This window comes from Candidatus Binatia bacterium, assembly GCA_036504975.1.
In the GTDB taxonomy this organism is placed as follows: Bacteria; Desulfobacterota; Binatia; order UBA9968; family UBA9968; genus JAJPJQ01.
This window is the reverse complement of record DASXUF010000108.1, coordinates 1-44,703: the sequence shown is the minus strand read 5'-3', so window position 1 is coordinate 44,703 and position 44,703 is coordinate 1. Positions and strand designations below refer to the sequence as shown.

Annotated in this window: 42 protein-coding genes; 21 read left to right on the top strand and 21 right to left on the bottom strand. The window is 59.5% G+C overall.

Translation table 11 applies throughout. The features are described 5' to 3' along the window. Positions 1 to 225: 225 nt before the first annotated feature. Both VGL70_14685 and VGL70_14680 read left to right on the top strand, forming a co-directional pair. Positions 226 to 2,301 (top strand): transglycosylase SLT domain-containing protein, encoded by a 2,076-nt coding sequence (locus VGL70_14685; GenBank protein ID HEY3304775.1) that lies wholly within the window; start codon positions 226 to 228, stop codon positions 2,299 to 2,301. Then, positions 2,298 to 3,065, top strand: coding sequence for a gamma-glutamyl-gamma-aminobutyrate hydrolase family protein (locus tag VGL70_14680; GenBank protein HEY3304774.1), 768 nt, complete (start codon positions 2,298 to 2,300; stop codon positions 3,063 to 3,065). The genes VGL70_14685 and VGL70_14680 overlap by 4 nt, the downstream gene beginning before the upstream one ends. Here the strand turns inward: VGL70_14680 and VGL70_14675 are convergent. The 3 genes from VGL70_14675 to VGL70_14665 form a co-directional block, all read right to left on the bottom strand. Then, a complete protein-coding gene (locus VGL70_14675) occupies positions 3,051 to 3,956 on the bottom strand; it encodes an ABC transporter substrate-binding protein (protein HEY3304773.1) in 906 nt (301 codons plus the stop codon). The two genes, VGL70_14680 and VGL70_14675, sit on opposite strands and share 15 nt — an antisense overlap. Positions 3,957 to 4,077: 121 nt before the next feature. Next, complete coding sequence (locus tag VGL70_14670; protein ID HEY3304772.1) at positions 4,078 to 5,241, bottom strand: acyl-CoA dehydrogenase; 1,164 nt, start codon at positions 5,239 to 5,241, stop codon at positions 4,078 to 4,080. Positions 5,242 to 5,504: 263 nt separating this feature from the next. Further along, complete coding sequence (locus tag VGL70_14665; protein HEY3304771.1) at positions 5,505 to 6,335, bottom strand: p-hydroxycinnamoyl CoA hydratase/lyase; 831 nt, start codon at positions 6,333 to 6,335, stop codon at positions 5,505 to 5,507. A 139-nt stretch (positions 6,336 to 6,474) separates the two neighbouring features. On the opposite strand from VGL70_14665, the gene VGL70_14660 reads away from it, so the two are divergent. Together VGL70_14660 and VGL70_14655 are read left to right on the top strand one after the other, a co-directional pair. Continuing rightward, positions 6,475 to 7,773: a PQQ-dependent sugar dehydrogenase gene (locus tag VGL70_14660; GenBank protein HEY3304770.1), complete on the top strand. Its 1,299-nt coding sequence runs from the start codon at positions 6,475 to 6,477 to the stop codon at positions 7,771 to 7,773. A 90-nt stretch (positions 7,774 to 7,863) separates the two neighbouring features. Beyond that, the gene (locus VGL70_14655; protein HEY3304769.1) at positions 7,864 to 8,190 is read left to right on the top strand and encodes a hypothetical protein; all 327 of its coding nucleotides are present in this window, start codon (positions 7,864 to 7,866) and stop codon (positions 8,188 to 8,190) included. 1 nt (position 8,191) lies between these two features. Here VGL70_14655 and VGL70_14650 read toward each other — a convergent pair whose 3' ends face one another. Then, complete coding sequence (locus VGL70_14650; protein HEY3304768.1) at positions 8,192 to 9,349, bottom strand: glycosyltransferase family 4 protein; 1,158 nt, start codon at positions 9,347 to 9,349, stop codon at positions 8,192 to 8,194. A 122-nt stretch (positions 9,350 to 9,471) separates the two neighbouring features. On the opposite strand from VGL70_14650, the gene VGL70_14645 reads away from it, so the two are divergent. After that, positions 9,472 to 10,464, top strand: a complete 993-nt coding sequence (locus tag VGL70_14645) for a glycosyltransferase (protein ID HEY3304767.1) — start codon at positions 9,472 to 9,474, stop codon at positions 10,462 to 10,464. 118 nt (positions 10,465 to 10,582) lie between these two features. Beyond that, on the top strand, positions 10,583 to 10,969 hold the full coding sequence (locus tag VGL70_14640) for a cytoplasmic protein (GenBank protein ID HEY3304766.1): 387 nt from the start codon (positions 10,583 to 10,585) through the stop codon (positions 10,967 to 10,969). A gap of 103 nt (positions 10,970 to 11,072) precedes the next feature. On the opposite strand, the gene VGL70_14635 is transcribed toward VGL70_14640, so the two are convergent. The 3 genes from VGL70_14635 to VGL70_14625 form a co-directional block, all read right to left on the bottom strand. Further along, positions 11,073 to 12,074 (bottom strand): extracellular solute-binding protein, encoded by a 1,002-nt coding sequence (locus VGL70_14635; protein HEY3304765.1) that lies wholly within the window; start codon positions 12,072 to 12,074, stop codon positions 11,073 to 11,075. Between the two features lie 37 nt (positions 12,075 to 12,111). Continuing rightward, positions 12,112 to 13,095, bottom strand: a complete 984-nt coding sequence (locus VGL70_14630) for an ABC transporter substrate-binding protein (GenBank protein ID HEY3304764.1) — start codon at positions 13,093 to 13,095, stop codon at positions 12,112 to 12,114. Positions 13,096 to 13,250: 155 nt separating this feature from the next. Further along, positions 13,251 to 13,523 carry a DUF559 domain-containing protein gene (locus VGL70_14625; GenBank protein HEY3304763.1) on the bottom strand — a complete coding sequence of 91 codons (273 nt, stop codon included), beginning with the start codon at positions 13,521 to 13,523 and terminating at the stop codon, positions 13,251 to 13,253. A gap of 316 nt (positions 13,524 to 13,839) precedes the next feature. Between VGL70_14625 and VGL70_14620 the strand changes: the two genes are divergently transcribed. The 6 genes from VGL70_14620 (at position 13,840) to VGL70_14595 (ending at position 20,358) form a co-directional block, all read left to right on the top strand. Further along, positions 13,840 to 14,328: a tripartite tricarboxylate transporter TctB family protein gene (locus tag VGL70_14620; GenBank protein ID HEY3304762.1), complete on the top strand. Its 489-nt coding sequence runs from the start codon at positions 13,840 to 13,842 to the stop codon at positions 14,326 to 14,328. A gap of 17 nt (positions 14,329 to 14,345) precedes the next feature. Continuing rightward, positions 14,346 to 15,425: a tripartite tricarboxylate transporter substrate-binding protein gene (locus tag VGL70_14615; protein HEY3304761.1), complete on the top strand. Its 1,080-nt coding sequence runs from the start codon at positions 14,346 to 14,348 to the stop codon at positions 15,423 to 15,425. Between the two features lie 30 nt (positions 15,426 to 15,455). Further along, a complete protein-coding gene (locus tag VGL70_14610) occupies positions 15,456 to 16,550 on the top strand; it encodes a tripartite tricarboxylate transporter substrate-binding protein (protein HEY3304760.1) in 1,095 nt (364 codons plus the stop codon). A gap of 11 nt (positions 16,551 to 16,561) precedes the next feature. Next, a complete protein-coding gene (locus VGL70_14605; GenBank protein ID HEY3304759.1) occupies positions 16,562 to 18,061 on the top strand; it encodes a tripartite tricarboxylate transporter permease in 1,500 nt (499 codons plus the stop codon). Between the two features lie 55 nt (positions 18,062 to 18,116). Beyond that, complete coding sequence (locus tag VGL70_14600) at positions 18,117 to 19,118, top strand: amidohydrolase family protein (GenBank protein HEY3304758.1); 1,002 nt, start codon at positions 18,117 to 18,119, stop codon at positions 19,116 to 19,118. Between the two features lie 85 nt (positions 19,119 to 19,203). After that, on the top strand, positions 19,204 to 20,358 hold the full coding sequence (locus VGL70_14595) for a Xaa-Pro peptidase family protein (GenBank protein ID HEY3304757.1): 1,155 nt from the start codon (positions 19,204 to 19,206) through the stop codon (positions 20,356 to 20,358). A gap of 73 nt (positions 20,359 to 20,431) precedes the next feature. Here the strand turns inward: VGL70_14595 and mscL are convergent, their stop codons facing one another. The 3 genes from mscL to VGL70_14580 are packed head-to-tail and all read right to left on the bottom strand — an operon-like array spanning position 20,432 to position 22,317. Further along, positions 20,432 to 20,878: a large conductance mechanosensitive channel protein MscL gene (gene mscL / locus VGL70_14590; GenBank protein HEY3304756.1), complete on the bottom strand. Its 447-nt coding sequence runs from the start codon at positions 20,876 to 20,878 to the stop codon at positions 20,432 to 20,434. A 32-nt stretch (positions 20,879 to 20,910) separates the two neighbouring features. Then, on the bottom strand, positions 20,911 to 21,291 hold the full coding sequence (locus VGL70_14585; GenBank protein ID HEY3304755.1) for a tautomerase family protein: 381 nt from the start codon (positions 21,289 to 21,291) through the stop codon (positions 20,911 to 20,913). Positions 21,292 to 21,312: 21 nt separating this feature from the next. Then, positions 21,313 to 22,317, bottom strand: a complete 1,005-nt coding sequence (locus VGL70_14580; GenBank protein ID HEY3304754.1) for an isocitrate dehydrogenase (NAD(+)) — start codon at positions 22,315 to 22,317, stop codon at positions 21,313 to 21,315. Between the two features lie 338 nt (positions 22,318 to 22,655). Here VGL70_14580 and VGL70_14575 point away from each other — a divergent pair, with 338 nt between their 5' ends. The 3 genes from VGL70_14575 to VGL70_14565 all read left to right on the top strand — a co-directional run bounded on the left by VGL70_14575 (position 22,656) and on the right by VGL70_14565 (position 25,713). Then, on the top strand, positions 22,656 to 23,924 hold the full coding sequence (locus VGL70_14575) for an MFS transporter (protein HEY3304753.1): 1,269 nt from the start codon (positions 22,656 to 22,658) through the stop codon (positions 23,922 to 23,924). Between the two features lie 12 nt (positions 23,925 to 23,936). After that, on the top strand, positions 23,937 to 24,857 hold the full coding sequence (locus VGL70_14570) for an ABC transporter ATP-binding protein (protein HEY3304752.1): 921 nt from the start codon (positions 23,937 to 23,939) through the stop codon (positions 24,855 to 24,857). Positions 24,858 to 24,945: 88 nt separating this feature from the next. Next, a complete protein-coding gene (locus tag VGL70_14565; GenBank protein ID HEY3304751.1) occupies positions 24,946 to 25,713 on the top strand; it encodes an ABC transporter permease in 768 nt (255 codons plus the stop codon). A gap of 503 nt (positions 25,714 to 26,216) precedes the next feature. On the opposite strand, the gene VGL70_14560 is transcribed toward VGL70_14565, so the two are convergent. The 3 genes from VGL70_14560 to VGL70_14550 form a co-directional block, all read right to left on the bottom strand. Beyond that, positions 26,217 to 28,808 carry an FtsX-like permease family protein gene (locus tag VGL70_14560; GenBank protein HEY3304750.1) on the bottom strand — a complete coding sequence of 864 codons (2,592 nt, stop codon included), beginning with the start codon at positions 28,806 to 28,808 and terminating at the stop codon, positions 26,217 to 26,219. After that, a complete protein-coding gene (locus VGL70_14555; protein HEY3304749.1) occupies positions 28,808 to 29,482 on the bottom strand; it encodes an ABC transporter ATP-binding protein in 675 nt (224 codons plus the stop codon). The genes VGL70_14560 and VGL70_14555 overlap by 1 nt, the downstream gene beginning before the upstream one ends. A gap of 476 nt (positions 29,483 to 29,958) precedes the next feature. After that, positions 29,959 to 30,333 carry a DUF309 domain-containing protein gene (locus VGL70_14550; GenBank protein ID HEY3304748.1) on the bottom strand — a complete coding sequence of 125 codons (375 nt, stop codon included), beginning with the start codon at positions 30,331 to 30,333 and terminating at the stop codon, positions 29,959 to 29,961. A gap of 66 nt (positions 30,334 to 30,399) precedes the next feature. Here VGL70_14550 and rlmD point away from each other — a divergent pair, with 66 nt between their 5' ends. Together rlmD and VGL70_14540 are read left to right on the top strand one after the other, a co-directional pair. Further along, the gene (gene rlmD, locus VGL70_14545) at positions 30,400 to 31,683 is read left to right on the top strand and encodes a 23S rRNA (uracil(1939)-C(5))-methyltransferase RlmD (GenBank protein HEY3304747.1); all 1,284 of its coding nucleotides are present in this window, start codon (positions 30,400 to 30,402) and stop codon (positions 31,681 to 31,683) included. A 107-nt stretch (positions 31,684 to 31,790) separates the two neighbouring features. Beyond that, positions 31,791 to 32,036 carry a hypothetical protein gene (locus VGL70_14540; GenBank protein HEY3304746.1) on the top strand — a complete coding sequence of 82 codons (246 nt, stop codon included), beginning with the start codon at positions 31,791 to 31,793 and terminating at the stop codon, positions 32,034 to 32,036. A gap of 15 nt (positions 32,037 to 32,051) precedes the next feature. Here the strand turns inward: VGL70_14540 and VGL70_14535 are convergent, their stop codons facing one another. The 6 genes from VGL70_14535 to VGL70_14510 form a co-directional block, all read right to left on the bottom strand. Further along, on the bottom strand, positions 32,052 to 34,460 hold the full coding sequence (locus tag VGL70_14535; GenBank protein HEY3304745.1) for a glycoside hydrolase family 15 protein: 2,409 nt from the start codon (positions 34,458 to 34,460) through the stop codon (positions 32,052 to 32,054). 100 nt (positions 34,461 to 34,560) lie between these two features. Beyond that, positions 34,561 to 34,944 carry a DsrE family protein gene (locus VGL70_14530; GenBank protein HEY3304744.1) on the bottom strand — a complete coding sequence of 128 codons (384 nt, stop codon included), beginning with the start codon at positions 34,942 to 34,944 and terminating at the stop codon, positions 34,561 to 34,563. A 15-nt stretch (positions 34,945 to 34,959) separates the two neighbouring features. Beyond that, positions 34,960 to 35,373 (bottom strand): DsrE family protein, encoded by a 414-nt coding sequence (locus VGL70_14525; GenBank protein HEY3304743.1) that lies wholly within the window; start codon positions 35,371 to 35,373, stop codon positions 34,960 to 34,962. A 17-nt stretch (positions 35,374 to 35,390) separates the two neighbouring features. Continuing rightward, positions 35,391 to 35,717 (bottom strand): DsrE family protein, encoded by a 327-nt coding sequence (locus tag VGL70_14520; protein HEY3304742.1) that lies wholly within the window; start codon positions 35,715 to 35,717, stop codon positions 35,391 to 35,393. Between the two features lie 122 nt (positions 35,718 to 35,839). After that, positions 35,840 to 36,856 carry a quinolinate synthase NadA gene (gene nadA / locus VGL70_14515; protein HEY3304741.1) on the bottom strand — a complete coding sequence of 339 codons (1,017 nt, stop codon included), beginning with the start codon at positions 36,854 to 36,856 and terminating at the stop codon, positions 35,840 to 35,842. Positions 36,857 to 36,939: 83 nt separating this feature from the next. Next, on the bottom strand, positions 36,940 to 38,019 hold the full coding sequence (locus VGL70_14510) for an ornithine cyclodeaminase family protein (protein ID HEY3304740.1): 1,080 nt from the start codon (positions 38,017 to 38,019) through the stop codon (positions 36,940 to 36,942). Positions 38,020 to 38,136: 117 nt separating this feature from the next. On the opposite strand from VGL70_14510, the gene VGL70_14505 reads away from it, so the two are divergent. The 3 genes from VGL70_14505 to VGL70_14495 are packed head-to-tail and all read left to right on the top strand — an operon-like array spanning position 38,137 to position 40,665. Then, the gene (locus tag VGL70_14505) at positions 38,137 to 39,336 is read left to right on the top strand and encodes an MFS transporter (GenBank protein HEY3304739.1); all 1,200 of its coding nucleotides are present in this window, start codon (positions 38,137 to 38,139) and stop codon (positions 39,334 to 39,336) included. A gap of 55 nt (positions 39,337 to 39,391) precedes the next feature. Continuing rightward, positions 39,392 to 40,357, top strand: coding sequence for a DnaJ C-terminal domain-containing protein (locus tag VGL70_14500; protein ID HEY3304738.1), 966 nt, complete (start codon positions 39,392 to 39,394; stop codon positions 40,355 to 40,357). 14 nt (positions 40,358 to 40,371) lie between these two features. Next, positions 40,372 to 40,665, top strand: coding sequence for a chaperone modulator CbpM (locus VGL70_14495; GenBank protein HEY3304737.1), 294 nt, complete (start codon positions 40,372 to 40,374; stop codon positions 40,663 to 40,665). A 30-nt stretch (positions 40,666 to 40,695) separates the two neighbouring features. On the opposite strand, the gene glgP is transcribed toward VGL70_14495, so the two are convergent. After that, positions 40,696 to 42,846 (bottom strand): alpha-glucan family phosphorylase, encoded by a 2,151-nt coding sequence (glgP, locus tag VGL70_14490; GenBank protein ID HEY3304736.1) that lies wholly within the window; start codon positions 42,844 to 42,846, stop codon positions 40,696 to 40,698. 236 nt (positions 42,847 to 43,082) lie between these two features. On the opposite strand from glgP, the gene VGL70_14485 reads away from it, so the two are divergent. Continuing rightward, positions 43,083 to 43,661 carry a hypothetical protein gene (locus tag VGL70_14485; protein ID HEY3304735.1) on the top strand — a complete coding sequence of 193 codons (579 nt, stop codon included), beginning with the start codon at positions 43,083 to 43,085 and terminating at the stop codon, positions 43,659 to 43,661. Positions 43,662 to 43,753: 92 nt separating this feature from the next. On the opposite strand, the gene VGL70_14480 is transcribed toward VGL70_14485, so the two are convergent. Further along, a partial coding sequence (locus VGL70_14480) for a hypothetical protein (protein HEY3304734.1) occupies positions 43,754 to 44,703 on the bottom strand: 950 nt, incomplete at its 5' end.

Here is a 44,703-nt window from a genome sequence, read left to right as displayed (position 1 = left end):
TAATTTGCGATCGAGGCGATTCTATATCCCAGCCGCTTTTAAAAGCAAGAATGCCGTGCTTCGACCCTTCGGCTTTGCTCAGGACAGGCTCCCTCGACATCGCCTTTAGTCCCGAGCTTGTCGAGGGATCAGCACGAACGGAAATTTAATAGGCCATTTGGAAGTTTTACCGTTCGCCCTGAGCGTGTCGAAGGGTGAACGGAAACTCGCCAGGTTGAATCTCTGATGCGCCTCCGTTACACTTTGTTTCAACTCATGCGAAAGCTCCTCATCTCCCTACTCGCTCTCGCTTTGCTTTTCGTTCTTTCCCCAAGCCATGCTCAAGAGGAAAAACCCCGCGACGTTTTTCTGAAGGCTTACAATCTTTTCGCCAAAGGCGAGTCGCGGCCGGCCGAAGAGCTGCTCCTTCGCACGCTGGACAAGGCTTTTACCCTGGAGGATTACAGCCTCTACCATCTCGGCCTGATCGCGGCCAAGAGCGAAAACATTTCGTCGGCGCGGCAATATTTTTCCAAGCTTCAGCGGAAATTTCCCGACAGCATATGGGCCCAGCCTGCCGGGCTCGAACTGGCGAGACTGGCCATAGCGGAGAAAAGCTACGCCGAGGCGATCGAGCTTTGCCGGGAGCTCCGTTCCCAGCGCTCCAAGAATGAAATCTCCGATGAAGCCGCCTATCTCCTGGGCCGGGCGCACGAGGCGCTCGGGGATGCGAAGCGCGCTTACTCCACGTATCAGGAATTGCGGCGCGCCTCTCCCCTCTCGTCTCCGGCCGCAGCGGCGCGGAAGGCGGTCGCCGCCTTGCGGGAAAAATCCCCCGATCTTTTCGGCTTGACGACGCCGGAGGCGTTGCTCGCCGAGGGCGAGTTGCTGGCGCGCGAGCAGGTCTATTCGGAGGCCGAGAAATTATATCGCAAGGTTTTGGAGCAAACGTCCAAGAATACTTCCCGTCCGCGGGTCCTCGCCGCGCTGGCAAACGTTTATCGCGCGCAGCGGAAGCGGGACGAAGCCAATCCCCTCCTCGTCGAGATCGCGCAGCGCTATCCCGAGAGCGCCGAAGCGCCGGCGGCGCTGAACCAGCTCGCGATGAATCATTGGAATCGCGACGACGACGCCAAGGCGCTGGAATATTTCAAACGCCTGCGCGAGCGTTACCCGAAAAGCTCTTTAGTCGATTACGCCGAGTACGCCTCCGCGCGCATCTATGAGTCTGAAGGCAAGCAGGACGAGGCACTGGCCGCTTATCAAAGCCTGGCGAAGAAACCCGGAGACGGCCAGCCGCGCGAAGACGCCGCATGGCGCGCGGCATGGATCTACTACTTGAGAAAAGACGATAAAAACGCCAACGCCGCCTTCAAGCGGATCGCCTCCGGCAAGAACAACACGCGCTGGCGCGCCGCGGCGCTCTACTGGCAGGCCCGGACCGCGGCGAGGATGGAGCAGAAAGAGGAAGCCAAGCAGCTCTTTCTCGCCGTCCTCCGCGATCCGGAAGAGACCTACTATAGAGGCGCGGCCGCCGGCTGGCTTCAGCGTCTCGGCGGCGCCGTCGAAGAGAAGAAACCGGCCGAGCCCACGATCGCGACCATCACACCGCCGCCGCTCACGCCTTCGCAATCGTTTCATTTTTCCCGGGCCCAGGAGCTTTCGGAGTTGGCGATGAATGCGCAGGCCGTGGCCGAGTTGGACGAAGTAAAAACTCTCGGCGCGGAAGAATTATCGCTCCGCTTGCTGCTCATGCGCGAGTACGCCCGCAACGGCGGCTACGCGCGCAGCGTGGCTCTCGCCCATCAAGTGCAGTTTCCGCGCTCGTCCGAAGAGCTGGCGCGCTACCGCTATCCGCTGGCTTACTGGGACATGGTGCAAAAACTCGCCAAAGAAAACGGCATCGATCCGCACCTTGTCGTGTCGCTGATTCGCCAGGAGAGCCTCTTCGATCCCAAAGCGGTTTCTCCGGCGGCGGCGATTGGATTGATGCAGCTTCTTCACTCGACCGCGACCCGGACCGCAGCGCGGGCGAGCTTGCCTCCGCCGCCGCGCGAGAAGCTCTTCGAGCCCGAGGTCAACCTCGCGCTGGGAATCCACCACTTGAAAGAGCTGCTCCAGAAGTACTCGAACAGCCTCATCAAGGCGATCGCCGCCTACAACGCGGGCGAGAACGCCGTCTCGCGCTGGGAAACGCAGCTCGCCGCGGCCGACGACGACGAGTTCATCGAGCGGATTCCTTATCCTGAGACGCAGCTCTACGTGAAGCTCGTGCTCAGGAACCTCAGGGTGTATCGAACTCTCTACGGCGAGAACAAGTGAAGCCACGCAGAGACCTTCCGCTGATCGGGATCACGCCGGATGTCGGTGGCGAGCGAAGTCGAGCCACGCCGCGGCCGGGAAACAAAGCGGAGCCATTGATTGTGCTTCAGGAACGTTACTCGCGCGCGGTCCAGGAGGCGGGAGCAGTCCCGCTGGTTCTCCCCATCTTGCCCGCGCTGGCGAGCATGCGAAGAGCGATCGAAAGTCTGGATGGTCTCATCGTCAGTGGTGGAAATTTCGACATCAATCCAAAGCTTTATGGCGAGGAACCGATCAAAGGAATGAGAAATATCGTGGAGGAACGGACGCGGTTCGAGCTTGGGTTGATCGATCTCGCTCTGGAGCGAGACATGCCCATTCTGGGAGTATGCGGCGGCGCACAGGCGATCAACGTCGCGCTCGGCGGCTCGCTCTACCAGGACATAAAAAGCCAGGTCGCCGGCGCCGCACAGCATGAGCGGGGATCTCTAAAAGAGAGCGGCGGGCACTTGGTAACCATCGTCAAAGGAACCAAGCTCAGGAAGATCGTCGGGCGCGAATCCCTAGAGGTCAACACCACGCATCATCAGGCCGTGAAGAAGCTCGGCAAGGGGTTGATCGTCAACGCCGCCGCGGAAGACCAGGTCGTCGAAGGCATCGAAAGCCGCAAGCACACCTTCGTGCTCGGCGTCCAGTGGCATCCGGAGTTCTTGGTCCAAAGAGATCAAGCGCAGAGAAAAATCTTCTCCGCCCTGGTATCGGCCTGCAGGTCAGGTGGGCGCTGAATTTGCCAGCTCTCTGATAAAGCGATCGTCGATGAAGCGCTCAGGGTCGGCCTTGGCCGCGGCCGGCAAGTCTTTGGTCATCACCTTGAGCGCGATGGCCAACGCCGGCGCGACCGGGTAAGGAATCTCCGGCATCCCCGGCTGCGTGAGATCGTAGGTTTCTTCCGCGACGCTCCGGTCCTTGATCCTGCTATATTCCTGCTGGATTTTCACCGTGAACTGCCGGTCGGTGCGGTAGCGGTGCAGCCCCTCGACGTATGCCTTGATGAATTTGCGCACGGTCTCCGTCTCTTTGCGAACCGTGCGCCGGCGCGCGGCGATGCCGCCCAGGGCGTAGTTCAGGCCGAACTCGGCGAAATCCACGAGGAAGACGCAGCCCCGCCGCTTCGCCTCGACCGCGTGCGGCGGGGTTAAAACCATCGCATCGCACCGTCCGGCGATGAGCGCGGCGATTCCTTCTATCCCCTCGCTCTGCACCCAGGTAAACCGGACCGGATGAACGCCGCTCTTGTGCAGTCGGTCGATGACAAAGTGAACCAGCACGTCGTTCAATCCTCGGTCTCCCATGAGGCCTATGCTCGCGCCGCTGAGCTGTTTGCGATCCTTGATCCCCGGCCGGCCCACCAGGAACTGCTGGTTGATGCCTCCTGTGAGAAAGACAAGATCCGCGCCCTCCTGAAGATCGGCTCGTAAAAGAGCCGGCGCCGCCAGATTTCCAAACTGAATCGCGCCGTCCATGAGTCCTTTGACCACGCCCCTGGCGCCGTCCATCAAACGCGTCTTCACGTCGAGGCCGTGTTTGGCGAACAGTCCGGCGCGCTCGGTGACGATCATGGGGCCCGCGCCTTGCCCGATCGTCGCGTATCCGGCGATCAAACTGATCTCAGCCATATCCTCCGTGTTCCTTCACCCCTCACCCTAGCCCTCTCCCAAAGGGAGAGGGGAATAAACCGAGCGGTCACCCCTATGTGTACCCTCTCTCCCACGATGTGGGAGAGGGAAAGGGTGAGGGTCAACTCCGGCCTTTTATAATGTTCTGCGCGAGCCGCCAGCGGAGAACTTCGGTTGCGCCTTCGGTGATGCGCGTGCTGCGGATCTGGCGGTACCACCATTCCAGCGGCAGCTCCTTGGTCAGCCCGACGCCGCCGTGCACCTGGATAGAGCGATCCACCACACGGCTCGCCATCTCGGTGCAGGTGATCTTGACCATGTACGATAGATTTCTCACGTCCTCGCCGCGATCGTGGCGCCAAGCGCACTCGTAAACCATGAGGCGCGCCGCGTGCAGCTCGGTCGCGGAGTCCGCGATCATGAACTGCACCGCCTGCCGCTCCGCCAATGGCCGTCCGAAAGTAACACGGTGACGCGAGTAGTCGATCATCATCTCCAAAGCGCGAGTGGCGATTCCCAGCAGACGAGCGCCGTGCCCCTTGATCCTACCTTCCTGAATCCACTGCTGCGCGAGCGAAAAGCCGCCGCCCACTTCGCCGATGACGTTCGCCGCGGGAACGCGAACGTCGTCGAACACGATCTGCCACGGCGCGTCGCCCATCATCGTCGGCCATTGGCGATCGAGCAACACGCCGGGACTTTTCAAGTTCACCATGAAACAAGTCACGCCGCCGCGCGCCCTCTTTTCGGCGTCAGTAACCGCCATGACCTGCGCGTAATCCGCGCGGCCGGCGCCGGTGATGAAGCGCTTGGTTCCGCTGAGGATAAAGTCGCCGCCGTCGCGCACCGCGCGCGTTTGCATGCTTGCGGGATCGCTGCCGGCGTCCGGCTCGGTCTGAGCGAAACACACGCGCATCTCGCCCTTCAGCACCGGCATGAGAAACCGCTCTCTCTGTTCCCCGTTGCAATGAAATAGGACCGGCCTCACCTCGGGTCCGAAGAGCTCCTGGCCGCGAAAAGGGAGCGCTGCGCTCCGTGAGAGTTCCTCGTGAATCACGCATCGGGCGAGCAACCCGAGGCCCGCGCCGCCGTGCTCGGCGGGGACGTCGAGCAGCCACAACCCCATGCTTTTAGCTTTTTCTTGCAGCGGCTTGAGCAGGTGCTCCGGCATCGGCCCCTCGCCGTCGTGCCGGTACTCGCGCTCGAGCGGGATCAGCTCGCTATCGACGAAGCGCCGAACGGTCTGCTTGAGGACCTGAAGCTCTTCGGGCAGGTTAAAATTCATATTCACTCAGTAGCGTCCGACTGTTTTGTGGGTTCGTCTAAAAAACACCTGTATTTACTTAACCCTCTGAGGTTCTCAACGTGTTACCGATTTGAACTCGTCACCGAAATGACAGTCTTAGAAAATCAGAAAGTTACAAGGGCAATTCGGCCAAATTTCCAATCTGTCGGACAGTAGTGATATTCACTTAGAATTTAGTAGCCAGTATCCAGGAGCCAGAATCCCCGCCCCACTCCTGGCTTCTGAATTCTGACTTCTGGATTCTATTTTTTATTCCGTTGATACGCTCCCAATCCCGGGCGAAAGGTTTTTTCGTCGAGAAACTGCCTCGCCCCTTCCTCCCGCCCTTTCTCAGGGTCGGTCGCTCTTAGCGCGGCGCCTTTGGCCGACATGTAGTCCTCGGCCTGGGCGTAGTCCATCGTGCGGCAGAACTTGTAGACCTCTTTCGCCGCGCGCAGCGTGTGCGGATTTTTTTCCATCAGCTTCTTCGCCAGCTTCACGGTCTCTTCTCTCAATTTCTCGCGCGGCACGGCGAAATTCACCAACTTGATCTCCGCGGCCTTTTTGCCGTCGAACGTGTCGCCGGTCATGATGTAATACACGGCGTCGCGGTAACTCAGAGCATCGGCCAAGACGCGACTCACCAAACCGCCGGGAAAAATTCCCCAGTTGATTTCGCTGAGGCCAAACGTGGCGTCCTCCGCCGCGATGGCGAAATCGCACGCGATCAGCGGCGTGAACGCGCCGCCGAAGCAATAGCCGTTGACCATCGCGATCGTCGGCTTGGGAAACGTGAACAGCCGCCGCCAGCGCCATTCCTGCGACGCCCATCCCGCCTTGCGCCGCTCCGCCGGATTATTTTCCAGCCCGCGAAAGTATTCCCTCAGGTCCTGTCCCGCGCACCAACTGCTGCCCGCGCCCGTCAGCACGACGACTTGCGTCTCCCTATCCGTCTCCAGCTCCGTCAGCGCTTCGAGCATATCGTAGTGGAGCTGCGGGTTCATCGCGTTGCGCTTCTCAGGGCGGTTCAAGATAACCCAGGCGATGCCGTCTTCTTTTTCGACTTTAACCGTCTGATAACTCTTGATGGTCATTGGTTCCCCTCCTTAACGAACTTTGAACGCGAGCATAATACGGTCACATTGCCTGTCAAGGAATAACTTCCGTCTTGAAAAGCGCGTTGGACATGCCTATTCTCGACCATCACTAACGTTCACGTCGAGGAGGACTGTCATGGCCGCACACTCTTCAATTCTACACAGCCTTCTGGTCGCCGGAACGCTTGGCGCTTTGGTTCTGGCACCGCCGGCATTTGCACAACAGGACCAACCGTCAGCCCAACCTCCAGCGGCGCCTCGCGGGGAAAAGCCTGCGCCCAACGTTCAACCGGCTCCCACGACGGTGCCCGGTCGTCCCGACATTCCCAACGCCGAAGTGGCGGCGAAGTTGCGCGGCGTCCAGGCGCCGCCTTTTCCGACGCCGGCGGACAAGCTGCCGGTCGCGCAGTTGAAGGTCCCCAAGGGCTTCAAGGTCGAGGTCTACACCAGCGGCATCGCCAACGCGCGCTCGCTCAGGCTCGGCGATAAGGGAACCGTTTTCGTCAGCAACCGTGTGCTCGACAAGGTCTACGCCGTCGTCGACCGGAATGGAAAACGCGAGGTGAAGGTCCTGGCCTCGGGGTTGGATCGTCCGAACGGCCTCGCCTTTCGTAACGGCGCGCTTTACATCGGCGAAGGCACCAAGATTTCCAAGCTGGAAAATATCGAGGACAACCTCGACAACCCGCCGAAGCCCGTCGTCATTTACTCCGACTTGCCCAATCATCAGTCGCACGGATGGAAGTTCATCGCCATCGGACCGGACAACAAGCTCTACATCAACGTCGGCGCGCCGTGCAATATTTGCATTCCGCCGGAGGAAAACGCGCAGATCCGGCGCATCAATCTTGACGGCAGCGGCGCGGAGGCGTTCGTGCGCGGCGTGCGCAACTCGGTCGGTTTCGATTGGCACCCGGTTACGAAAGAATTCTATTTCACCGATAACGGCCGCGACTGGTTGTCCGAGGACCTGCCCGAGGACGAGCTGAACCGCGTCACCAAGGCCGGGCAGCATTTCGGCTTCCCGTATTGCCACCAGGGCAATTTCACCGACCGTGAGGTCGGTTGGGGCCGCTCGTGCGACGAGTTCGTCAAGCCGGTCGCCTTGCTCGGCCCGCACAGCGCCGCGCTCGGCATGCGCTTCTACACCGGCCGGATGTTTCCAGCCGCATATCAGGGCGCCATCTTCATCGCGCGCCATGGCTCGTGGAACAAGACGAAGAAGATCGGCGGCGACGTGGTGGTCGCGAAGCTGAACAAGGACGGCACCGTGAAGTCGATCGAGCCTTTCCTCACCGGCTTCCTCCAGAACAATGAGTACAGCGGGCGGCCGGTCGACGTGCAATTCATGAAGGACGGCTCGCTCTTGATCTCGGACGACTACGCGGGCGCGGTTTACCGCGTCAGCTACGGGGCCGAGACGGCCAAGCGCTGATCGGTGTAGGGAATCTAGCACGGATGGGACAACACACCTGACCTGAAGAGAGATGCTTCGCTGCGCTCGGCATGACACAAACTCGGAATCGTGCAGGATGTCATCCTGAACGAAGTGAAGGATCTCTCCGATAGTATTCGCGCGTTTCGAGTCGCCGGTGCCGCTCTAGCTGCGCTTCTCTCGTTGGCGGCACTGCCCGCCGCAGCCGCTTCGCTCAGTGAACGTCTCGTTCCCTGTCTCGCCTGTCACGGCAATAAGGGACAATCGACGATTCCGGAAGTCCCTTCCCTCGGCGTCCAGCCCGCGTATTATCTTTCTCCAGGTTCACCGGATCAGCGTTCCACCCGTCGTGAGGAGCATCGGATCCCCGACGGGCCATCCTCCGGATGGCCCGTCGCCGTTCTCTTCCACAACTGATTCACGACGCCGCCGGACGGCGCAACAATGCCTCGTAGAACCCAACGATCCTCGCGATCATGGCATCGAACCGGAACTCCCCGACCACCCGCGCCCTTCCCGCCATCCCCATCCGCCTTGCCAAATCCTTGTCTCCGATGAGAGTGAGAATTCTATCGGCCAGCACCGCGGGGTTCCTGGGTTCGACGAGAAAACCGGTCACACCGTCGTCAAGGTACTCGGGGATTCCCCCTACGCGACTGCCGATGACAGGTTTCCCGCACGCCATTGCCTCGAGAATCACGTTGCCCGCCGCCTCCATCACCGACGGAATGACCGACACGTCGCACGAGTGAAAATACGAGACAATTCGATCGCGCGGAATCCATCCAGGGAACACGACGTGCTGTTCGAGCTCGAGATTCTGTACCAGCGCTTTAAGCCGGTGCTCGTAACTGTTGCCACCCTTTCCGCAAATCATGAAGACGACATTCGGGACCCGATCCGCCACAAGACGCGCAGCATAGATAAGATATTCTAACCCGTTCTTCGGTGCCAGGTGACGAGCGGCCAAAATCGTCGGCCTGCTCGTTGCCTCTGCCCCGCCACTGTTACCGCATTCGGCAGGGAAGAACTTTTCCGTGTCTACCGCACGCGGTAACAGGACGCATTTCCGCCGGTCTACTCCGAGTTCCAGTATCCGCTCCAATACGTATCCACTGTTCGCCGTAACCAAATCCGCGCTCTGCAGCGCCCGGCAAAAGAGCGTGTCGTACAAATCGTCCAGCCGCGCGCCGTACCCAGCCGTCCGTTCAGTCAGAATGTCCGCGCCCCGTACCGAGAGTAGGAGAGGCAGTCCGGTGGCATTCTTTACGAGAACGCCGGCGCTCCCGTCGGGATAGCCGAAGGATGCGTGAATCAGATCGGCGCCATTTGCCCGCGCAACCTCGATAGCGAAGCCTTCGATGCTCGCAATCTCGTAGCAACGTCGCGCTCGCGCGCCCATGCGGGGAGGCACGCTGGCAAGCAGTCCCAGCGCGCGTCGGACGTTCGGGACGGCCTGAATGAGGTGGTAGCGGTGCCGCGGCATGGGATGGACGGTCACACCGTCCACGGCGTAGGGCCGGCGCGTCGTCCCGGAGAGGGAGATCGTGTGAATCTCGATACCGCGGCTTGACAAACTCCGAAATTCCTCGCTCAGAAAGCTGTACTCCGCAACGTCTTGTGAGGTACTATCAGGGGGACAGAGTGCAAGCACTTTCATGTCGTCTGGACCTTGATTATCCACCGAGGGGTGACCGAATGCTGGAGAATCATATCACCATCGTCGTCGTGCCGCGAGAGCGCTTCAGTCTCACGCGCGACTCCCTCCGCTCTATCTATGAGTTCACGGACACTCCCTTCGGGCTAGTATATGTCGACGGCGGTTCTCCTCGCAAGATAAAGCGGTTTCTCGAGTCAACGGCCAGAGAAAGAGGATTCCGGCTCATCCGGACAGATTCCTACCTGTCGCCGAACCGCGCCAGAAACCTCGGCCTCGGGCATGTCTCAAGCAAGTACGTGGTATTTCTCGACAACGATGTCCTCGTGGCTCCAGGTTGGCTCAGTCCGTTGGTCGAGTGTGCCGAGGACACCCGCGCGGCGGTGGTCACACCATTGACCCTCGAATGTTTCGATGGCGGCAGTGCAGTCGTACATTGCGCGGGAGGAGAATGCCACCTCGAGGTCGAGGACAGAAGCGGGACATCTCAGCGACGCATCAAGGACACGATGCATCATGCCGGGCGTAAGCCTGAGGACGTTCGCCCAGACCTCCGGCGGCAGCGGACAGAATATATCGAGTTCCATTGCTTCCTTGCGCGGACCGACATCTTCCGCCAAGTGGGCCCGTTCGATGAGCAATTGTTGAACACGAGGGACCACATCGATTTTTCTCTGCTCGTCGCCCAGGCGGGGGGGGCCATTTACCTTGAGCCGTCGTCCGTCGTCACTTTTGTCCACGGGCACCCGCTCGCGTGGAGCGACATTCCCTACTTTCTGCTTCGTTGGAGCGACGCATGGGAATTGGCCAGTCTTCATCGTCTGCGTGCCAAATGGGACCTCCCCGAAGATGAATACTTCCAGAGACGCTACAGGACCCTGGGGTGGAGGCGTAGGGCTTTGATCGAGCGTGCGGTTCGTTTGATGACCTTGGGGTTGAAGGCACGCGGACCGGGGCGGCTCCTCCTCGCCATGGAACGGGTGCTGAACCAATACTACGTAGCCCGCTACAGACCCGATGACCGGGTCGGGTGAAAGCCCGCAAGACCGAGCGGCAGGTCCGATGACTCGTGCTGTTGAACGGTCTGAGACCAACTTAGTTTCGGTCTAGAAAGATTGGACTCTAAGTGGACCCACAGGAAGGAGGAAAATTATGAACCAGATTCAACGACTCTACATGGTGCCGGTTCTGATCATCATCATTCTGTTACCGGTTTTTTTGGTGCGCGCTCAGGACCCGGCGAAGGTAGCAAAGGATGTTTACAAGACCACCACTGATAACGAGCATGTTCGGGTCTTAGACATCCGTCTAAAACCGGGCGGCAAGTCGCCGATGCACTCTCATCCGGCCTACATTGCCATCGCGTTAACTCCCTGCAAGGTCAAATTCACGGCGCCTAATGGCAAGAGCCAGGAGGTGGAGCTAAAGCCAGGTGAAGCGGTCTGGAGGGATGCCGAGACTCATAGCGTCGACAATGTTGGCGGAGAGTGTCACGCCCTAAACATCGAGTTAAAGCGCGCCACGAAAAAGGGTAACTAGCGCCGAGGACGGCTCTTCTGTGGTGGACGATCAGTGTTCGTCGCGGTCCCCAAATTTCACGATCAGGTAAACGTTCTGACCTTGGGTACTTCCGGCCGAAGACTTACAGCCCAAAAATCTTCCTGAACTCCTCGGCGTATTTATCGATATTCGCCGTGACCTCGCCAGGAACGAGCTTCAGGCGCAGCTTGGACTGGTCCATCTTTACCGCCAGCGGCTTCACGTCGCTCCGCGACGGGATGCGGCGCATGTCGCGGATCATCTCCTGGCTCTTCTTGGAGAGAATAAAATCGATGAAGAGCTTGCCGGCGTTGGGCGCATTGGCCTTGACGCCGAGACCGATGCCGTTGATCGTCGTCACGATCGGGTTGAAGCTCGGAATCCATTCGACCGGCGCGCCCTCGCTTTTCATCCGCTCGATGCGGAAGCTGTACGCCAGTCCCAGCGGCACCTCCCCTGCTCCGATCAACTGCGAAATCAAGCCGTGGCCGCGGCGCCACGCGGGGCCCTGCTGCGCCAGCCGCTGCATGTACTGGGTCGCTTTCTCGCGGCCCCATACCGTAACGAGCGTGCCGTACCAATCATAGTCCGCGGGGTCCATGAGGATCTTGCCTTTCCATTTTGCGTCTAAAAGATCGGCGTAGTCTCTCGGGACATCTTTCTCCGCCAGCATTCGGGTGTTGTACGCGACGATCAGGTTGTTGTTGTAAACGGCGGTCCAGCGGTTTTGCGAATCTTTAAGCTCGGCGATGTAAGCCTGAGCTTCGGGAGTGGCATACGGCGCCAAATAATTTCTCATCGCCAGGACCTGAATGGCGCTGGTCGACACCACGTCGAAGAGCGACCTGCCGGCGCGGTCCTCGGTTAATATGCGATTTAAAAGCTGCTCCTCCCCCGCCCGCACGAGTTCGATCCGAACGAACGGATACTGTTTTTCAAAGACGTCCACCAACGGCTTGGAGGTGTCGATCGCCATCGACGTATACCAGACCAGCTTGCCTTCTTTCTTGGCCGCCTGCAGCGCGTCCGGCGACGTCTGCCCCCAACCGGCTTGCACGTTGATGAGCCAGGCAATCAGAAAACATACGCAAAACATTTTTCTCATCCGACTCCTCCAATTCTTGCTCTCGCCTCGCGCCTGTTTATTTGACGACTCGACTCGCACGCTTGATGAGGTCGGGCGGAATCGTAAGCCCGAGCTGCTTGGCCGTTTTGAGATTGATTACGAGATCGAACTTGCTCGGCTCGATCGGGAGATCTCCGGGCTTGGCGCCCTTCAGAATCTTATCCACGTACACGGCAACGCGCTTGAAGTTCTCCGTGTAGTCGGCTGAATAGTCCATGAGCCCGCCGGCCGCCGCGTACTCGCTCCTTTCGGACATGGAGGGAAGCCGGTTCTTCAAGGCCAGTTCCGCAATCTGCTTGGAGTAATGGGCAAGCGCCGCGTTGCTGACGGCGATGAGCGCGCCGGCGCGCCCCTTGACGGCGGCTTGAAACGCTCCCTCCAGATTCAGTGTCGAGCCTCTCACTTCCAGCGATTGAACCTGTACCCTCCTCAACGGCGCAGCGGCTTCGTAGTCCTTGAAGGCGGTTGCCGCTGCTCGTCCCTCCGAGTTCCAAAGAATTCCGACGCGCGCGAGTCTCGGAACCGCCTCTTTGAGCAATTCCAATCCCTGCTTCCTTAATTCCCGGCTGAGACTGACAATCCCGGTGATGTTTCCGCCGGGGCGCGCCAGGTTCTCGACGATTCCGATCGCGACCGGATCCACGGAAATCACCATGACGACGGGAACCGTCGTCGCCGCCCGCTTGGCCGCGCGGATCGCCGGCACGGAAGAAACGACAAGGGCATCCACCTTGCTCCGCACGAGCTCCTCCACGAAACCCGGCACGCGGTCCAGCTTCCCTTCGGCGTAGCGATACTCGACCCGAATATTTTTTCCCTCGACATGACCCAGCTCGCGGAGCTTGTCGCGAAACGCCTCAACCAGGGGGCCGGGAGCTTTCGGATCTCCGGTCGACGACACAAATCCCACGCGCGCAACTTTGGCGGGCTGTTGCGCGGCTGCGGCGGGTGGCCATGCAAGCAGCGTTATGATCGTTAGAAGGTGGAGAGTTTTTCTCATAGATACGTGTTCATTGATTCTGTAAAAAGAACTCACTACCTCGCATCAGCAGTTTGAATGGACTTATTTCTCCCTCGCCCTTTTAGGGAGAGGGTTAGGGTGAGGGTTGTTTAAGGCCTCCACGATTCGTTCGAGAACGGCATCGATATTTTCCATCACCTCGTTGTCCCAAAGCCATGACTTGCCAGCAAACCGGACCTTTTTTCGTCCGCTTCAGTCTGCATAGTATGCTGCCCGCCATCGAGCTCTACCACTAAGCGCTGCTCGAGGCAGCAAAAGTCAGCAATGAAGTAGTTGATAGGATGCTGGCGACGGAACTTTGCGCCGTTTAGTTGGCGCGAGCGGATACGAGCCCATAAACGTCGCTCGGCATCAGTTTGGTCATGCCGTAGTCGCCGCGCCCGGTTTCGAAGTTTGGCAGTCGCCATTTGCATCGATCTTCCCTCACCCTTTCCCTCTCCCAAAGGGAGAGGGATCGCATACTCATCGGAAACGACCTGATCCGACAATCTGTACGGTTGGTCCCATGGAACGCAGCATTCTCTTACCACGGTCTCGTTATTCGTTAAAAGCACCTATACTTCCCTACTTCTGTTTTAAGACGCTGGGCATTTATGGCCGGCCTGCGGTAGGATTGACCGACTTGATGAGTCATGATAAGCGAAACACCGATGAACGGCGCGTCTGAACCGGCGCGTGGCGCCAAGCGCCCACGCAAATGCCGGGGAGATTAAAAAACAATCTATGAAAATCAGACCCCAGCTCTTGCTTGCCCTCATCCTGGTCGTGTTCTTCGCCCTGTTCGTCTATGTGGCCAAGGACTGGCGCCTTCAGGCGCGGCTCTATCCATGGGCGATCGGCATCCCGATGCTGGCGCTGGCCCTGGTTCAAGTCGTGCTCGATCTCAAAGGCATCGGCGCCAAAAAGGTCGGAGACCATGCACCGGTGGACGTTCAGTTCGCCGAGCGTGCGGACCCGGTCGAGGCTCGACGCCGAATGATCAATATCTTCTCCTGGATCGTCGGCTACATCGTCGCCATCTGGCTGCTCGGCTTTGCTTATTCGGTCCCTCTGCTCGTTTTTCTCTATCTCAAGGTCCAGTCGCGCGAAAGCTGGCCGCTCTCGATCGCTCTCACCGCGGTGGCGTGGGTCTTCTTCTGGGGGCTGTTCGACCGTCTTTTGCATTTGCCCTTTCCGCAAGGCGCTCTATTCGCCTGGCTCGGCGTGGAATAATTTGCGTTGGAGGATTTATGAAGCTTTTAAAGGTTTCAGGGTTCAATAAGATCGAGCGATTTCTCTCTCTCGCCTTGCGCCTCACGCCTCTCGCCTTCTTGCTTTTAACCCTTAAACCAATTTTCGCCCAGGAACCCTACTACAAAGGCAAGACGATCAAGATCGTCGTCGGCCTCAGCGCCAGCGGCGGCTACGACCGGGCCGCCCGGCTGCTGTCGCGCCACATGGGGAAATACATCCCCGGCAATCCCGAGATCATCGTGCAAAATATGCCTGGCGCAGGCTCGGTGATTTCCGCCAATTATGTCTCCGGTGTGGCCAAGCCCGACGGCCTCACGCTGCTGATGCCGCACAACAATGTTTATCTGAGCCAATTGTCCGGAGACAAAGAGGTCAAGTTCGATCTCCTGAAGATGCAGTGGATCGGCTCGTTGGAAAGGGAAGACATGATGCTTTTTATCCGGACCGATGCGGCGGTTAAATCGATCAAGGACGTCCTCCAGGCCAAGGAACCGCCCAAGTGCGGAACAACGGGCGTCGGAGGATCCGATTATGTCATGTCGAGAATCCTCGAAGAGACCGTCGGCGCCAAATTCAATCAAGTGCTCGGGTATCCCGGGAGCAACGAGATCGCCATCGCCGTCGAGCGCGGCGAGGTCGCTTGCCAGGGCCTCACGATTTCCACGTTTTTCTCGCGCGAGCCCTTCTTGACCTGGAACAAAAACAACTTCGTTCGGTTCCTCGCCCAGAGCGGGCGCAAGAGAGACGAGCGGGTCAACGGGCCCACGATTTTCGAGCTGATGGACGAATACAAAACGCCGGCGCCCAAGCGCAGGCTCGCGGAGGCCATGCTCGCCGGCGGAGAATGGGCGAGGCCGATGCTCGTCGCTCCCGGCACTCCTCCGGAGAGAGTCAAGATCCTGCGGGAGGCCTACGATAAGGCCGTCAAGGATCCGGAACTCATCGCCGAGGCGAAGAAGCTAAGAATCGACGTCGAGCCGGGTAAAGGTTCGGAGCTCCAGGCCATGGCTAAAGAGGCGCTGAACCAACCGCCTGACGTTCTGGATCAGATCAAAAAACTCTTCGTCGTTCAGTAAGCGTTCGCGCGGAGATCAACGGAGGCCACGATGATCAAAAGATTTATCAGTTTCAGGCTTTCAGGGTTTCAGGGTTTAACGGTTGCAGGATTTTTCATGTTGTGTCTTTTAACCTTTCAACTCTTCAACCCTTGGACCCTAGAACCTGTTTTTGCCCAGACGCCTTTCTACCAGGGCAAGACGATCAACATTATCGTCGGCACGAAAGCCGGCGATGTTTATGACCTCTACGCGCGGGCAATCGCCCAATTTATTCCCAAATACATCCCCGGAAATCCCACTATCATCGCGCAGAACATCGCCGGGGCAGGCTCTTTGATCGCAGCCAACCACGTCTATAATATCGGCAAACCCGACGGCCTGACGCTCGGCGCCATCTTTCCAGCACTTTACTTCGACCAGCTCACTGGGCGCCAAGAGGTCAAATTCGATTGGACGAAGTTTAACTGGATTGGCAGTCCCGTTGTATCGAACCATTTTATCTATATGCGAGCTGACACCCCTTACAGGACCATCGACGATGTCCGAACTGCCAAGGAGCCGCCCAAGTGTGGATCGACGGGAACTGCCTCGACCGGCTACTACATGCCCAAGCTGTTTGAGGAAGTTATTGGGGCAAAGTTTAACATCATAACGGGCTATCAGGCCGGGGGCGATATCGACCTCGCAGTGGAAAGGGGGGAAGTCGTGTGTCGCTCTTTCACTATTACGGCCTACTTCGCCCGGGAGCCTTTTCATACCTGGCGCAAAAAAGGTTTTGTTCGCGAGCTCTTTCAGACCGGGAAAAAACGGGACCCGAGGCTGCCCAATGTCCCCACGATCTATGAACTCATGGATAAATATAAGACGCCGGAATCTGGCAGGCGTCTTGCGACCGTGATTTTAGCTGCCGGCGATGTCGGCCGTCCCTATGTGACTCCCCCGGGAGTTCCGGCGGATCGGATCAAGATTCTACGTGATGCCTTTACGAAGACAATGAATGATCCCGGATTCAAAGCTGAGGCTGAGAAGAGAATGCTAGAGTTGGACCCTGTTAGCGGAGAGGAGCTTGAAACGCTAGCCAACGAGGTGATTGCCCAGCCACCAGAGATCATCGAACGGATGAAGAAGGTTCTGGGACAGTAAAGAGATTGAATATGCTCGAAGCATTCTCCAGCGGCTTTTGGCAGGTGCTGGCGTGGCCGGCCTTCGGCTATTTATTGTTGGGCATCGGCATCGGCTTTTGGGTCGGTCTCCTGCCCGGCATCGGCGGCCTGGCGACGCTCGCTTTGATGCTGCCGTTTTCCTATACGATCAAGACGCCGATCGAAGCCTTCTCGTTTCTCCTCGGCATGCTCGCGGTGACCGGCACCACCGGCGATCTGACCTCGATCCTGTTCGGGATTCCGGGGGAAAGCTCTTCGGCGGCGCTCGTCCTCGACGGTTATCCGATGTCGAAGAAAGGCGAAGCCGGAAGAGCGCTCGGCGCGGCGATCATGAGCTCTCTCTTGGGCGCGACGATCGGCGCGCTGTCGCTGGCGATTTCGATTCCGATCATGCGCCCGCTGGTGCTTATGTTCGGCTCGCCCGAGCTGTTCATCATCACCATCATGGGGATCACCTTCATCGGGACGCTCGCCGGGGCGTCGCTGATCAAGGGGCTTTTGGCCGGCGGGCTCGGCCTGATGCTCGCGGCTATCGGCGTGGACCCGCAGACGGGGTCGCTGCGTTATACTTTCGGCCTGCTCTATCTCTGGGACGGCCTCGACGTGACCCCGGTCGTGGTCGGGCTGTTCGCCATCCCGGAGATCGTCGATCTCGCGGTCCGCGGCACGAGCATTTCCCAAGCTCCGAAGGAAAAACTCAAGGGAGTGATGGAAGGAGTGAAGGATACCTTCCGCCATTTCTGGCTCGTCGTCCGATGCAGTCTCATCGGAGTTTACTTCGGCGTGCTGCCGGTGCTGGGCGCCAACGTGGCGCAATGGATCGCGTACGCGCACTCGGTCGGCGGCCTGAAGGACCGGAAGCAAGCAGGCAAAGGCGCGATCGAAGGAGTGTTGGGTCCCGGCGCCGCTAACAACTCGACCCGCGGCGGCGATCTCATCCCGACGATCGCCTTCGGCATTCCCGGCAGCGCGAGCATGGCGTTGCTGCTCGGCGCGCTCTTGATCGTAGGTCTCCAGCCCGGTCCGGAGATGTTGAAGTCGCGTCTGGACGTGACCTTCGCCATGGTGTGGATTCTGATCATCTCCAACATCATCGTCGCAGGGATCTGCTTTCTGATTCTCAATCACCTGGCCGCCCTCACTTTCGTCCGCGGCTCGCTGCTGATTCCCTTTCTCGTCGTTCTCGTGTTCATCGGCTCATTCACCGCCAACAACAGCATCAACGACCTTTTGGTCACGCTCATCTTCGGCTGCCTCGGCTATTTCATGGTCCTCCACGGCTGGCCGCGGCCGCCGCTCATCCTGGGCCTCATCCTGGGAAAAATCGGCGAGAATTATCTGTGGATCTCGACTGCGGCGTACGGCGCGAAGTGGCTGCTCTTCAAGAGCGTGATCGCTCTGATCATCCTCACCATCGCGGTCGTCGCCTATCCGACGATCAAAGAGCGGCGCGGCAGGGCGAAGTACGACAGGCCGGAGGACGCGATCTGATTGCGGAGCCGGTTTTCTCCTTGCAACAAATATAATATAAGGAGGCCTTCAAATCATGCGCGTCTGCGCCATCGACATTCATCATCACTACGTCCCGCCATCTTTGCTGGACGAAGCACGGCAAGGAAAACTCGCCGGCGTTACCGCCAAGGACGGACGGAAAGGCGAAATCGCGATTTCATTCGCCGGAGAAGAGGCGTTCAATCTTCCCGAGGAGGTTTCCGGTTTAAAGAAAAGATTCGAGGCGATGGAGCGGGGCAAGATCGCCGTCGGTGCGCTCATCCCGCACACGTCGAGTCTGGGCTATCCCCTGGAAGGCAAACCGGGCGAGGCATGGTGCCGGCGTTACAACGAAGGCATCCGCGATCTCACGCTGAAGCATCCTGATCGCTTCGTCGGCCTGGCCGCCGCGCCGCTGCAGGATCCGCCGAGAGCGGTCGCCGTGCTGGAGCACGCGGTTCGGGAGCTCGGCCTCCGCGGCTGCATGATCGCGTCGAACGTGAACGGCCAATACTACAACAGCGACTTTTTCGATCCGTTCTGGCGCAAAGCGGAAGATCTCGACACGCTGATCGTGATGCACCCGGAAGACGTGGCCGGCGCCGAAAAGATGGGCCCGTACGGCCTCCGATTGATCTGCGGCAACCCGGCCGACAGCACGCTTTCTCTCGCGTATATGAGCTACAGCGGCGTCTTCGACCGCTTTCCGAACTTGAAACTCTGCGTGCTTCACGGCGGCGGATTTTTTCCCTATCAACTGGGACGTCTGGATCAGGGCTTCGCCGTCCGGCGCGGCGCGCGCGCCGTGTCGGCTGCGTCGCCGCCGAGCGTCCATCTCAAAAAGAATCTCTACTTCGACGCCATGGTCTACCGCGTGGACACGCTCGACTATTTGAGGCGAGTCGCCGGCGCGGATCATCTGATGGTCGGAACCGATTACCCCTACACGCTCGGAGACTGGCTCACCGTCGAGAAAGTCGAAGCCCTCGATTGCCCCCAAGCCGAAAAGCTCATGATCCTCGAAGGCACTGCGAAACGACTGCTCAAAATGCAATAATTTTTAATTTTGAATTTTGAATGCTGAATTCCCCTCCCCAATTTCAAGACTCAAAATTCATAATTCAACATTCTTGAGGTAAGCCATGCGCGACCGTTCACAATTCCCGACATTCTCCGATGCCGAGATGGCCGCGCGCCACCGGAGCGTGGCGGCGTTGATGGAGCAGGCCGACCTGGACGCCCTGCTCGTCTACGGCGCCGGCCGGTATGCTTCCGAGATCTACTGGCTGACGGACTGGCCCGGCGGGCGCGAAGCCTACGTGCTCTTTCAACGTGGCCGCGAGCCCGTGCTGCTCATGCAGCTCTACAACCACGTACCGATGGCGCGCGTGCTCTCGGTCATCAAAGACGTGCGCTGGGCGGGAGCGAACACGGGCAACGGCGCCGTCTTGCTTCTTCAAGAACGCGGCCTGGATGGAAAACGCGTTGGGCTGGTCGGGAGCATCCCGCACACACAATATCAAAAACTGCGCGACCGGCTTTCTCAAACTCAGTTCATCGAGACGGGCGGAAAGTTCAGAATGCTCCGGACCATCAAGAGCCAGGCCGAGATCGACCGCATTCGCCTCGCTTCGAAGTTGACCGACGAGTCGATGCAGGCCATTGCCGAAGGACTCAAGCCCGGCATGCGCGAAGACGAAATCCCCGCGCTGATCGAGCCGGTTTATCTAAGGGCCGGCGGCTATGCGGGCATCCATTTCATGAGCAGCATGCCGATGCGCAATCCGGATTTCCCCGTGCCGGCGCAGTACCAGTCGAATCGGCGGCTCGAGCCCGGCGATTGCCTCATCACGGAGATCAGCGGCGCCTATTGGGGCTACAGCGGCCAGATTCACCGGACTTATTCGCTGGGTGAAGGTCCGACGCCGGAATGGAAAAAGATTCACGACGCGGCGGTGGAGGTTTTCGGAGTCCTCGCCTCAGCGATCAAGGACGGCGCTTCGATCCGCGAGGCCGAAGAAGCCGCCGAGATCGTTCACAAACGCGGCTACACGATCTACGACGATCTGATCCACGGCGCCAACCAGTACCCGCCGATCTTCCAGACGCGCACGACCCGGCGCCATGAAGAAGGCGCCATCGTTTTTCGCGAGAACATGGTGATCGTCATCCAGCCGAACGTTATCACCCAAGACGAAAAGATGGGGCTGCAGTTGGGCGAGACGCTGGTCGTGCGCAAGAACGGCTGCGAGAGTTTGAACAAATTCCCGCGGGAGTGGATCGTCTGCCGGGCGTGAGCTGACTCGCAGCACTCCGCTTCGACAAGCTCAGTGCGAACGGACTACGAAGGCCCCAAGCCGATGCTGTGTCTTATTTTCCCTCTATTTGCGACGTGCAGTGAGGACAGCGCTTCGCCTTGATCGGTATGACGGACGCGCATTCGGGGCAGAGTTTGGTAGTCGGCGGGGCATCCTCGCCGCGATGCATCCGGTTGATCGCCCGCACGACCATGAACACGGCAAAGGCTACGATCAGGAAGCTGATGACCGAGTTGATAAACAGACCGTAGTTGATCGTTACCGCGCCCGCGGCCTTGGCGTCCGCCAACTTAAGGTAGGGTCCGGGATTCGTTCCGTGTTTTATAGCAAGAAACAAGTTGGAGAAATCCGCGCCTCCCAACAGCAAGCCGACCGGCGGCATCAACACGTCTTCGACCAGACTCTTGACGATAGTTCCGAACGCACCGCCGATGATCACGCCGACGGCCAGATCGACCACGTTTCCCCGCATCGCGAATTCTTTGAATTCCTTCAACATCCGACCACCCTCCTTCGATCGATCCGCCGGCATCAGGCGTACTGCGCGATGCCGTTGCCGAACGACCAGTTTTCCTTTTTGACTTCCACCAGACTGACGAAAACGTCTTCCATGCGCACGCCTAATTCTTTGTTCAGCCGCTCCGCCAGCGTCTTGTAAAATGACTTCTTGAGCTCCACCGTACGCCCTTCGTTCAGCGTGATCTGAATAAAGACGATTCCATCGGTGCGCCGGATGTCAAGATAGCTCGTATCGTAGATCAAGCTGTCCTTGTCGTGTTCGGTGATGACCTGAAAGTTGTCTTTTGCCGGAACGTTGATCGTCTCCACCATCGTGCGATAGATCGCGTCGCTGACTTTCTTGCCGAAGCCCTCGGGCTTTCCCTTCATCAACGAAATTCTAACCAGCGGCATACACCCTCTCCTTTTCTGTAGTTACCTCTCCACCTCTTCCATGACCGCCTTCGCGAACTCGGTCGTCGTCGCCGAGCTGCCGAGGTCGAACGTGAAGAGTTTGCGTTTGGTAAAAACGTTGACCAGCGCGGCGTAAATTCTGTCCGCGGCCTTGGTTTCGCCGATGTGCTTGAGCATCATCACCGCGGCGAGAATCATCGCCGTCGGATTCGCCTTGTTCTGCCCTTTGATGTCCGGCGCGCTGCCGTGGACCGCTTCAAAAATAGCGCAGTCGTCGCCGATGTTCGCCCCCGGAACGAGACCCAGCCCGCCGACCAGACCCGCGGCCAGATCGGAAATGATATCGCCGTAAAGATTCTCCAGCACGAGGACATCGTACTGGTATGGATTGATCACGAGCTGCATGCAGGCGTTGTCCACGATGACGTCTTTAGACTGAATATCGGGAAAATCTCTGGCCACGTTCCTCGCGCAGCGGAGAAAAAGCCCGTCGCTGAGCTTCATGATGTTGGCCTTGTGAACCACAGCGACTTTTTTTCGTCCCTGCTCGCGGGCCAGCTTGAAGCCGAACTGGGCGATCCGGGTCGAAGCTTTTTCGGTGATGATCTTGAGGCTTTCGACGACGCCCGGGACCACGACGTGCTCGATTCCCGAGTAGAGACCTTCCGTGTTTTCCCGAATCACGATCAGGTCCACATTTTCATACCGGCTCTTGACGCCGGGAAGGCTCTTCACCGGGCGAAGATTGGCGTAAAGATCCAGCGCCTTGCGCAGCTCGACGTTCGCGCTGCTGAAACCTTCGCCGATCGGCGTCGTCAGCGGCCCCTTCAGAGCGACTTTGTTTCTCTTGATGGAATCCAGGAGATCATCGGAGACCGTCTTGCCCGAGCGCACGAGTCCTTCCGCGCCCGCGACAAAGATCTCCCATTCGATCTCGACGCCCGCCGCTTTGACGATCTCCTGAGCCGGCTTTGTCACCTCCGGTCCGATTCCGTCGCCGGGGATCAGCGTTACGACGTGCTTCATCAAACTTCCTCCGAAATGGATCGTATCACACAATTTTCCTTCACGCAGGGCCCTATTTTCAAGCCAGCCAAAAGTGTTTCAGGTGCAACTATGCCCGCCCGGACGGGGGTTTCTCGAAGGACCGACATGTCCTCGCTTCGCTCGGAATTTCAAATCGTGGTTCGACCAGGCTCACCACCCTGAGGAAACTCGAAGGGCAGATTTCAGATCTCAAATTTGAGATTTGCCATTTGAGATCCCGAAGGGCTTGCATCGGCCCGGAGAGAGACTCCCGGCCGGGCGGGCCGTTGCAGAAGAGTGAATCGTCGGTTACTCTTTGACCTCCACACCTTCAGACAATGCTGACAAATATTTCCCGCCTCTTCTACGGCTGGCGCATGATCGCCATCGGCTCCGCGCTCCGTATTCTGGGAGGCGGCCTGTACTACTACGGCTTTTCCGTCTTCTTTCTTCCCTTGAGCCAGGACCTGGGATTGAACCGCGCCGCAACCTCTCTGGTCTTTTCTCTCGCCCGCGCGCAAGGCGCGTTCGAGGCGCCGGTCGCCGGTTATTTTCTCGACCACTACGGTCCCCGCCCACTGATCCTGGCGGCGATCGTCATGACCGGCATCGGCCACATGATGCTCTCGGGCGTCGAGAGTTACATCGGCCTGCTGATCGTCTACATGGGCGTGGTCTCGCTGTCGTTCCAGGCGGGATTCATGGACGCGCCGATGGTCATCGCCAACACCTGGTTCATCCGCAAGCGCACCATGGCGATGGCGGTCGTCAGCGCTTCGATCGGCCTCGGCGGTTTTCTGTTCACGCCCATCCTCGCCTACGCCGTCCACGCCTGGGGGTGGCGCAGCGCCGCGTTCGGCGCGGGCGTTGTTTTCCTGCTTGTCGGTCTGCCGCTCGCGATTCTCGTGCGCCGCTCTCCCGAAAGCATGGGCCTCCGCCCGGACGGAGACCTCGCTGCTCCCGCCGCAGGGGGCCTTGAGGATGCGCGTGATCGAAACGGGCAAAAAGAAATAAACTTCACGCTGTCCGACGCGATGCGCACGGCGGCGTTTTGGCTGCTGACTTTGGCGACCGGGCTCCGCATCGTAACGCTCTCCGCCATCAACGTTCACTACGTTCCCATCATGGTCTGGAAAGGCCTCAGCGAGCCGGGAGCCGCTTTTCTCTTGGGAGCGCAGGCTCTCACAGGATTGCCGTCGCACATGCTGATCGGCTGGATGGCGGACTACGTCGACAAGGGCAAACTCATGGCCGTCTGCATGGGCGTCGCCGCTTTGGGATTGATTTTTTTGATCTACGCGGAGAGCGAACGGCAGATCTGGCTTTTCCTCCCTTTGTTCACGGTCGTCGAATCCACGTTCCCCGTGAACTGGTCCACCGTCGGCGAGTTTTTCGGGCGCAAAAATTTCGCCAAGATACGCGGGACGATGAGCTTCGTGCAAACCTGGGGCGCGGTCATCGGGCCGGTCGCCGCCGGCGCGATTTACGACGGAACGCACAGTTACAACATCTTGCTTTGGGGCCTGGTGATCGTTTTATTGGTAACGGGATGCCTGTACGCGATGGTTGTCCGTCCTCCGTCCGCCGCCGGGCGGAAGGTTTCATAGGCGCTCCATAAAATGATCGTTCGACTTCGTTCCGTCACTAAAAAATTCGGCGACCGCTTGGCGGTGGATAGCCTCAGCCTGGATGTCCCGGCGGGGATTTGCTTCGGCCTGTTGGGACCCAACGGCGCGGGAAAGACCACGACGCTGCGCATGACCTACGGCGTCACCCGTCCGACGACGGGCACGATCGAAGTCTTTGGCCTCGACATCATGCAAAATCTCCGCGCCGTGCGTACGCGTCTCGGCGTCACGCTCCAGCAAAACGTCCTGATCGACGCGCTCACGCCCGAGGAAAATTTGCGCGTCTTCGGGCGCTATCACCTGCTCCACGAGCCTGAGCTTTCGCGCCGCATCGGCGAAGTCATCTCGTTTCTCGACCTCGGCTCGCACGCCAAAGTTCCGGTGAAGCAATTGTCGGGCGGCTTCCAGCGCCGCCTCGCGATCGCGCTCTCGCTGATGAACCGCCCGGAGCTTTTGATCCTGGACGAGCCGACGACCGGGCTCGATCCGGCGGTGCGCCTTGCCCTGTGGTCGCGCATACGCGAGCTGCGCGCAACGGGCACGACGGTGCTGCTCACCACCCATTACATGGACGAAGCCCAGCGGCTCTGCGACCGCGTCGCCATCGTATCGTCCGGAAAGGTCGTCGATGAGGGCCCGCCCGCCGCTCTAATCGCCGCTCATCTGGCGCCCGAAGCGGTGGAGGTCGACTGCTTTCCGAAGGAGGAAACCGCGTTGATCGACGGGGCGGTCGCGCCGCGCCGCTTACGCGTCGGTAACCGCGTTACCTTTTACCTCGACGACGCCACGCCCTTGATCGATCGCATCCGCGCCCACGACCACGAGACGCACCGGCCGCTCGTCGTCCGGCCGACGAATCTCGAAGACGTTTTTCTGGCGCTGACCGGAACCAGCCTGGAGGGACAACCGTGACCCATTCGACCCTTCTCACCCTTCGACGGGCTCAGGGTGACCCTGAGTTTATCGAATGGGTCAGGGTCATGGCGAGGAAGATCGAGCCATGAGCGTATCGATTCCGCATGCGCTGGCGGTGTGGCGGCGCGACGCGGCGATGTATCGCCGCACCTGGAAATGGAACATTCTGCCGAACTTCTTCGAGCCGGTGCTCTATCTGGTTTCGATCGGCGTCGGGCTGGGCGCTTACATCAACGACATGGCGGGAACTTCCTATATCGCGTTCATCGTTCCCGGTCTCGTCTCGGTCGCGGCCATGAACGGAGCGAGCTTCGAGGTGACGTATAACATCTACGTCCGGCTCAACTTCGAAAAGACCTACGATGCCATGCTCACGACGCCGATCGAGCCCGACGACGTGCTGGCCGGCGAAGTATTGTGGGCCATCACCCGCGCCTGCATATACGGCGGCTGCTTTTTTCTCGTGGTCGCGCTTGCGCGACTCGCTCCGCTGCCCTCCGCGCTCTGGGTGCTGCCGCTGATCCCCTTGACCGGATTGCTTTTCGCGGCGATCGGCATCGCCTTCTCTCTGAGAATCCTCACCATCGATCTGTTCAGCTTTTATTTCACCCTGTTTTTGACGCCGCTGTTTCTATTTTCGGACGTCTTTTTTCCGCTGGAAGAGCGGCTGCCAGCCGGATGGCTATGGGTGGGAGAGGCCCTGCCGCTGCTCCATCCGGTGCGCGTAGCGCGCGCGGCGTTTAGCGGAGAGGCGTCGGTAATACTTTTATGGGATATCGCTTACATGCTGGGAGCCTCGGCGCTGCTGCTCGCCTGGGCGCGCTACAGCGTCGAGCGAAGGCTGACGAATTGATGAGGGTTCTAACTATTTTGTGGTATCAATAAGCTAAAGCTAACGGTGAAAGTAGCGGAGGGCAGGCGGCAACTATAATAGTACACCAAAAGTGCCAGTGAGCGCCGGAGGCTCGAAGCTCTGCCGACGCTCAAGATCCGCCGGTTAACGGGTATGGCTATAGCTGTAATGTGGTTGTTTCGGCTTGCTCCCAATCGTCGCAATCTTTAACAAACCCGCTACGAATACAACCAGAGAGATTATTGTGTGTAGTTCTGCTTCCATGTGCTTCTCCTTTGATCCTTCGATTGCTTTCTCCGGGTGTCGCCGTGACGAACCTGGATTTGAGCAACATCCGTACCAAGCGAATCTTGGGCTAAGTAATCCAATTATCAGGCGCTTTTTCCGACATGAGACTAGAGAAAGCGGACCAAAATTTGGCAACTAAGCCGAGCTTTCGCACAATAATGAATGATCGATCAATTTAGGGGGACAAGAGGGCATGGGGCACTGCTGGGCCGTTGTTATTCATACCCGATCGCCGAGACGATCGGAATCGACGCCGCCCGTTTGGCGGGGAAATAGCCGGCGAGAAGGCATAGTCCCACGGACGCAATGATAGAGAGAACGGCGACTTCGGTAGGATAGTAGTACTGGAAGGTCCAACCGGTGAGGAATTTGGTGTTGTAAACGACGTGGTGATAAGACATGACGGCGCCGGCTATAAGTCCGAGAACGCCGCCCAAGAGTCCGATCCAGCCCGCCTCCGCCAGCACCATCCCGCGGACTTGCTTCCGGGTCGCGCCGATCGCGCGCAACACGCCGATCTCGCGCGTGCGGTCGAGCACGGACGCCAGCAGAGTGTTGATGACACTGAAGATCGCGACCACCACGGCGACGATCTCGACGGCGTAATTTACGGCGAACGATTGTTGCATGAGGCCGACGACGTTCCGCTTCAGCTCGCCGTGCGTGCTGACGAAAAGCTGGTACGGCGCGCCGTAATCGCGGTTGATTTTATCGATGACCGCCTGCTGATCGGCGCCGCGCGCGAGCCATAGATCGAAGGCGTCCACCAGATCGTCGCCCCACAGCTTCTTGTAGACATCGCGCTCGATCAGCACGCTGCCGGAATCGGACGTGTAATCGACGTAGATACCGATAATTTTAAAAGAGACCGGCCCGGAGGGCGTGGTAAGCCGGATGACATCTCCGGCGCGCTTGCCGAATTTGTCGCAAAAGCTCTCGCTCACGACCACTCCCGCCCCCTCGGCCATCTGCCTCAACGCGGTTTGTCCGTCGCCGGCGATCATAGGCAGCGTGCGGACGCGCGCCGATCTTCGGGCGGAAAAAGATTGGATCAGGACCGGCTTGCCTTCGTAGCTAGAGCGGATCAGCCGATAAAAATCCACGACCGCGACTCCGGGGACCGTCTCCAGCCTGGCGCCGAACTCTTCCTTCAAAGGAACGTTGACCGGGCCCGCCGTCTTGGCGCCCGAATGCACGACCAGGTCCGCCGTTACCATGCGGTCTACCCATAAAAGCAACGACTCGCGGACGCTGGTGACGAAGGCCGCAACGGTGAAAATAGCCGCGAGACTGATCATGAGCGTCGCAATGGTGGTTCCCGATCGTCCCGGCACGCGCCTGAGACTGTCGCAGGCGAGCCGGGCTTCGGTGCCGAGAAATCCGGAGCCCCGGGGCAAGCGCGCCATCGCCCGCCAGAAGAGCCCGGCCCACCAGAAAACCAGCGGCGGCGAGAGAAAAGAAAGCCCGAGGAGAAAGAGCATCATCGCCACGACGCCGAGGGTGAACTTTTCCACTCCGCCGCCTGAGATGGAGGGCGCGAGCGCCGCCAGCGCCGGAGATAGAACGAGCAGCGCCAGGCCAACGCGCGGAGCCCGCGATACTCCGCGCGAACGCGGCCGCCACACCGTCTGGCGGGCGCTTTCCAGCGGCGTCACGCGCGCCGCCTGCCAGGCGGGATAGATCGCGGCCAGAACCGCAACTCCCATGCCGCACGCGAGGCCGATCCAGATTTCACGCGGAGTAAAGCTGCCGCTCCTAAGATCCATTTGAAGGAAAATGCTGTTGACCGTCTGCCCCACCACGAGCAGGGCCGCGTGGGCCAGAAATATTCCCGCAAAAACTCCCGCGAGCGATCCGGCGCCCGCGACCGCCAGCGCCTCCATGATGAACAGCGACAAAATCTGCCTGCGGAGCACGCCGAGGCAGCGGAGCGTTCCGATCTCGCGCTTGCGCTGGACGACGGAGACGGAAACTGTGTTGTAAATGAGAAAAAAGCCGACGAACAAGGCGACGAGACTGACGAAGAAAAGTCCGACGCGGAACGAAGTCATCAGCGACTCGACCTGCTCGCCGCGCTCGCGCGGCCGCGCGACATTGGCCGCGCCGCCGAGCCGGCCCTGGATCCGTCGCCGCACGGCATCGACCTTCTCTCCAGGCTCGATCGTCAGGTCCACGACGTCGAGCTTTCCGTCCTTGCCCAACGCTATCTGGGCCGCCGGCAGATCCAGCAAAGCGAAATTGCCACCGAAAACCTTCGCCGCTCCCTGCTCGCGCAAGAGCGCGCGCACGGTGTAGTCCCGCACACCCCGGCTGGTCGCGAGGCGAAGGGTCGAGCCTACCGGCAGGTTCATGCGCCGGGAAAACGTTTCGGTGACGGCGATCGAGTCCGGCCGGGCGATGAAGTCCAGAGCGCTCTCCAACTCGGACGTACCGCCGGCGAACTCGTGCTCGCGGATCGACGCATCGGCGAGGAAATCGACGCCGTAAACGTACAGTTTCTCTCCCTTAATTCCCACCAGCGGAAGAAATCCGTCCACCGCCGGAGCGGCGTCGACCACGCCTTCGGTATCTCGAACTGCCGGAAAGAGAGATTCCTTAAAACCGCTCTCGCCGTTTTCGACCTGCAGCACGGCCTTGCCCGCAATCAATTCGATAGTCCGTTGGAACGAGCCGACGAGCGTACGGTTGACGAGAGCGATGGCGACGATCACCGCGACGCCGAGGACAACGCCGAGGAAAGTGAGAAACGTCCGCAATCGATGGCGCATAAAGTGGCGCCAGCTTAAGTAGCCGAGCAGGCGGAGCATCAGCCTTTCTCCTCTTCGAGGACGCCATCCTTCAAGTGGATCACGCGATCGCCGAAAGCGGCGGCGGACCGGTCGTGCGTCACCATCACCACGGTCGAGGCTTCTTGCCGGTTGATATCGCGCATCAACTGCAAAATGGCCCCGCCCGTCTTGGAATCGAGGTTGCCGGTGGGCTCATCGGCGAGCAGAATCGGCGGGCTGAAAACCAGCGCGCGGGCGATAGCCAGGCGCTGGATCTCGCCGCCGGAGAGTTCCTCCGGGAGATGGTTGGCCCGACCCGAGAGACCGACCCGCTCGAGGAGAGCTGCCGACTTGGCGCGCGCCTCGGTCTCCGTTCTGCCGTCTAGAATCGCCGGCAGCGCCGCGTTCTCGATCGCCGTGAGCGTCGGCAGCAGGTTGAAAAACTGAAAGACGAAGCCGATCTTTTCGCGTCTGAAGAGCGTCACCTCGTCGTCGCCCATCTGCGAGATCACTTTGCCGCCGATCGCGATATCGCCGCGCGTCGGCCGGTCCAGTCCGCCGATCAAATGAAGCAGCGTGCTTTTCCCCGACCCGCTCGGCCCCATGACCGCCACAAACTCGCCTTTGGTGATTTCCAGCGTCACTCCGGCCAGGGCCGTAACCTCGCTCGCGCCTTGCTTGAATGTCTTGTGAACGTCGATCAGACGGATCATGCGGTGAAAAAAGTCCGGACGCCTTCAGCCCTCAAGCGCAAGCCGCTCCGGGCGAGGTCAATAGTTTCTGTGGCTCGAGGGCCAACCCCTCCTGCCGCCCCAGTGCTACTTACTCCCCTCGTCAGGGCCTGCCGTGTCGCTTCGCGTCCCTGTGCCCTCTGCCCTTCGGGCTCGCACTCTCGGGCCTCGTGCCTCCACGCGGACACGGTTCCGCAGGGGGCGAGAATGAAAGCCGCAGTCACAGGGACGCGTAGTCCAACGACTTGTGGGGTGCTTGGTAGACCGGAACTTGGGTATATCGGTTGCTTGCTGCAGCGCAAACAACTCGACGGAAATCTCAAGGCACGATCTATTGCCTGCGGCTGGAAGGCTTGCCCCTGAGGAACCAGTGAGGCTCGCTCTATAAGATATGATTCCGGATGGGATAAATAATCCTGGCCAGTGATTCGCATCTTCGCAGCCTACTGTTCTCTCCCTTAGGAATCGGTCAGAGACAAAATCGGAACTTCCAGTTCCACAACGTCTTCTCCTCGCGCATGCGCCGCCTCGACCAGCGCCAGGTGGGCTTTGACTGTGTACGTAAGAGCAGCCAAATCCACGCCCATATGGACCGCCGGATAGGCTTCGAGCTTTGCCAGACCCGTGCGCCAGAGCTTGATCGCGCCGATGAGAACGCCCTGCTCCCACTTTAAATAGCCGGCGGCGATCTGAATCAGTCCCTGGTAGAACGCGCGGTCTTCGCCGTGCTCTTCGAGCCAGATCTCCTCCAGGCTCTCGTGGCATTCGAAGAACAACCGATTGTTGAACTCGTCGATGCCTTTGATCAGTCGCGGATCGCGAACGGCTTCCATGTTGCGGCCTATTCCTTATAATAGCTCGAATCCGAAGGCAGTCTGTTTTATAACATGCAGGTTGCGATGAATGCCACGAACACCGTCCGGGTGAAAATCGACGCGCTCGCCTACGGGCCGTACGGAGTCGCGCGCCACGATGGCCGGGTCATCATGACGCCGATGGCCATTCCGGGCGACGAAGTAGAGATCCGCATCGTCGAGGAGAAAAAGAACTACGCCGTCGGGGAGTTGGTCAGGCTGATTCAACCATCGCCGGATAGACGGGAGCCCCCCTGCCCGTACGTCGGCGCGTGCGGTGGTTGCCCGTGGCAGATCATCCGGTACGAGGCGCAGCTTGCGGCGAAGACAAAGAGCGTCGAGGACGCGCTCCGCCGCATCGGCAAAATCGAAGGATTCGAGTTGCTGCCGATCCTCCCCTCGCCGCAGGAGTATCGCTATCGCCGCCGCATCCGTCTTCACAGGGACGGCGACGGACGGCTGGGCTTTCACCGCGCCTTCAGCCACGACTTGATCGAAGTCGCATCCTGCCTGATCGCGACGACGAACGCCGACCTCCGTCTACAAGACGCCAGAGAGTGGACCGTCGGGCTCAAGTCGCGGATCGTCGAAGTGGAAATCGTCGAAAGCGATACGGGCGATCGCGTCGTGCTGGTGGGAAAAGTCGATGGCGACATCGCCTCTCAAGACGATGCGCTGAGCGCGCGCTTCCTCGATTCGCATAACGAAGTCGGGGGACTCGTGCTCTTCGGACGCGGCTGGAGACGCGCGTGGGGCGAGGGAAAAGTCTCAGTCGACTGCGGCGCCGGCCTGACCATGAAGGTGGACGCCGAGGTCTTTATTCAGGCGAACCGCGAGGGCAACCGGCGGCTCGTCGGCGAGCTTTTCGCGTGGGGCGCGTTCGCCAACCGCGACCGCGTGCTCGAACTGTACTCGGGCGCGGGAAACTTTACCCTGCCGATCGCCCGCCGCGCAACGGAAATCATTGCAATTGACGGCGATCCGCGGGCGATCGATAACGGCAGAATCAACAGCCAGGCGAACGGTTTGGAAAATATCCGCTGGGTTCGCTCTCACGTTCCCAAGGCCGCCCGACACCTCAGCGAAAAGCGCGAAACGTTTGCCAAAATCATTCTCAACCCGCCGCGCTCGGGCGCCAAAGGACTGGAAGGCGACCTGGCTTCGTTTGGAGCGGAGAAGATTTTCTACGTCTCGTGCAATCCCTCGACCCTTGCGCGCGACCTCGCGGCGCTGGGCACGAAAGGCTATCGGGCCAAGCGCATCCGGCCGGTGGATCTCTTCCCGCACACCTTCCACGTCGAGACGCTCGCGGAGATCCTTCGGGGATAACATAAGAGGAAGCGCCGTTCTAAAGACTCTTTACAAAAAGGCCGGACTCCCTCTACAATCTCCATCCGGCATCTGATATAAGGTTCGTCACCGCACAGGAGGACCGCATGAGCCAGGCAAGGAAAACCCCGGCGCCCAAAGTCACCATCATTGGGAGCAAGGGGGCCGATCAAGCGATCAATTATCTATTGGAGGACCGTCACGAGTTGGAATGGCTCGTCGCGGTGGGGCGCACCCGTGACGGCGATATCATCTTCTACGACAGCGGCGGCGACATCATCCAGGACCTGGGCGCGCTCGAATACGTCAAGGAAAGGATCCTCAGAGATTACTTCGGCGATACTGAGGACTGAGACTTGATTCCTACCTCATTTCTCCGGCGCGCCGATCGCTACGACGAAGTTCTTACCCTCCCAGCGATCGCCGTCAGTCCAATAAAACGTGAAGCGGACCGGGGCCCTCTGCGCTCGCGGAACCGGTATGTCGAGATAGTGGATGCCGAGCGCGGTGCCGAGCGCGACACCATCTTTCGGTGTCGCCCACTCGTCGAGAGTCCAACGAAGCCTGAAGGATGAAGACGCCTGAATCCGGAGCGTATGGCCCGCCGCCACGGACCTTACCTGGCGATTGAATTTCCAAATCTCCAGGCCCCGGCGCCTTTTGTTATTCGAGTAACGATCGGCCACGGCCGCAATGCGGTCGAACACCGCTTCGTCCCACACCGACCGCAAGAGCTTCATGTACTCGGCGTGCGCCCACATGAGCGGCATCGCCGAACCCGTGGGCTTGCCGAAATAAAGTTCCAAGTCCGGCCGGTCCGCTTGATCCCAAACCTGCTCGGGAAGCATCCCGCCCTTCGAGGCGAAGCCTTCGATCGCGCGAATTAAGTGCTTCACCTGCCGGCCCGCCGCGAATTCGTAGTGGGCGCGCTCGCCCGTGAGCAAGGGCCACGCCCTGCCCCGCCCCCAGCCGTTAAATCCGCCGCCGGTCTCCCGTTGACCGTAACCGTCGTAATTGTAGCGCCGCCAGCACGGCCCGACGGGAGTTTCTACCTTGAGAACCGCGTCCACGACTTCCAGCGAGTCTTCAATCAGAGGATCGCGCGGCTTGCGAATGCCGTAGCGAACCAGCTCCAAAAATCCCGCATCGACGATGTCTTTGGCCGCGAACTCGAACGGCTCTCCCGGCGGCCGATTGCGAATCGCAATAATTCCCAGATTGGGGTCTTCCACCGGCTGGTCATTTTGCGGATCGACCGGATGAATCCGAATGAAGTGGCGGGAAATTCCCGGGACCAAAGAACCTTGAGTCGTCACCGTCCAGCTCTCGACGCGCGATTCGAGAAAGTCGGCGTACTCTTCGAGCAACCGCGCGCTCGCGCCGTCGCCGCCGACCCGCGCGAAATCCGCGGCGCAAATCAACGCGGCGATATTCGCCGCCAACGTCGCGGGAGAATAACCGCCGTTCTCTTCCCAGCGCTCCTGCGGCGTGGCCGGGCCACGCTCGACCAGATAGCGCGCGGCCTTCAAAACCATCGGGTAAGGATCGAACTCCTGGAGCGCTCCGAGCTCTTTCAGCCGCCAAGCGAGCATCACCGGAAACGACACTTCATCCAGTTGTATTCCGTGCCAATACGGCTCGCCGTCGATCCAAAAATTTTGGTTGAAGCCGCCGTCGGACCGCTGCGCCGCCGCCAAATAGATCAGCGCCCGAAGCGGGGTCTCCGCATCGCCGGTCGACAGAAGCGCCATCGCGTTCTGGCATAGGTCGCGCGTCCAGACGAGGTGATAACCTCCCAACCCTTCCTCGTCGCTCCGTTCCTCCCCCCAGGGAATACTCAACGAGGCGATGATCGCCCCGGGAAAGGTTTTGTCTTCGTGCGCGTGGAGCAGCGTGTGGCTGACGCAGTAAAGGCGGCCGTCGTCGCCGGAAACCTGCTCCAGAGGAAAGATGTGGCAGCGCGCGCGGCGCCACTGCTCCTGGTAGCGCTTGCGCTGCTCTTCGAAGTGAATACCGAGCGATTGCAGGAGTGTGGTCGTGGCGGCTTGATAACCGGGCCCAAAGGCGAGACCGAGGGTGAATGACCGCGATGCCGAAAGGTCGATCTCTCCGGTCAGCGCGACGTTGCCGTCGTCGGCGAAGTCGAATGCCCAATCCATGCGGAAATTTTCGTGCAGATCGGTCCAACCGTCGCTCGAGCCGACGTAGCCGCACGATGTTTTTTTAAATGGCGCGGTCGCGCCGAGAGCGAGATACGTGTCGTTGCGAAAGGCGACCAGAATCGTTTTTCCGCAAACCTCTACTTTGGCGGCGTTGTTGCCCCATCCCCGGCTCTCGAGATGAGGCGCGACGAGAACGTAGAGGTGGAGCTTCTTGAGAAAATCTTCGTCGCCTTCGATGCGCGTCTGCATAAGCACGCAGGGAAGGTGCGGATCGGCGATGACCTCTTTGACGATTCGATAACGCCCCCGCGGCTCCCGATTGGTGATGCGGAACGCCGGCGTGTGATGATCGACGTATTCCAACTCGGTGGAAAGATCCCGCTTCTCCTCGTGAAAAAAGCTCTCGCCGTCCGTGATGAGATATTGAAGATCCCGGATCTGCGGGGAATCGACCGTGGGGTAATAAACTTCGTTGAGTATGCCGTGGGAATGAGTAAACCAGACGCGGCTCGCCGTATGATAAGCGGCGCCGACGCCCTCCTTGGTGCTATGGGTCCAGGCGGGCGCTATTCCGGGATGGCCAAAGGCGCGCTTTCCCTGCAAGAGGGTGTGCAAAAACTATCCCAAAAAGAACGAGCGGTAATGGCGCCGGCGCGGCGTGCGGCCAACAAAAAATTAACGCCGCGGCAATACGTCGTGAAGTTTGCCGAAAGCGCTACCAGTGCCAGACTTGATCGTGCTCGTCGATGAGCTCGGGAATCCCCTGTCGCTTGATCCTTCGGACGCCGCTCAAGAGATCGTCGTCGGTCAATCCCCGCTCGCGCGCATCCTCTTCGACCAGATACATCGAGACGCCTTTCTCCATCATCTTCTCGATGTCTTTGTCGATCTCCGGCGGGTGCGTCATTTTGATCTCGCCGAAATGCAGACCCGACGCGTCCTGGCCTTTGGCGCCGTAGTTCACCGCGTTCGCGCGTAAGAGAAGCGAGATGTCCGCCCCGGCGTTCTTCAGCATGTGGGTCAGCCAGAGGATCGTGTCGTCCTGCTCTTCTAAAGTTCCCCGGTAGGCGGTTTCGACAATATTCAAAATCTTCGGCATGACTTCCTCCCTCGCTTACTTGGTCGGGATGACGAGCGTTGCGCTGCTCGCCGATGAGGCGTCGAGAAAATCTTTCGGTCCTCCGCGCCGCGGCCCTTCGATCCAGTCGCCGGCGCCGCGCTCGTCCACGCAGAGGCCGCAGTTCACCCAGTCGAGCTTCGCGTCTTTTTCCCTCGCCAGCTTGAACAGCGCGGAGACCCAATCCTTCGTCGTCGGGTGCGCTTCCTGCTCGACGGAGGTTCCCTTGACCGGATTCGGATGGGGCGCCTGCGCCTTCATGGTGAGATTGACGGCGCCCTCGTAGGCAAAGACGTTGACGTTGTGCCCCTTCTCCAAAGCGGACTGAACGATGCGCAGCGCGGTCGTCGAGTTCGCAGACTCGTAAGGAGCATCCATGATCGCCACCGTCACTGTTTTTCCAGAAGCCATAATTCACCTCCAGATCGTTAATGCCAAATTGCTTTCGTGCCCGGCTCGAGGAGCAAATCCACGAGCCGGTCCGTGTCCGCGGTATCGACGCCTTCGGCGAGCCGGCGTATTCCGCGCTCTTTCAGCGAGAAGCGATCGGCGACCACCTTGACTTTGTTCTTGATCAGATCGGAGATGACGCCGTTGTACTTCGATCCCTTGCGCGCCGGAAGAACCCCATTCTGTATGAGAAACAGCGTCGCCTCGTTCCCTCTCTTGGCGATCCCCTGGACCAGACCGGCGAAATATTCAGAGTCCGCGCTGTCGAAGGGATCTCTCGATTCGATCAGTAGATATTTTGCCATGACGGCCCTCCTTTGAATGGCTCGTGAGTTTGATCGCGAATATGCGGCGGATCTTAACTTTTCATATACCAACGCGATCGTCTGTCAAGGGCCCGGCCGCATTTCCTGAAAAAGCAGGCGGGCTATCGGCCGAGCTCGAACATTTTTCTGAGCGCCACTTCGGCGCGGGCGCGAACGTCTTCGTCGAGGGTGATCTCGTAGCGCATGCGCTGCAGAGAATCAAGGGTATCTTCCAGCGTGATCATCTTCATGTAGCGGCAGAGCTTGCAGGCTTTGTAGAATTTCTTCTCGGGCAGTTCGAGCAGCAGCCGGTCGGACAGGCCGCATTCGGTCACGACCAGAAACTCAGAAGCCGCGCTCTCCGTCGCGTACTGGACCATGCCGCTGGTGCTCAAGACGGCGTCTGCCAGCGCCAGAACGTCCGCGCGGCACTCCGGATGGACGAGAACTTTGACGTGCGGGAGCTTCTCTTTGACGTTCATGATCTCATCCGGCGTGATTTGATGATGGACGTAGCAGTTGCCGTCCCCGGCGATGATTGTCTTGTCGCTGTTCTGCTGCACGTAGCGCGCGAGGTTCTCGTCCGGGACGAAAAGAATGTGCCGGTTGGGCAAGGCATTGACGACTTTTGCAGCGTTCGACGAGGTGCAGCAAGCGTCCGATTCCGCTTTCACGTCCGCGGTCGTGTTGACGTAGCTCACCACGGCCAGATCGGGATAGAGCCGACGCAGCTCTTCTTTGCGCTCGGCGAGGCGCTCGGCCGTGACGCTGTCGGCGAGCGAACAGCCGGCGCGAAGATCCGGCAGCAGCACGGTCTTCTCCGGGTTCAATATCTTCGCGCTCTCGGCCATGAAATGGACGCCGCAAAAAACGATGAGGTCGGCGTCGATTCGAGTCGCTTGCCGTGCCAACTCCAGCGAATCGCCGATGAAGTCCGCTACCTCGAAGATCTCCGGCCTCTGGTAATTGTGGGCGAGGATCACGGCGTTGCGTTGCTTCTTGAGCCGGTGGATTTCCCGGATCTGCCCGGCGAATTGTTCGCAGCTCTCGGGAGTGTAGGCATGCGCATCTTCCAGACGCGCGAGGTGCTCGTAAAGCTCGCGCGGATTTTTTTGTTCGACGTAAAGCGACGATTCCATGCCCTGGCCTCCGCGAGTTAGCGTAAAAATTACACTAGTTTGGTGTATTCTTTACACGAAGGCGGAGGGCTGTCAAGAGAGGTTTATTCCCGGTACTCGGCGCCGTCGATCGGGAGCCTGGTTCCGATTCCCCGCTCCAGAGCGCGCCGGTAAAGAAGCGCGCCGATCGCCTGATCGCCGACGCCCCAGGAAGCGTTGTTCTTGAAGAAGCTGATTTGCCGCTCGCTGATCCGGCCCGGCACTTGGCCGCTGAGCAGATCCATGAAATCCCACACCTTCTCCCATGAGATGATTCCCTGCTGAATGGGATCCCAGAGAATCCCGGGCTCGTCCAGCCTTTCCTGCTCTTTTGAATTGCACGCAATGATATCGGCGCGCTTCAGCGTCGCGTCGTCGACTTCCCGCCGTTTTTGCCTGATGAAACCCCCGCGGAGGAGCCCGATATTGCTCGAAACGATCGAGCAGAGATGCATTCCCGGCTCCAGCCAGTTGCCGTCGAAAGTAGGAACGTTCGCGTTTGTAACCGAGAGAAGAACGTCGACGCCCTGGATCGCTTCCCGCGTGCTTCCGACCGGCCGGACTTCGATGTCGAGAAGCTCGGTCATCTCCGCCGCAAATTTCGCGCGGTTCTCAGGCGTGGGACTATAGACCTTGGCTTCCTCCAACCCGGGAAGCACCGCCTTGCAGGCCACAAGCTGGCAGCGGGCCTGTCCCCCGGAACCCAGAATGCCGATGCGGCGCGAATTCTTGCGCGCGAGCAGCTTCACTCCCACCGCCGTCGCCGAGGCTGTGGGAACGGTCGCTACATTGTTGACCTCCGGAAGCTCGCGCACTCTCACCTCGCCGATCGTCACGGCGAGAAGCTCCGAGTTATCCGCATTGTAAATCACGCGCACCGGACGGCCGCGCACGGCATAGGTCTGCCGGCCGTCGGCATGGATAACCACCTGCTCGCAATGGGTGAGCAATCCTGTTACCCCGGCCGAGGCTGGGGCGCCCTGATGGACCGTCACTCGCGCGCCCGACGGAGCATGCACGCGCCGGCGCAACGCGCCGAGCTCACGATTCCCGGCCCAATCTTTGAGCCCCTGCTCCATCGCTTCCACGGCTTCCTTCATCGTGATGAGGCCGGTGATGTCGTCCGGACCAAGCAATAAAATCATAGCGTCATCCTCCTTCGAGTCGAGGCTTCCTTACTATGGATCATCGTTTCAGTCAAAGAACGCGCTCGCGAACAAAAGTTCATTGACTCACCGCTGCGTCTAGTTTACCTTCCGTTCATGCGCGCGCCTTCCATCGCGACCGTCTTCGGCCTGGGAGAACTCTCGCCCGAAAAGCGCAGGGCGCTCGCGCTCGTCTACGGCTCGAGCTTGGCGCTGATGATGGGCTTCAACTTCATCCAACCGGCCCTTCCCGCTCTGATCGAGCCGTTCGCCATCAGCGACTCGGCCTTGGCGCTGATCATGACCGTCTTCACGGGGCCGGCGATCGTCCTGTCGCCGATCTTCGGAATCATGGCGGACCTTTACGGCCGGCGCCATCTGCTGGCGTGGGGACTGATTCTCTTCGGTCTCAGCGGCGCCGCGATGGCGTTCGCGCCGACGTTCGGCTGGCTTCTCACGTTCCGCGCCATTCAAGGAATCGGTTTCAGCGCGGTGATCCCGCTGACCATTGTTCTGATCGGCGACCTTCTCGAAGGAGACTACGAAATCGGCGGCCAGGGCCTGAAGGTTTTCATCGACCGCGTCGGCTATCTTATTTTGCCGCCGCTCGGCGGTATCCTCGCCGCTATCGCATGGTTCTGGCCGTTTCTCCTTTATTTCCTCGCCGTGCCTATGGGACTATGCTGCCTCTTGTGGATGCCCGAAACTAAAGGGACCCATCACGACGACAACTGGAAGTATCTCAAAGACATGTTCCGCCTCACGCGCCACCCGCGCTTGATGGTCGCGTTTTGCGGCGGCTTCCTGAGATTTTTTCTCGACTACGGATTTCTCACCTACTTGCCTCTTTTCGTCGTGCGCACGCATTCGGTCTCGACGGCGACCGCCGGGCTTCTCTACGTTTTCTTTTCCACCGGCGCGATGCTGACCGCGAGCCAGGCAGGAAGGTTGGCGGCGGGGCGGGACAAAGCCAAACTGCTTTTTATCGCTTTCGTCGTCTGCGGCATCGCGATGGTCGCCGTGCCGTTCATGCCCGGAGTCTGGCTCGTCGGCGCCGTGCTGTTCTTCTACGGCCTGGGCAACGGCGTGATCTCGCCGATGCAGAAGAGCCTGCTCACGCAAAACGCGCCCGCCGAGCTGCGCGGCGGAATCATTTCGTTCGACCGATTGCTCCAGCAGGTATCGAAGACTCTTTCCACGACTCTCGTCGGTATTCTTCTCGTCGCGACGAGCATCCCGACGATTTTTTGGCTGCTCGGCGTTCTTTCTATCATCAGCGTCGTCCTGATGGCCGTCCTGCTGCCGAAGAGAAACTAAGCGGATCGGCAGCTTTCCTCTTGCAACCCGCCGATTTAGCATTATCTTTACAAAGATGGCCGAACGTGACTTTTACAAAATTTTGGGCGTCGAGCGCGGCGCATCTCAGGACGAAATCCGCAAGGTGTACCGCAAGCTCGCGCGTAAGTATCACCCCGACATTAATCCGGGGAACAAAGAAGCCGAAGCGAAATTCAAAGACATCTCCGCGGCGCACGACGTCCTAAGCGATCCCGAGAAGCGCAAACTCTACGACGAGTTCGGCGAGGCCGGGCTCGCTTCCGGATTTGACGCGGACAAAGCCCGGACTTACAAGCAGTGGCAGGAGCAGGCTTCCCGTACAGGCGGATCGTACGGTGGCGGCTTCAGCGCGCAGGAATTCGACATCAACGATCTCGGCGACATCTTCGGCGATCTCGGTGGTATATTCGGGAGAGGCCGCCGCCAAACGCAAACCGGTCCCGTGCAGGGCCAGGATATCGAAGCGGCGATGGACATCGACTTTCTCGATGCCGTGCGCGGCTTTCAAACCGCGCTGTCGCTGCAGCGTCCCGACGGCGCGGGCAACGCGCAGCCGGAAACGATTCGCGTCAACATACCGCCGGGAGCGGAAACCGGGAGGCGCATCCGGATCCCGGGAAAAGGCGGACCCGGCGTTCGCGGCGGACCGCCGGGGGATCTCTACATCACTCCGCGAATCAGGCCCCATCCCCTGCTCACGCGGGAAGGCAGAGATCTCACAATGGACCTCCCGATTACCATCGGCGAAGCGATCCGCGGCGCGACCGTCGAAGTGCCAACGCCGACCGGCCCGGTAAAAGTAAAAATTCCGCCGGGCGCGCAGAGCGGCCAGCTTCTGCGCGTCAAAGGCAAGGGAGTGCCCGCGCACGGGAAATCGCCGGCCGGAGATTTATATCTGCGGCTGATGGTTCAGGTGCCGAAGAACGGCGTGCCCCGGGAAGCGGTGGAGAAAGTCGACCAGGCTTACGACGAAGACGTACGTAAAAACTTGCGGCTATAGAACGAGAGCCAACCATGGCACGAAAATACCTTCGCATCGCGGAAATCATCGACCTCTGCTGCGTCGACGAGGACTTCATCCGGCGCCTGGAACAGGAGAGCCTCATCACTCCCATCGTGCGCGACCGCCAGAAGCTCTATCCGCTGGAAGAGGTCGATCGCATCCGCGTCGCGCATCTCCTCATCGAAGAGATGGGCGTCAATCTCGAAGGCGCCGAAGTCGCGCTCCACATGCGCGAGCAGATGATCGCCATGCAGCGCCGGTTCAACGAATTGCTGAAACGCCTGAGTCGGGAGTTGAAGAAATAGGAGCTTAAGAGATAGACGGCGCGATCCTAGCTAAGAGGACTGCGCCACCGCCCGATCGGCCGCCGGCGCGTACATTTCGTCCGCGTATTGCTTCAGCATGCGGCGGGCGCTGAAGTGCGGCGTCACCGTGCGGATCGCTTCCTTCACCATTCGCACCCAGCGCCGCGGAATATTCTCGGAGTCGCGTTCATAGAAGTTGGGCACCACCTCTTCTTCCAACAACCGGTAGAGCGCGTCGGCCTCCGCCGCATCCACCGCGGACGGATCGCCGTCGGGGAGGCCGCCGTCGATGAGCCATCCGTTGGCGCCCGTGTACCCTTCCACCCACCAGCCGTCGCCGGTGCTCAGATGGAGAACGCCGTTGATCGACGCCTTCATGCCGCTCGTCCCGCTCGCCTCGAACGGCCGGCGCGGCGTGTTGAGCCAGACGTCGCACCCTTGCACGAGAAAGTGCGCGACGTGCACGTCGTAGTCCTCGATGAAGGCGATGCGACCGCCGAACGACGGATCGGCGGCGCGCTTGTAGAGACGCTGCAAGGAATACTTGCCGCGATCGTCCGCAGGATGGGCCTTGCCGGCAAACACGATCTGGACCGGCTTTCTCAACGCGAAAAGAATGCGCGTCAGCCGCTTGGGATCGTGAAAGATAAGCTCGGGCCGCTTGTATTCGGTGGAGCGGCGGGCGAAGCCGATCGTGAGCGCGGTCGGATCGAGCAGAGTGCCGGCCGCCACGACCCGCGTTGCGCTCACTCGCTCTTCCATCCAAAGCTGGCGGGTGCGCTCGCGGATGAAGGCGATCAAGTAACTTCGGAGCTGCTGGCGAATATTCCACAACTCTTCGTCGGGAATCGCCAAGATGCCGTCCCAGAGGGCCGGTTCATCGTGGCCCCCGCGCCAAGCCGCGCCCAAGTGGCGATCAAAGAGCTTGGCCATATCAGGCGCGATCCATGTAGACACATGCACGCCGTTCGTCACCACTTCCACGGGTCGATCGCTCTCCGCGGTCCCGGGCCAGACCGGCGCCCACATGTCGCGCGTCACTCGCCCGTGGACGCGGCTCACTCCGTTGACGGCACCCGCGCCGCGAAGCGCCAGAGCCGTCATGTTAAACATCGACCCGCTGCCGTTGTTATACGTCCCGAGTTTCAAGAAATCCTCGCGATACTTATCGAGCGCCCCCCAGCAAATCTTTAGATTGGCCTCCACCGTCTCGATCGGATAGACGTCGTGGCCGGCGGCGACCGGTGTGTGCGTGGTAAACACGGTCGTGCCGCGGACTTGTTCCAACGCTTTGTCGAAGCTCTCCCCGCGCTCCACGATCTCGCGCGCGCGCTCCAAGACCACGAACGCCGCGTGCCCTTCGTTGAGGTGCCACACGACCGGATCTTGACCCAACGCACGGAGCGCCCGGACGCCACCGATGCCGAGGATGATTTCCTGCTGCACGCGCGTGCTTCGGTCCCCGCCGTAGAGCCGCGCCGAGAGCTCGCGGTCCCACGAAGAGTTTTCTTCCAAGTCGGTGTCGAGCAGATATAATTTCACCCGGCCGACGCGAACGAGCCACACCGCGACGTGGACCGAACGGTTGCCGAGCGGCACCGGAAGGATGCAGGGCTTGCCGTCGGACGACAGCGCCGGTTCGATCGGCGCCTGTTGCCAGTTCAACTGCTCGTAGACCTCCTCCTGCCATCCCCCGGAGGAGATTTGCTGATGGAAATACCCCTGGGGATACATAAAACCGACGCCCACAAGCGGTAGACCGAGGTCGCTCGCTTCCTTGCAGAGATCGCCCGCAAGCACGCCCAGGCCGCCGGCGTAAATCGGCAACGAATTATGAAGCGCAAACTCCGCGGAGAAGTAAGCGATCGGACGCTTCGCCAGATGCGGATATCCACGCGACCACCATGAATCTTCGGACGTCAAGGCTCTTTTGAGAGCCTCCATCGCGCAATCGTAGACGGCGAGAAAAGAAGCGTCGGCGGCGGCCTGCTCCAGCCGCTCGCGCGGCACCATCTGCAGCATGCGCACCGGATTGTGCTCGGTTAAGCGCCAGAGGTGATAGTCGAGTCGCCGAAATACCTCGCGACCTTCCTCATTCCAGGTCCACCAGAGATCGAACGCCAACTTGCCGAGGCCGCTGATTCTTTCGGGCAAGACGGGAAACCCAGTTGTCGATTCCATGCCGACGTATTCTAACATTCAATCGCGGGGTTTCAACGTCACTTTATTTACCCGCTTTTTTCCGGGGTCCAATCTTAGCGATTCTTGGCACTGACTTTGCTGCATAAGCCGATTAGGGGCGAACCCCCTTAGAAATGATCAAAAATGTGCGGACGAGTGCCGAAATCCGTTAAGGTTAAGAACCCTAAAAACCTAGGGGGTCAACTAAGCCTGACACTCGTCGGAGGCGATTAGCCATGGAAGATAAAAAGCTTCAAGAGATCAAGGCCCGAGTTGAGGAGGTTAACAAACTCTTCGGTCAAGGCTCAAACGCGCAAAATTTGATACAAAATGATGTCCCCATGCTGGTGGCCGAGATTGAACGGCTAAAAGTTCAGCTGAAAGATGCCAGCGTCTGTTCCCATGGGAGCTTATACAAGGAGCAAAGCTGCATTACGTGCTTCGGCGACGGCACGGAAGAGAAGTTGCGTTGCAGCGCCTGTGCCGCTCTAACGTGGCATCGTGGCGGAAAGTGCCTCTCCCACGACAAGTCTGCGCCGAAGCCTTACGCACTTTTAAAAGAAGAGCTACAGGAATTACGGAGCCAATTGCAGGTGGTCCAGGAAGGCTGCTCGGCCCGAGTGGCGGAGGCGGAAGAGCGTTTGGGGGGAATCGCGGCCGCCTGCAATATCATGAGAGAGTCGTTGGAATATGTCCGAGGCAGGATCGGGACAACGTTTGTCGGTGAGTCCCTTGAGAAGATCGACAAAGCCCTCTCCTCCACAACCATAGCTTCCCCACCCAACCACAAGGGCGCGAATTCCCATCCGGTTTGAATTGATTTTCGTAGCGCCCGGGCTCCAACTCACAAGGTCTTGAACAAGCACAGGCGCTCGTTCCGCCCCGATGGCGGGATGTTCTTTCTGTCTTAGCTGTCTCGAGGCTTGTAGCTCTGAAGAGCGATGGAATCTTCGGTACGGAGCACTGGCTGACTTTCCTGCAATTGAACTTCCAAGAAATCGATTCTCTGATCCGCCTTTGATTTTAGATCTGCAAGCTCGGCATTGCGCTTGGCCATGAGGCTCAGAAGCCCGTCTTTATGATTGACTTGTTCTTGGAGCTGTTTGAGCTCCAGGATCTTTTCTTTCAGCTCCAGCTCCAGCGACTTTTTCTGATTGGCGTCTTGAGCCTGGGAAACTGGACGATCTTTTTGTCCCTGATTTTTCAGCGCCTGGGCTTTTTTCTCCGCCTCTTCCGCTCTTAACTTGAAAGCGGCGATCACTTCGTCGCGCTTCTGTAGAAGACTCTCCCTGTCCTCCAAGCGCTTTTCGAGCTCATCGATTTTGGCGTTCAGCTCTTGCTCCAGTTTTTTCTTGAGGGCCGAAGTCTCCGTATGGGCATGGCGCTCGGCTTCCTCGGCCTGGATCTTCAGCGCATGCGCTTTCTTCTCAGCCTCTTCCGCCTTCGACTTGAAAACGGCGATCTCTCCAGCGCGCTTCTGCAAAAGAGTCTCCCTGTCCTCCAAGCGCTTTTCCAGCTCGTCGATCTTGGCATTCAACCCTTCTTCCACTTTTTTCTTGAAGGCCGCTCCCTGGACGTGGAAACTCCGTTGAGCTTCCTCGGCTTGAATTTTTAGCGCCCGGGCTTTTTTCTCCGCCTCTTCCGCCTTGAGTTTGAATGCCGCAATCTCAGCGTTGCGCTTCTCTAAAAGACTTCCGCGGTCTTCCAGTCGCTTTTCGAGATCGCCGATCTTGGCATCCAGCTTCTTCTTCAGAACCGACGCCTCCGTGTGGAGATCGCGATGATTTTCCTCGGCCTCGGCCTTCAGCGCCTGAGCTTTTTTCTCCGTCTCTTCGAGCTTTTGCTTGAAAGCGGCGA

Excerpts from the sequence above, each read along its gene's own strand:
- VGL70_14685 (HEY3304775.1), top strand. The coding sequence starts at position 226 with ATGCGCCTCCGTTACACTTTGTTTCAACTCATGCGAAAGCTCCTCATC.
- VGL70_14675 (HEY3304773.1), bottom strand. The coding sequence starts at position 3,956 with ATGGCTGAGATCAGTTTGATCGCCGGATACGCGACGATCGGGCAAGGC.
- VGL70_14670 (HEY3304772.1), bottom strand. The coding sequence starts at position 5,241 with ATGAATTTTAACCTGCCCGAAGAGCTTCAGGTCCTCAAGCAGACCGTT.
- VGL70_14665 (HEY3304771.1), bottom strand. The coding sequence starts at position 6,335 with ATGACCATCAAGAGTTATCAGACGGTTAAAGTCGAAAAAGAAGACGGC.
- VGL70_14660 (HEY3304770.1), top strand. The coding sequence starts at position 6,475 with ATGGCCGCACACTCTTCAATTCTACACAGCCTTCTGGTCGCCGGAACG.
- VGL70_14645 (HEY3304767.1), top strand. The coding sequence starts at position 9,472 with ATGCTGGAGAATCATATCACCATCGTCGTCGTGCCGCGAGAGCGCTTC.
- VGL70_14640 (HEY3304766.1), top strand. The coding sequence starts at position 10,583 with ATGAACCAGATTCAACGACTCTACATGGTGCCGGTTCTGATCATCATC.
- VGL70_14635 (HEY3304765.1), bottom strand. The coding sequence starts at position 12,074 with ATGAGAAAAATGTTTTGCGTATGTTTTCTGATTGCCTGGCTCATCAAC.
- VGL70_14630 (HEY3304764.1), bottom strand. The coding sequence starts at position 13,095 with ATGAGAAAAACTCTCCACCTTCTAACGATCATAACGCTGCTTGCATGG.
- VGL70_14625 (HEY3304763.1), bottom strand. The coding sequence starts at position 13,523 with ATGGCGACTGCCAAACTTCGAAACCGGGCGCGGCGACTACGGCATGAC.
- VGL70_14620 (HEY3304762.1), top strand. The coding sequence starts at position 13,840 with ATGAAAATCAGACCCCAGCTCTTGCTTGCCCTCATCCTGGTCGTGTTC.
- VGL70_14615 (HEY3304761.1), top strand. The coding sequence starts at position 14,346 with ATGAAGCTTTTAAAGGTTTCAGGGTTCAATAAGATCGAGCGATTTCTC.
- VGL70_14610 (HEY3304760.1), top strand. The coding sequence starts at position 15,456 with ATGATCAAAAGATTTATCAGTTTCAGGCTTTCAGGGTTTCAGGGTTTA.
- VGL70_14605 (HEY3304759.1), top strand. The coding sequence starts at position 16,562 with ATGCTCGAAGCATTCTCCAGCGGCTTTTGGCAGGTGCTGGCGTGGCCG.
- VGL70_14600 (HEY3304758.1), top strand. The coding sequence starts at position 18,117 with ATGCGCGTCTGCGCCATCGACATTCATCATCACTACGTCCCGCCATCT.
- VGL70_14595 (HEY3304757.1), top strand. The coding sequence starts at position 19,204 with ATGCGCGACCGTTCACAATTCCCGACATTCTCCGATGCCGAGATGGCC.
- mscL (HEY3304756.1), bottom strand. The coding sequence starts at position 20,878 with ATGTTGAAGGAATTCAAAGAATTCGCGATGCGGGGAAACGTGGTCGAT.
- VGL70_14585 (HEY3304755.1), bottom strand. The coding sequence starts at position 21,291 with ATGCCGCTGGTTAGAATTTCGTTGATGAAGGGAAAGCCCGAGGGCTTC.
- VGL70_14580 (HEY3304754.1), bottom strand. The coding sequence starts at position 22,317 with ATGAAGCACGTCGTAACGCTGATCCCCGGCGACGGAATCGGACCGGAG.
- VGL70_14575 (HEY3304753.1), top strand. The coding sequence starts at position 22,656 with ATGCTGACAAATATTTCCCGCCTCTTCTACGGCTGGCGCATGATCGCC.
- VGL70_14570 (HEY3304752.1), top strand. The coding sequence starts at position 23,937 with ATGATCGTTCGACTTCGTTCCGTCACTAAAAAATTCGGCGACCGCTTG.
- VGL70_14565 (HEY3304751.1), top strand. The coding sequence starts at position 24,946 with ATGAGCGTATCGATTCCGCATGCGCTGGCGGTGTGGCGGCGCGACGCG.
- VGL70_14560 (HEY3304750.1), bottom strand. The coding sequence starts at position 28,808 with ATGCTCCGCCTGCTCGGCTACTTAAGCTGGCGCCACTTTATGCGCCAT.
- VGL70_14555 (HEY3304749.1), bottom strand. The coding sequence starts at position 29,482 with ATGATCCGTCTGATCGACGTTCACAAGACATTCAAGCAAGGCGCGAGC.
- VGL70_14550 (HEY3304748.1), bottom strand. The coding sequence starts at position 30,333 with ATGGAAGCCGTTCGCGATCCGCGACTGATCAAAGGCATCGACGAGTTC.
- rlmD (HEY3304747.1), top strand. The coding sequence starts at position 30,400 with ATGAATGCCACGAACACCGTCCGGGTGAAAATCGACGCGCTCGCCTAC.
- VGL70_14540 (HEY3304746.1), top strand. The coding sequence starts at position 31,791 with ATGAGCCAGGCAAGGAAAACCCCGGCGCCCAAAGTCACCATCATTGGG.
- VGL70_14530 (HEY3304744.1), bottom strand. The coding sequence starts at position 34,944 with ATGCCGAAGATTTTGAATATTGTCGAAACCGCCTACCGGGGAACTTTA.
- VGL70_14525 (HEY3304743.1), bottom strand. The coding sequence starts at position 35,373 with ATGGCTTCTGGAAAAACAGTGACGGTGGCGATCATGGATGCTCCTTAC.
- VGL70_14520 (HEY3304742.1), bottom strand. The coding sequence starts at position 35,717 with ATGGCAAAATATCTACTGATCGAATCGAGAGATCCCTTCGACAGCGCG.
- nadA (HEY3304741.1), bottom strand. The coding sequence starts at position 36,856 with ATGGAATCGTCGCTTTACGTCGAACAAAAAAATCCGCGCGAGCTTTAC.
- VGL70_14510 (HEY3304740.1), bottom strand. The coding sequence starts at position 38,019 with ATGATTTTATTGCTTGGTCCGGACGACATCACCGGCCTCATCACGATG.
- VGL70_14505 (HEY3304739.1), top strand. The coding sequence starts at position 38,137 with ATGCGCGCGCCTTCCATCGCGACCGTCTTCGGCCTGGGAGAACTCTCG.
- VGL70_14500 (HEY3304738.1), top strand. The coding sequence starts at position 39,392 with ATGGCCGAACGTGACTTTTACAAAATTTTGGGCGTCGAGCGCGGCGCA.
- VGL70_14495 (HEY3304737.1), top strand. The coding sequence starts at position 40,372 with ATGGCACGAAAATACCTTCGCATCGCGGAAATCATCGACCTCTGCTGC.
- glgP (HEY3304736.1), bottom strand. The coding sequence starts at position 42,846 with ATGGAATCGACAACTGGGTTTCCCGTCTTGCCCGAAAGAATCAGCGGC.
- VGL70_14485 (HEY3304735.1), top strand. The coding sequence starts at position 43,083 with ATGGAAGATAAAAAGCTTCAAGAGATCAAGGCCCGAGTTGAGGAGGTT.